This window comes from Ruminococcus sp. CAG:379 (genome assembly GCF_000434255.1).
GTDB classification, from domain to species: Bacteria; Bacillota; Clostridia; order Oscillospirales; family Ruminococcaceae; genus Ruminococcus_F; species Ruminococcus_F champanellensis.
Window position 1 is genome coordinate 1 of record NZ_FR894812.1, and the last position, 48,735, is coordinate 48,735.

The 48,735-nt window shown below is 52.2% G+C and carries 43 protein-coding genes; 36 read left to right on the plus strand and 7 right to left on the minus strand.

The genetic code is table 11. The features are described from left to right. Window positions 1-130 precede the first annotated feature (130 nt). On the minus strand, window positions 131-2,110 hold the full coding sequence (locus QVO51_RS00915; RefSeq protein WP_022356851.1) for a glycoside hydrolase family 31 protein: 1,980 nt from the start codon (window positions 2,108-2,110) through the stop codon (window positions 131-133). Between the two features lie 120 nt (window positions 2,111-2,230). Here QVO51_RS00915 and QVO51_RS00920 point away from each other — a divergent pair, with 120 nt between their 5' ends. Continuing rightward, window positions 2,231-3,142: an AraC family transcriptional regulator gene (locus tag QVO51_RS00920; protein WP_022356852.1), complete on the plus strand. Its 912-nt coding sequence runs from the start codon at window positions 2,231-2,233 to the stop codon at window positions 3,140-3,142. A gap of 75 nt (window positions 3,143-3,217) precedes the next feature. Further along, on the plus strand, window positions 3,218-3,916 hold the full coding sequence (locus QVO51_RS00925) for a TetR/AcrR family transcriptional regulator (protein ID WP_276748013.1): 699 nt from the start codon (window positions 3,218-3,220) through the stop codon (window positions 3,914-3,916). Window positions 3,917-4,164: 248 nt separating this feature from the next. Here QVO51_RS00925 and hpf read toward each other — a convergent pair whose 3' ends face one another. The 3 genes from hpf to QVO51_RS00940 all read right to left on the minus strand — a co-directional run bounded on the left by hpf (window position 4,165) and on the right by QVO51_RS00940 (window position 6,592). Continuing rightward, entirely contained in the window at window positions 4,165-4,692 is a 528-nt protein-coding gene (gene hpf / locus QVO51_RS00930) for a ribosome hibernation-promoting factor, HPF/YfiA family (RefSeq protein ID WP_022356854.1), read from the minus strand. 132 nt (window positions 4,693-4,824) lie between these two features. Next, window positions 4,825-6,090 carry a homoserine dehydrogenase gene (locus QVO51_RS00935; RefSeq protein ID WP_288167690.1) on the minus strand — a complete coding sequence of 422 codons (1,266 nt, stop codon included), beginning with the start codon at window positions 6,088-6,090 and terminating at the stop codon, window positions 4,825-4,827. 58 nt (window positions 6,091-6,148) lie between these two features. Next, window positions 6,149-6,592: an ACT domain-containing protein gene (locus QVO51_RS00940; protein ID WP_015558643.1), complete on the minus strand. Its 444-nt coding sequence runs from the start codon at window positions 6,590-6,592 to the stop codon at window positions 6,149-6,151. A 358-nt stretch (window positions 6,593-6,950) separates the two neighbouring features. Here QVO51_RS00940 and QVO51_RS00945 point away from each other — a divergent pair, with 358 nt between their 5' ends. Beyond that, window positions 6,951-9,053 (plus strand): glutamine synthetase III family protein, encoded by a 2,103-nt coding sequence (locus QVO51_RS00945; RefSeq protein WP_022356856.1) that lies wholly within the window; start codon window positions 6,951-6,953, stop codon window positions 9,051-9,053. 77 nt (window positions 9,054-9,130) lie between these two features. Here QVO51_RS00945 and QVO51_RS00950 read toward each other — a convergent pair whose 3' ends face one another. Then, window positions 9,131-10,453: a DNA recombination protein RmuC gene (locus QVO51_RS00950; RefSeq protein WP_022356857.1), complete on the minus strand. Its 1,323-nt coding sequence runs from the start codon at window positions 10,451-10,453 to the stop codon at window positions 9,131-9,133. 159 nt (window positions 10,454-10,612) lie between these two features. On the opposite strand from QVO51_RS00950, the gene QVO51_RS00955 reads away from it, so the two are divergent. The 16 genes from QVO51_RS00955 (at window position 10,613) to QVO51_RS01030 (ending at window position 28,120) form a co-directional block, all read left to right on the plus strand. Further along, the gene (locus QVO51_RS00955) at window positions 10,613-11,059 is read left to right on the plus strand and encodes an OadG family protein (protein WP_022356858.1); all 447 of its coding nucleotides are present in this window, start codon (window positions 10,613-10,615) and stop codon (window positions 11,057-11,059) included. A gap of 18 nt (window positions 11,060-11,077) precedes the next feature. After that, a complete protein-coding gene (locus tag QVO51_RS00960; RefSeq protein ID WP_022356859.1) occupies window positions 11,078-12,301 on the plus strand; it encodes a sodium ion-translocating decarboxylase subunit beta in 1,224 nt (407 codons plus the stop codon). A gap of 156 nt (window positions 12,302-12,457) precedes the next feature. Beyond that, the gene (gene hprK, locus QVO51_RS00965) at window positions 12,458-13,417 is read left to right on the plus strand and encodes an HPr(Ser) kinase/phosphatase (RefSeq protein ID WP_015558648.1); all 960 of its coding nucleotides are present in this window, start codon (window positions 12,458-12,460) and stop codon (window positions 13,415-13,417) included. A 32-nt stretch (window positions 13,418-13,449) separates the two neighbouring features. Continuing rightward, window positions 13,450-14,172 (plus strand): phosphatase, encoded by a 723-nt coding sequence (locus tag QVO51_RS00970; RefSeq protein ID WP_022356860.1) that lies wholly within the window; start codon window positions 13,450-13,452, stop codon window positions 14,170-14,172. A 27-nt stretch (window positions 14,173-14,199) separates the two neighbouring features. Then, entirely contained in the window at window positions 14,200-15,105 is a 906-nt protein-coding gene (gene murB, locus QVO51_RS00975; protein WP_022356861.1) for a UDP-N-acetylmuramate dehydrogenase, read from the plus strand. Window positions 15,106-15,115: 10 nt separating this feature from the next. Continuing rightward, on the plus strand, window positions 15,116-15,985 hold the full coding sequence (gene rapZ / locus QVO51_RS00980) for an RNase adapter RapZ (RefSeq protein WP_022356862.1): 870 nt from the start codon (window positions 15,116-15,118) through the stop codon (window positions 15,983-15,985). A gap of 11 nt (window positions 15,986-15,996) precedes the next feature. Beyond that, entirely contained in the window at window positions 15,997-16,899 is a 903-nt protein-coding gene (gene whiA / locus QVO51_RS00985) for a DNA-binding protein WhiA (protein ID WP_022356863.1), read from the plus strand. 12 nt (window positions 16,900-16,911) lie between these two features. Beyond that, a complete protein-coding gene (locus tag QVO51_RS00990) occupies window positions 16,912-20,397 on the plus strand; it encodes a DNA polymerase III subunit alpha (RefSeq protein WP_022356864.1) in 3,486 nt (1,161 codons plus the stop codon). Window positions 20,398-20,457: 60 nt separating this feature from the next. After that, window positions 20,458-21,417: a 6-phosphofructokinase gene (gene pfkA, locus QVO51_RS00995; RefSeq protein ID WP_022356865.1), complete on the plus strand. Its 960-nt coding sequence runs from the start codon at window positions 20,458-20,460 to the stop codon at window positions 21,415-21,417. Window positions 21,418-21,511: 94 nt separating this feature from the next. Further along, complete coding sequence (proC, locus tag QVO51_RS01000) at window positions 21,512-22,318, plus strand: pyrroline-5-carboxylate reductase (RefSeq protein ID WP_022356866.1); 807 nt, start codon at window positions 21,512-21,514, stop codon at window positions 22,316-22,318. 57 nt (window positions 22,319-22,375) lie between these two features. Next, window positions 22,376-22,987 (plus strand): stage II sporulation protein M, encoded by a 612-nt coding sequence (locus QVO51_RS01005; RefSeq protein ID WP_022356867.1) that lies wholly within the window; start codon window positions 22,376-22,378, stop codon window positions 22,985-22,987. Window positions 22,988-23,032: 45 nt separating this feature from the next. After that, complete coding sequence (locus tag QVO51_RS01010; protein WP_022356868.1) at window positions 23,033-23,956, plus strand: DUF624 domain-containing protein; 924 nt, start codon at window positions 23,033-23,035, stop codon at window positions 23,954-23,956. 163 nt (window positions 23,957-24,119) lie between these two features. Continuing rightward, window positions 24,120-24,386 (plus strand): 30S ribosomal protein S15, encoded by a 267-nt coding sequence (rpsO, locus tag QVO51_RS01015; protein WP_015558657.1) that lies wholly within the window; start codon window positions 24,120-24,122, stop codon window positions 24,384-24,386. A 150-nt stretch (window positions 24,387-24,536) separates the two neighbouring features. After that, the gene (locus QVO51_RS01020) at window positions 24,537-26,657 is read left to right on the plus strand and encodes a polyribonucleotide nucleotidyltransferase (RefSeq protein ID WP_015558658.1); all 2,121 of its coding nucleotides are present in this window, start codon (window positions 24,537-24,539) and stop codon (window positions 26,655-26,657) included. 62 nt (window positions 26,658-26,719) lie between these two features. Continuing rightward, entirely contained in the window at window positions 26,720-27,928 is a 1,209-nt protein-coding gene (locus QVO51_RS01025; protein WP_276747031.1) for a cofactor-independent phosphoglycerate mutase, read from the plus strand. Between the two features lie 6 nt (window positions 27,929-27,934). Further along, the gene (locus QVO51_RS01030) at window positions 27,935-28,120 is read left to right on the plus strand and encodes a PspC domain-containing protein (protein WP_015558660.1); all 186 of its coding nucleotides are present in this window, start codon (window positions 27,935-27,937) and stop codon (window positions 28,118-28,120) included. A 261-nt stretch (window positions 28,121-28,381) separates the two neighbouring features. Here the strand turns inward: QVO51_RS01030 and QVO51_RS01035 are convergent, their stop codons facing one another. Together QVO51_RS01035 and QVO51_RS01040 are read right to left on the minus strand one after the other, a co-directional pair. Next, window positions 28,382-29,089: a gamma-glutamyl-gamma-aminobutyrate hydrolase family protein gene (locus tag QVO51_RS01035; protein ID WP_022356870.1), complete on the minus strand. Its 708-nt coding sequence runs from the start codon at window positions 29,087-29,089 to the stop codon at window positions 28,382-28,384. Between the two features lie 90 nt (window positions 29,090-29,179). Continuing rightward, window positions 29,180-29,734, minus strand: a complete 555-nt coding sequence (locus tag QVO51_RS01040) for a phosphatase PAP2 family protein (protein ID WP_022356871.1) — start codon at window positions 29,732-29,734, stop codon at window positions 29,180-29,182. Between the two features lie 160 nt (window positions 29,735-29,894). Here QVO51_RS01040 and QVO51_RS01045 point away from each other — a divergent pair, with 160 nt between their 5' ends. From QVO51_RS01045 to cas2, 17 genes are all read left to right on the plus strand, one after another. Then, window positions 29,895-30,473 carry a PduL/EutD family phosphate acyltransferase gene (locus tag QVO51_RS01045; protein ID WP_022356872.1) on the plus strand — a complete coding sequence of 193 codons (579 nt, stop codon included), beginning with the start codon at window positions 29,895-29,897 and terminating at the stop codon, window positions 30,471-30,473. Between the two features lie 208 nt (window positions 30,474-30,681). Beyond that, window positions 30,682-32,130: a nicotinate phosphoribosyltransferase gene (locus QVO51_RS01050; protein WP_022356873.1), complete on the plus strand. Its 1,449-nt coding sequence runs from the start codon at window positions 30,682-30,684 to the stop codon at window positions 32,128-32,130. 15 nt (window positions 32,131-32,145) lie between these two features. Next, complete coding sequence (locus QVO51_RS01055) at window positions 32,146-32,826, plus strand: 5'-methylthioadenosine/adenosylhomocysteine nucleosidase (RefSeq protein ID WP_022356874.1); 681 nt, start codon at window positions 32,146-32,148, stop codon at window positions 32,824-32,826. A 174-nt stretch (window positions 32,827-33,000) separates the two neighbouring features. Beyond that, window positions 33,001-33,804 (plus strand): adenosylmethionine decarboxylase, encoded by an 804-nt coding sequence (gene speD, locus QVO51_RS01060; RefSeq protein ID WP_041326359.1) that lies wholly within the window; start codon window positions 33,001-33,003, stop codon window positions 33,802-33,804. A 23-nt stretch (window positions 33,805-33,827) separates the two neighbouring features. After that, window positions 33,828-35,273 (plus strand): aminotransferase class I/II-fold pyridoxal phosphate-dependent enzyme, encoded by a 1,446-nt coding sequence (locus QVO51_RS01065; protein ID WP_147645596.1) that lies wholly within the window; start codon window positions 33,828-33,830, stop codon window positions 35,271-35,273. A 14-nt stretch (window positions 35,274-35,287) separates the two neighbouring features. Beyond that, window positions 35,288-36,136, plus strand: a complete 849-nt coding sequence (gene speE, locus QVO51_RS01070) for a polyamine aminopropyltransferase (protein ID WP_022356876.1) — start codon at window positions 35,288-35,290, stop codon at window positions 36,134-36,136. Next, window positions 36,129-36,986 carry an agmatinase gene (gene speB / locus QVO51_RS01075; RefSeq protein WP_022356877.1) on the plus strand — a complete coding sequence of 286 codons (858 nt, stop codon included), beginning with the start codon at window positions 36,129-36,131 and terminating at the stop codon, window positions 36,984-36,986. The genes speE and speB overlap by 8 nt, the downstream gene beginning before the upstream one ends. A 20-nt stretch (window positions 36,987-37,006) precedes the next feature. After that, on the plus strand, window positions 37,007-38,209 hold the full coding sequence (locus QVO51_RS01080; RefSeq protein WP_022356878.1) for a saccharopine dehydrogenase family protein: 1,203 nt from the start codon (window positions 37,007-37,009) through the stop codon (window positions 38,207-38,209). 13 nt (window positions 38,210-38,222) lie between these two features. After that, window positions 38,223-39,374, plus strand: a complete 1,152-nt coding sequence (gene nspC / locus QVO51_RS01085) for a carboxynorspermidine decarboxylase (RefSeq protein ID WP_022356879.1) — start codon at window positions 38,223-38,225, stop codon at window positions 39,372-39,374. A 611-nt stretch (window positions 39,375-39,985) separates the two neighbouring features. After that, window positions 39,986-40,528, plus strand: coding sequence for a type II secretion system protein (locus QVO51_RS01090; RefSeq protein ID WP_022356880.1), 543 nt, complete (start codon window positions 39,986-39,988; stop codon window positions 40,526-40,528). A gap of 201 nt (window positions 40,529-40,729) precedes the next feature. Further along, a complete protein-coding gene (locus QVO51_RS01095; protein ID WP_022356881.1) occupies window positions 40,730-42,904 on the plus strand; it encodes a CRISPR-associated helicase/endonuclease Cas3 in 2,175 nt (724 codons plus the stop codon). A 28-nt stretch (window positions 42,905-42,932) separates the two neighbouring features. Beyond that, complete coding sequence (gene cas5c / locus QVO51_RS01100; RefSeq protein WP_022356882.1) at window positions 42,933-43,652, plus strand: type I-C CRISPR-associated protein Cas5c; 720 nt, start codon at window positions 42,933-42,935, stop codon at window positions 43,650-43,652. Then, window positions 43,646-45,490 carry a type I-C CRISPR-associated protein Cas8c/Csd1 gene (gene cas8c / locus QVO51_RS01105; protein WP_022356883.1) on the plus strand — a complete coding sequence of 615 codons (1,845 nt, stop codon included), beginning with the start codon at window positions 43,646-43,648 and terminating at the stop codon, window positions 45,488-45,490. The genes cas5c and cas8c overlap by 7 nt, the downstream gene beginning before the upstream one ends. Window positions 45,491-45,504: 14 nt before the next feature. Continuing rightward, window positions 45,505-46,377, plus strand: coding sequence for a type I-C CRISPR-associated protein Cas7/Csd2 (gene cas7c, locus QVO51_RS01110; protein WP_022356884.1), 873 nt, complete (start codon window positions 45,505-45,507; stop codon window positions 46,375-46,377). Beyond that, a complete protein-coding gene (gene cas4, locus QVO51_RS01115) occupies window positions 46,374-47,048 on the plus strand; it encodes a CRISPR-associated protein Cas4 (protein WP_022356885.1) in 675 nt (224 codons plus the stop codon). The genes cas7c and cas4 overlap by 4 nt, the downstream gene beginning before the upstream one ends. Continuing rightward, window positions 47,045-48,067 carry a type I-C CRISPR-associated endonuclease Cas1c gene (cas1c, locus tag QVO51_RS01120; RefSeq protein ID WP_022356886.1) on the plus strand — a complete coding sequence of 341 codons (1,023 nt, stop codon included), beginning with the start codon at window positions 47,045-47,047 and terminating at the stop codon, window positions 48,065-48,067. Before cas4 ends, cas1c begins: the two co-directional genes overlap by 4 nt. A gap of 9 nt (window positions 48,068-48,076) precedes the next feature. Next, on the plus strand, window positions 48,077-48,367 hold the full coding sequence (cas2, locus tag QVO51_RS01125; protein WP_022356887.1) for a CRISPR-associated endonuclease Cas2: 291 nt from the start codon (window positions 48,077-48,079) through the stop codon (window positions 48,365-48,367). Window positions 48,368-48,735 lie beyond the last annotated feature (368 nt).

Sequence of the window (48,735 nt, forward strand, 5' to 3'; positions counted from 1 at the left end):
CGCTGACAGTATGAAGTACGACAAAAAGAGAAAGGTTGCGTAACCAAGGCGGTTACGCAACCTCATCTTAAAATGTTAAATACTTCTTTATCGGCGCTCCTCTAATGAGCGCCGCTTTTGCGTATTCCAATCAAAGAGTCGTGATAGAAAGGCTTGTTTCCGGCTCCGGGGAAATGCCGTTGTCTGCATACAGCTCATAGGTGCAGCCGGGGTAGCCCAGCAACTGCAAAGCAGAATGATCGATGCAGTCAGTGTTCTGGGCAGGTCTTCCAAATGGAATTGCCTTTTGCCGACGGATAAAGAACACCAGTTCCTCCAGGGCAATGTCTACATAATGATGCCCCTTTGGCAGGATTTCCGTATGGATCTGATCCCAGGTCTGCATTCTCACCAGCATCATCTCCTCCGGCAGGTATACATACCGCCCCCTTGCATTCTGCTTGTATACGGGGGCAATCATCAGTTCATCGCCGATCAGCAGCTGATCCTCCGTCTCCTTTGCCATGTGATCCGCCGGGAAGTCAAACCCCAGCGGCTTGAACATCATATCATCCCTTAAGGCGGCTTTCAGAAATTCACTGTACAGATAGGGGATCAGGCAGTAGCGGATCTTGACCATTTCCCCTGCAGCATGCAGGGTATCAAATCGGTATAGTTCCTGCATGCGGGTACCGTTGGCAGAGTGATTCCGGAACAGGGGAGTAAACAGGGCATATTGTAGCCAACGGAGCATCAGATCCTCCGTTGTATCGCTGCCAAAGCCACCTGTGTCCGATCCGGTAAACAGGAATCCAGCCATATTGAGTCCGGGCAGCTGCTGCATGGACTGGAGAATGTGGGACCACCAGGACTTGTTATCCCCCTGCCAGATGCCCCCGTATCGGTGTGCGCCGATGTAGGAGGAACGGGAGAAGAACAGGGTTCGCTTGTCCGGGCAGATCTCCCGGAGTGCCTCATATGCGGAACGGGTCATATTCATGCCATAGAGATTGTGCACATCGCTGTGTTTGACCAGCTTGCCTCCTACGTTGTGATAGAATTTGTCGTAGTCTCCCTTGTTGCCGTTGAGCCCTGCTACCATGCCGGTAAAGGCGAAGTATTCGTCAATTCCCATATTGCCGGCAGTCAGCCTCTGAATCTCGCTGCAGGTTTCCGCAAGCCGATCCTCCGTGTAGAAAATTGCCGGTTCGTTCATATCGTTCCAGAAGCCCTCAATGCCCAGGTCAGTCAGGACTGCATACTTTTTTCCGAACCATTCCCGTGCTTCCGGCTGCAAAAAATCCGGAAAATGCACACGCCCGGGCCATACCGCCCCGACGAAATCCTTACCCTCCGCGTTCTTGCAGAAGTAATTGTGAGCCACCCCTTCCTGGTATACATCGTAGCCTGTTTCGATCTTCACGCCTGCATCAATGATGGGTACCAGCCGGATGCCCTGTGTCCGCATATCCTGTACCAGCTTTCCCAGATCCGGGAAACGCTCCTGATCTACAGTGAAATCCTTATACCGCTCCATGTAGTCAATGTCTAGGTAAATGCTGTCAAGTGGAATGCCGGCAGCCTGATACTGCTGCGCCACCTGCCGCACGTCCTGCTCATTTTGATAACCCCAGCGGCTCTGACCGTAGCCAAATGCCCAGAGGGGCGGAATGTAGCTTCTGCCAATGAGCTGTCGGAACTGCTTGACAATGTGTTTTTCGTCCTGACCGGTGATGATGTAAACTGTCAGGTCATTTTTTTCTGCCCGGATCTGCATCCGATTGCCGTGGGTATAGCCGATGTCGAATTCCATTCTGCCCGGATTGTCGAAGAATGCGCCGAAGGTCTGCCTGCCGCTGATGAGAATGAAATTGTGCGCACCGTACAGAGAGCGGGTGTCCTCCTGGTGGTTGGGGTTGTCGGAATTCCAGCTTACATACTGCCAGCCCCGCTTGTTGATGCCCCGGATCTGCTCACCCAGACCATACACAACGTCCTCGTTCTGTAGGGGATAGGTGAAGGTGCCTTTGCTGTCGGTTTCAAAAAAGGGCAGTTGTTCAGTGGATGGGGGAATGTCCGTTACCACTGCGTTGGTGGGAAAGGGTGTTCCGTATAAATACTTCCGGATCATAAAATTGCTCCTCTCAAGGGTTGCGGATTTGCTTTCTGTATGATATAATACGATAAAAGAACGGAAAAAGCTATTGATATTCTACCGTATTCTGATACGATCCTATTTTGAGGTGATTGCATGCAGCATCCGGATACCAGGGAAAACCGGATTCATTCTTCCAGCGCCAAGCCCTTCAGCTATTATGAATGTGTGATCCCGGATTACTTCAACTGTGTGCCCATGCATTGGCACCGGGAGTTTGAGCTGAATTATATCCGGGAGGGGGCGGCAGAGTTTATTTGCGGGGAGGAGAAATTTACTTCTGCCAAGGGAGATATCATTCTGACACAGCCCAATGTGCTGCATTCGATTTATCCTTGTCCTGGCACCCGGCAGGTATACGATACCCTGGTGTTCAGCCCGGCATTGTTGGGCGGATCGGATGCAGACCGGTACAACAGCGCTTGCATCCAGCCTCTGGTGACCGGCAGTATGCGGATACCCACCCGGATTACATTGCCCCACCCTTATTATAACGCTCTGCAAAGCATGACCGAGCAGATCTTTTCCTGTGCCAGAGGGGATACACCCCAGTTGGATATGCTGCTGCGCAGTGAGATGCTTCGTTTGTTCTGGCTGTTGGAAACGGAGGCGGAGAGTCCGCCCCATGCGGGTGTTTCCGGTGAGAATATTCGCCCGGCTCTGGAATACATAGCAGCACATTTCAGAGAACCGATCACCATTGCGCAGCTTGCTGCATCGGTGCATTTGAGTGAAAGCTATTTTATGAACCAATTCCGCAGACAGGTGGGGCTGAGTGCGGTGGAGTATATGACGCATTTCCGGATCGATATGGCATGCAAGGCATTGAAGCAGACCAAATGTAGTGTTCTGGAAATCGCACTGGACTGTGGGTTTCGGAATCTCTCTAATTTTAACCGGCATTTTCGGAGCATTGCGGGCTGTTCTCCAACAGAATACAGAAAAAAGAATGGGTGCGCAGCATCCATGGAGGCTGTGCAGGATGAATGTAAAAATTACTGTATGTAATTTGTGCTGAAGCTATTGCATTTTAAAAAAGGTATGGTATAATTAGATCATAATCCAATCAAGAAGAAAGCGGTGTTGAAAATAGCAAGAAGGTATGATAAAGAGGACGCCAAGAGAAGGATTCTTTCCGTATGCGTCCGTCTGTTTATTGAAAAAGGGTACAGCCGAACCACCAATGCGGAGATTCTCCGACTGGCTGATGTAACCAACGGCACATTCTACAATATTTTTCACTCCAAGGACGGCATTCTGCTGGAGCTGACAGAATTTATGTTCTCCAACCAGTTCGGTATTGCCAATCAGCTGGCAGGTGAGCATGCAGACCCTGTTTTGCTGTATGCCCTGGAAACCTCTATCCAGATCACTCTGACAGAGTTGAATGAAAATCTCCGGGAGATCTATACGGAAGCCTATACGGATCCGCAGGTGTCTGAGTATATTTACCGGAAAACTGCGGTGGAACTGTATCGGATCTTCGGGAGCTATCTGCCTCAGTGCAGGGAAGCGGATTTCTTTGAGCTGGAGATCGGAACGGCTGGGATCATGCGGGCATACATGACCAAGCAGTGCGACTGCTACTTTACGCTGAAACGCAAATTAAAGCGGTTTCTGACCATGAGTCTGGGCGCTTACAATGTGCCGAAGGAAAAGCAGGAAGAAGTGATCGCACAGGTTTTGCAGATGGATATCATTGCAACAGCAAATGCAGTGATGCAGCGCCTGTTCACCGCACTGGAAATGAAATATGACTTTGTATTGGCTGAGCAACAGTAGGCGCAGTGTGGAATACTGATGCCAATGGCTGACTAGCCTTGCTGAGGCTTTTGCTGTGTTCCAGCGGTGTTGTGCCATTGGTAATGGAAGTGATGACGATCAGAGGTCTTACGCCGGTTTGTGTTTGACTATAACAAGAAAACCCCTTAAGAGGCTTTTCACGCTCTTAAGGGGTTATTTCAATCGTATTATCTGTTTAACAGGTGGATTGGATTAGCATCGCATAATTCGTAGACCGGATGCATAATTTATTCGATGGAAGGCTCCAGAACAGCGTAGTTTCCGTCATCACGGCGGTAAACCACATTCACTGCGCCGGTTGCACCATTGCAGAACATGAAGAACGCATGCCCCAGCATGTTCATCTGCAGGATGGCTTCGTCCACGCTCATAGGACGCATCTTAAAGGTCTTGTGCTTGATGATCTCGTAGGAAGCCTGCTCTTCCACCGCATCCATGGGCAGATCCCGGAATGCGCCTTCCTTGATGCGCTTGCCCAGCTTGCTCTTATTTTTGCAGATCTGGCGAATAATCTTGTCAATCGCCGCATCCAGTGCATCGTTTTTATCCAATGCAGTCTGCTCTGCACGATAGATCATGCTGCCTGCCTTTACAGTCAACTCCAGTACGATCAGATTCTTCTGCTCGGACAGGGTGATCTTTGCGTCTGTGTCACCTTCAAAAAAGCGATCCAGTTTAGCGGAGAGCTTCCCTTCTGCATATGTGGAAAAGCTCTGGGCGATCTGCATTTTCTTTGCTGTTACGATAAGTTTCAATTGTCATTCCTCCTCTGGAATGCCGCTGTACGGAACAGCCAGCCTTCCTTTTGATGTATATAGTATAGCATATAGTGATAAAAAAATCAAGCCGTTAAGCGAATTTTCTTGCAGTTTTCACAAAAGAGACGATCAGTTCAGAACCGGCATGCGGCTGATCACCTGAATGCCCCCTGTGGTCATTTGTGCCACAAGCATATCGCACTGGGCCTCCGTCAGTTCTGTAGGCGTGAGAAATGCGATGTTTTCCCCGTCCTTCAGCCGGGCAAGGGACAACTGTGCATCCACGGCGATTTTCTGGGAGGCGTAAAAGTCGTACAGCTTCCGGAACATCTGCTGGGGATCACACTTGCTCACCTTCAGATACATTCTGGAAGTGCGTTCTGCGAGGGGAGCCAGGAAGCTGTTGTCATCGGAGGGTTCCCAGGCCTGTGAGAATACGGTGCGTGCATGCTTGACGGCATCGATCACATCGCCCAGTACTGCACTGGCAGTGGGGAATTTGCCTGCGCCTCTGCCGTAGAACATGGTTTTGTCAATGGCGTCCCCGTATACCATGATTGCGTTGAACACGTCATCCACACGGGAGATCAGATTGTCATAGGACACGAACATGGGCATAACCGCCGGCAGGATCCTGCCATCTGCCTGCCGCTGTACGCTGGCGATCAGCTTGACAGCGCCACCCAGATGCCCGGCAAGCTCCACATCCTCCAGTGCAATGTCGGCAATGCCCTTGGTGTAAACATCCTTGGGGTAAACGTGCTTGCCGAACACCAGGGAGGAGATGATGCAGATCTTTCTGCATGCGTCCAGACCTTCCACATCTGCGGTGGGATCCTTTTCTGCATAGCCCAGCTTCTGTGCCAGAGCCAGCGCATCGGCAAACTGCATCTTGTCCCGGATCATTTTGGTGAGAATGAAGTTGGTAGTACCGTTGAGGATGCCGGCAACACCGCTGATATCATTGGCGGCCAGGCACTTATGCAGGGGACGAATGATAGGGATGGCGCCGCCAACGCTTGCTTCAAAGAAGAAGTTGCAGTTCTTTTCCGCAGCCAGTGCCAGCAGCTCTGCACCCTTCTGGGCAACCAGCTCCTTATTGGAGGTGGAAACGCTCTTGCCCCGTTCCAGGCATGCTTTGACATAGGTGAAGGCAGGCTCTACGCCTCCCATGCACTCTGCAATCGCAGTGACCTCCGAATCCTCCAGGATCGGGTCAATGCTTGCCACGATCTTGTCCTTATAGGGGCTTGCAGGAAACTGGCGGATATCCAGAATGTACTTGACATCCATTTCCTGTCCTGCTTTTTCTTCAATGTGGGCTTTGTTTTTGTAAAACAGCTCCACTACGCCGGAACCGACCACGCCGAATCCCAATACTGCAAACTTCGCCATAGCTTTTATGTGACTGCCCGTTCGGGCAATCTCTCCTTCCATATCATTGAATTGCTCTTTATTCTCCGGACAAGAGCTTGACATCCACCACGCCCTTGAGCTGTGCAATGCGGGTACGGAGCTGCAATGCGCCCTCGTTGCCGCCGCTGAGCCGCAGGGAAATGGTAACTGCTGCAACCCCGTCCATGGGGATGTTCTGGTTGACCGTCAGGATGTTTGCTTCACAGGCGTGCAGAGTCACCAGCACACTGGAGAGAATGCCCGGCTCGTCCCGCAGAAGCGCTGACAGAGTCAAAATCCGTTTGGTCATCTTGTCATCGTAGGAGAATACACTGTCCCGGTACTTGTAGTAGGCGCTGCGGGAGATGCCGATGCGCTTGCATGCAGAGGCAGAGCTTTTTTCCTCCCGGCTTGCCAGCAGCTTCTTGACAGCAAGTACTTTCAGAATGACCTCCGGCAAAACGGAGGAATCCACTACGATCAGCCGTCTTTGTTCGTTCATCCTACTCTCCTTTTGCGTCTGATACATTCCGCGACAGAAAAACACATGTCACTCCATAGAAAACTATATCATATTTTCAAGTGGTTTGTCAATAGGAATCCAACGGCTTTTGCCGGATTCTGTGCATATAAATGTGATATAGCCCAATGCATTTGTCAGAATTGACACATGAGAAAAGAATATGGGGAAAGAATTCTGTCAAAGAAACAAAATCCAGAATGCATCTTGACATTCCGGCACAGTTGCTGTATAATGGCAACAGAAGATTTGAAACAATGGCGTTTCGATTCTGACCGTTATGCAGGATCCAGTATCGGTCAGTGTCGGAGCGCTGTTTTTATTTTAAGGAGGAATTCATATGTCAGAGCAAGCAAAGCATCCGTCCGTTTCCGAGTATTTTGGCTGTAACGTATTCAATGATACGGTGATGCGGGAAAGACTGCCGAAGGATATCTACAAATCCGTGATGAAAACCAAGCAGTTCGGCATTGCACTGGAAAGCGATGTAGCAGATGTGGTGGCAAATGCCATGAAGGACTGGGCAGTGGAAAAGGGTGCAACCCACTACACCCACTGGTTCCAGCCTATGACCGGTATCACCGCTGAAAAGCATGACGCTTTCATCACCCCCGCCGGCGACGGCAAGGTGATTCTGGACTTCTCCGGCAAGGAGCTCATTAAGGGTGAGCCGGATGCTTCTTCCTTCCCCTCCGGCGGTCTGCGTGCCACATTTGAGGCAAGAGGCTACACCGCCTGGGATCCTACCTCCAATGCGTTTATCAAGGACAATACCCTGTGCATCCCCACAGCGTTCTGTTCCTACACCGGTCAGATTCTGGACAAGAAGACACCGCTGCTGCGTTCTATGGAAGTAGTCAACGAACAGGCTTTGCGTATCCTGCGTTTGTTCGGCAACACCACTGCTACCCGGGTTTCCACCACGGTTGGCCCGGAGCAGGAATACTTCCTGGTAGACAAGAAGACCTACGATCAGCGTGAGGATCTGATCCTCACCGGCAGAACTCTGTTCGGTGCAATGTCTCCGAAGGGTCAGGAGATGGAGGATCATTACTTCGGCAACATCAAGCAGAGAGTATCCGACTTTATGAAGGATCTGGACTGCGAGTTGTGGAAGCTGGGCATCTATGCCAAGACCAAGCACAACGAGGTCGCTCCGGCACAGCACGAGCTTGCCCCCATCTTCACCACCTCTAACATTGCGGCGGATCACAACCAGCTGACTATGGAGATGATGAAGAAGATCGCCTTGAAGCATGGTCTGGTTTGCCTGCTCCACGAAAAGCCCTTCGCAGGGGTCAACGGCTCCGGCAAGCACAATAACTGGTCCATTTCCTCCAACGATGGTCAGAACCTGCTGGATCCCGGTGATACACCCCTGCACAATATGCAGTTCCTGACCTTCCTGTGTGCCATCATCAAGGGTGTACATGAGTATGCGCCTCTGCTCCGTCTGTCTGCAGCTTCCGCCGGCAATGATCACCGGCTGGGTGCAAATGAAGCACCGCCGGCTGTAGTTTCCATTTTCATCGGCGATGATCTGCAGAGAGTACTGGATGCACTGGAGAACGGTACCAACATCAAGACCGATCAGGATCTGGAGTTTGTTATCGGCGTAGACGCTCTGCCCAACTTCCGGAAGGATGCTACTGACCGGAACCGTACTTCTCCCTTTGCCTTCACCGGTAACAAATTCGAGTTCAGAATGCTGGGTTCTGCGGATTCTATTTCTTGTACCAACACCATCATGAACACCATTGTTGCACAGGAGCTGTGTGAATTTGCTGATAAGCTGGAACAGGCAGAGGACTTTGACAAGGCGCTGAAGGAACTGCTGATCCAGACCATTAAGGAGCACAAGGCTATCATTTTCAACGGCAACGGCTATTCGGATGAGTGGCTGGAGGAAGCTGCCCGGAGGGGACTGCCGAATCTGGTATCCACTGTGGACGCTCTGCCGCATTATATGGATCCGCAGAACATTGCAATGTTTGAGAAGTTCCATGTATACACCAAGGAGGAGATCGCTTCCCGTACCGATATTCTGCTGGAAAATTACAGCAAGGTCATCAACATCGAAGCCATGACCATGTTGGATATGACCAAGAAGAAGCTGCTGCCTGCTGCAATGGAATACGGCAAGAAGATCTGCGATACCGCCATCGCAAAGAAGCAGTTGGGTCTGGATGCTTCTGCGGAAACCAAGCTTGCAGCGGATCTGGACAGCAACACTGCCAAGATGTACGAGGCAATGCAGGCTCTGGAGAGCAAGGTCAACGCAGCCAAGGAGATCGGCGATGTGCTGGAGTGTGCAAAGGCATACCGCAGCCAGGTATTCTCCGCGATGAGCGACCTGCGTACTTATGCGGATCAGTTGGAAATGCTGGTTTCCGCAGAGGATTGGCCGCTGCCTCCATACTCTGATCTGCTGTTCAACGTATAAGATTTCCAATACTTCCATACAAAAATGCGCTGCCGGAATTCTGACAGCGCATTTCTTTTATGCATGTTCGATTGGCTTTATTGGGGTTCCTCCTCCAGCAATGCGGAAGCGTCCTGGGGCTCCAGTTGTTCGATGCTGCGGAGCTTCCGGTTGATGGCACGTGTCCGGACGCCTACCAGCTTGTCCAGGTCAGTGGAAACCTGCTGCATATGCTTTTGGGTGGCAGCCAGAATATCCTCGAACCGGAGGAACTCCGTCTTGACAGCGCCCAGTACCTGCCAGACCTCATTGCTGCGCTTCTGGATAGCAAGGGTATGGAAGCCCATTTGCAGCGCATTCAGCAGAGCCGCCATGGTGCTTGGCCCAGCCAGATTGATCTGATACTGCTGCTGTAGGATCTCCACCATTCCAAGGCTGACTGCCTCGGCATACAATCCTTCAAAGGGAACAAACAGTATGCCGAAGGAGGTGGTGTAGGGCGGCTCCACATACTTATCCCGGATGTCCTTTGCGGACTGCTTGAGCCGGCTTACCAGTACCTCTCGTGCGACCTTGACTGCCGCCGGATCCCCATGCTCGTAGGCGTCCTGGAGCTGAGCATAGGCTTCCCCGTGAAATTTGGAATCGATGGGCAGATACACCGGTTCTGCACCCTCTCCCGGAAGGCGCACGGCAAATTCCACCCGGTTTTTGCTGCCGGGAATGGTTGCGATGTCCGTTTCATACTGCTCCGGCGCCAGCAGCTCCGACAGCAGCGCCCCCAGCTGGTATTCCCCCAGAATGCCCCTGGTCTTGACGTTGGACAGTACCTTTTTCAGGTCTCCTACGCCGGCGGCAAGGGTCTGCATTTCCCCAAGTCCCTTGTATACTTCCTCCAGCCGGGTGCTGACCAGCTGAAAGGACTGCGCCATTTTTTCGTCCAGGGTCTTTTGCAGTTTTTCGTCCACCGTTGACCGGATCTGATCCAGTTGGCGGCTGTTGGTTTCCTGCATATCCGTCATGTGCCGGGACAGAGTGCTGCGCATGCCCTCCAGCTTCTGTTCGCTGGAAAGCTCAAAGGTCTGGAGCCGTTTTTCCAGCTGGGACAGCTGTGCATTGAGTTCCTCCCGCAGTACCTGCTGCCGGGTGCCGATGCTCCGATCCATCAGCTTGAGCTGCTGCTCCTGCGCCTCTCTGCCCAGCTTTTCCGCCGTCAGCAGCCCATCGCCCATGGTGCGGATGTTCTGGTGCATGCCGCTGCTCCATTCCTGCTGCATGAGTCGTTCCTGTTCCAGCAGGGCGTCTTTTGCTTGTGATAGTTGCTGCTCCATGGCGTTGATGAGATCCCGGCTGCGGCGGAATATGAGAATCAGCAGCAGGATGACGGCAAGGATCAGCAGAATCAGAATTGCATATTGCATAGTTTATTTTCTCCTTTTTTACTCATTATACCATGCTGTGCAGGATTGTCAACCATCACAAAAAATGTGTAGAATGGATGAAAAAATGCTTGCAATTAATGCTGAAATCGTGTATAATGTTTTTATGTGCTATTTTATTTATGATAGGAGCGTATACATATGAAAACTTGGATGATGCTGGCAAATGCCGCCCCGCTTTTCATGTCGGAAATGAACGGCAACGAGAAAATTCCCTTTACGGGTATTATTGCTGTCACACTGACCGGCTTTGCGGTGGTATTCCTTGGGCTGATCATTCTGATCGCATTTGTGTCCCTGCTTGGAAAGTTCTTTGAGAGCCGATCCAACAAGAGTAAGCCGGATGCGCCTTCTGCCCCCAAACAGGAGCAGAAGCCTGCTCCCAAGCCGGCTCCGAAATCTCCGGCTGCGGATCTGAATGAAGAGCAGGCAGTGGTTGCGGCGATTTGTGCAGCGATCTCTGCCATGGGTGAGGCTGAGGGCACAACCTACGCCGTAAAGTCCATTCGACCCAAACAAGCTCCGGTTCGGGGCGCAAGACCCGCCTGGTATATGGCTGGGCTGCGGGACAATACCACACCATTTTAAAGAGAGAGGGCGAGTACGATGATAATTTTAGAAACGCTGCTGCAAACCCTGAAGGATCTGTGGTTTGAAAGCGGTCTGTATGCATTTGTAACCTCAGCGGACGGATTAAAGTCCCTGGCAATGATCCTGATTTCCTTTGTATTCATGTTCCTGGCAATCAAGAAGGGCTTCGAGCCTTTGCTGCTGCTGCCCATCGCATTCGGCATGCTTCTGACCAACATTCCCAATGCAGGCATGTACCATCCGGAGTTGTGGACGGGTATGAATGCGGCAGGAGAGCATGTAGGGATCGATTATCTGCAAGTCATGCAGGAAGGCGGCTTGTTGGATATCCTGTATATGGGCGTTAAGCTCCAGGTTTATCCGCCTTTGATCTTCCTGGGCATCGGCTGTATGACCGACTTCGGGCCTCTGATTGCAAACCCCAAGAGCTTTCTGCTGGGTGCGGCTGCACAGGGCGGTATCTTCTTCACCTTCATCCTTGCAGGCTTGTTCTTCACCGGTAAGGAGGCAAGCTCCATCGCTATCATTGGTGGTGCGGACGGCCCGACTGCGATCTACGTTTCCAGTAAGCTGCTCAGCGGCGGCGGTGCGATTGACACCGGTACCATTGCGTTGGCTGCTTATACATACATGGCACTGGTTCCCATTATTCAGCCGCCGATCATGCGTGCCCTGACCACCAAGAAGGAGCGTTCCATCAAGATGGGTCAGCTGCGCAAGGTGTCCAAGACGGAAAAGATCATTTTCCCCATTGCGGTTACATTGATTATCGGTTCTCTGATTCCCTCTGCTGCTCCTCTGGTGGGTATGCTGATGCTGGGTAACCTGTTCAAGGAAAGCGGCGTAGTAAGCCGTCTGGTGGATACCGCACAGAATGCAATGATGAACATCATCACCATTTTCCTGGGTATCTCCGTTGGTGCCACCACCAAGGCGGATAAGGTGATCAACAAGGAATTCCTGCTGGTTATGCTGCTGGGTGTTGCTGCATTCTCCCTTGGTACAGCATCCGGTGTTCTGCTGGGCAAGCTGATGAACAAGCTGTCCGGCGGCAAGATCAACCCGCTGATCGGTTCTGCCGGTGTTTCCGCTGTTCCGATGGCTGCTCGTATCTCCCAGAAGGAAGGCGCCCGGGAGGATCCTACCAACTTCCTGTTGATGCATGCCATGGGCCCGAATGTAGCGGGCGTAATTGGTTCTGCTGTGGCGGCAGGCGTATTGCTGAGTGTATTCGGCTAACTTTTATGTTTTTGGAAAGCAGTGCTGCGAAAAGCGGCACTGCTTTTTGCGTATTGCCTTGAATTATCCGGGAGAGTGTAGTATAATATAATCAGGTATTATGTACATGCGGCGGTTCCGTTCCGTTGGCACTGCCGGAAGTAGAAGGGGGTCATTATGACAGATAAGTTTAAAGTGAGCCTAGAGAAGATCATCGACGAATTCAAACTGGAAACCATTTATATTCACAAGGAAGCCAAGGACATTCAGATCGAGGAAAATGATGTAAATCGTCCCGGTCTGCAGCTGATGGGGTTTTATGAATACTTTAATCCGGAGCGGATTCAGATCATCGGGAAGATGGAGTTTGCGTACCTGTCTACCATTGACGAAAAGACCCGGCGTGACCGGTTGGAGATGCTGTTTGCACAGAAGCTGCCGGCGCTGATCATCACCCGGGAGTTGCCCTATTTTGCAGAAATGCTGGAGTTCGCAAAGCAGTACGAGGTGCCGCTTCTGCGGAGCAAGGAAAGCACCTCTAATTTTATGTCCGGCTTGATCGCCTTTCTGAATCTGAATCTGGCGCCCCGGATTACCCGGCACGGGGTCTTGATCGAAATCTACGGCGAGGGTGTATTTATCACCGGCGAAAGTGGCGTGGGCAAGAGCGAGACTGCCATTGAACTGGTAAAGCGCGGGCATCGTCTGGTGGCGGATGATGCAGTCGAGATCCGGAAGGTATCCAACATCAGCCTGGTGGGCAGTTCCCCGGATAACATTCGCCACTTCCTGGAGCTGCGTGGCATTGGTATCATCAATGCACGCCGCCTGTTTGGTATGGGTGCCATCAAGATGACGGAAAAGATCGATCTGATCGTGGAGATGGAGCTTTGGAATCCGGAAAAGATTTATGATCGGATGGGGGTTGACAGCCAGTATACTTCCATTCTTGGGGTGAAGGTTCCGTCTTTGACGATTCCGGTAAAGCCAGGAAGAAATCTTGCGGTCATCATGGAGGTTGCAGCCATGAACAATCGTCAGAAAAAGATGGGCTACAATGCGGCACAGGAATTGCTGGATCGTCTGGGTCTGGATATGGACAGCAAGGAAACCGTGAAAAATTACGAACAGTTTTAAGGTAACACTACTCAATAGCAGGAGGCTTATCCATGCACATTCAAGCTGATTTGCACTGTCATTCCATTGCATCCACCCATGCCTATTCCACCATCAATGAGCTTGCACAGTCCGCCAAGGAAGCTGGCATCCGGCTTTTTGCCCTGACGGATCACGGGCCTGCGGAGCCGGATGCGCCCCACCTGTGGCATTTTCATAATTACAAGATCCTTCCACGGGAGATCTGCGGTGTTCCCATGCTCCGTGGTGTGGAGGCGAATATTGTAGACGAGGATGGTAATCTGGATCTGGATGCAAAAGAACTGGGGCATATGGAGTGGGTGATTGCATCCCTGCATAAGCCGGTAGTGCCCTCCATGACTACGGAGGCATGCACCCGGGCATACCAGCGGCTTGCAAAGGAGAATGAGGCGGTGGACGTGATCGGTCACTGTACCACGGATTTCTTCCCCTTTGATTATGTCCCCACCCTCAAATGCTTCAAGGAATACAATAAGCTGGTGGAGCTGAACGAAAGTTCCATTCTCTACAAGCCAGGCTCCCGGCAGAATGCCTATGAAATCTTCCGGCTGTGCAAGGAACTGGAAGTACCCATTGTGGTGAATACGGATTGCCATTACTGCACCCTCATCGGGCAGGTGCCCGTATCCATGCAGCTGCTGGAAAGCTTGGACTTTCCGGAGCGGCTGATTTTCAATGCAGAGGCAGAGCGTGTGAAGGAATGGGTGGCGAAAAAGCGGAATATCCTGTTCTGAGAAACCATACAACAGCGAGGAGAAAGTATGACGTATATCAATCAACTGGAGACCCTGTGTCAGCAGTGCGGCTGCAAGATGGAAACAGAAGTATCCTTGGCAGAGCATACCACCTTCCGGGTGGGTGGGCCATGCCGGGCGTTGGTGCATGTGAACAGTGCCCGGACTGCGCAGACCCTGGTGCAGTTCCTGCGCCGGGAGGAGATCCCATTTGTCGTGCTCGGACGGGGCAGCAATGTGATCGTGCCGGATGAAGGCTTTGACGGAGTGGTGTTGCTGTTCGGCCATGCCTTTGCCCGGATCACCCGGCAGAAAAATCAGTTTGTCTGTCAGGGTGGCGCTTCCCTTCTGGCTATATGCACCGCCGCATTGGATGCAGGACTGACCGGCTTGGAATTTGCCTACGGGATTCCCGGTACGGTGGGGGGGGGCTTGTACATGAACGCCGGTGCTTATGGGGGAGAGCTGTCCCATGTGGCTGTCTCCGCAGAGTACCTGGATCGGAATGGAAATCCGATGCAGATGGATGCGGCAGATATGCAGCTTTCCTACCGGCACAGCTGTTTTATGGAAAATGGGGGGATCATTACTTCTGTAACCTTGCAGCTGCAACCGGGGGATCCAGAGCAGATCCGCTCGGTGATGGAGGCGACCATGGAAAAGCGACGGGAAAAGCAGCCTTTGGAATATCCCAGCGCCGGCAGTGCCTTCAAGCGTCCCCAGGGAGATTATGCGTCCCGGCTGATTGAGGTTTGCGGTCTGAAGGGGCTGTCTGTGGGGGGCGCAGAGGTGAGCCGCAAGCACAGTGGGTTTATCATCAACAAGGGCGGTGCTACCTGCGCTGATATTCTGGCATTGGCTGACAAGGTACAGCAGGTTGTCCGGGAACAGACCGGTTTTCAACTGGAACTGGAACCGATCGTATTGAAATAGGGGGTGCAGCATGCAGTTTACCGTTGTGACCGGTATGTCCGGATCAGGAAAATCTCTGGCGATGCATGTGCTGGAGGATATCGGCTTTTACTGTATCGACAATATGCCGCCACAGCTTCTGCATAAGTTTGTGGATTTGTGCATGCAGTCCGGCAGCAAGCTGGATCGGGTGGCGATTGCCATGGACATTCGCTCCGGGGAATCCTTTGAGGAGTTGTGCGGTCAGTTGATGCAAATGAAGCTGGATCAGCGTCTGGATGTGAAGGTGCTGTTCCTGGAGGCATCGGATGAGGTGATCCTTAAGCGCTACAAGGAGACCCGCCGGAAGCATCCTCTGGACACTGCGTATCAGGGCAGTCTCCATGACGCCATTGCGGCGGAGCGTGTGCGGCTCAATCCGCTGCGAGGCATTGCCAGCTATCTGATCGATACCTCCTATCTTTCCACCTCTCAGCTCAAGGAGCAGGTCAAGTCTCTGTACCTGGAGAAAACCAGCGATTCCATGATGATTCAGCTGACCTCCTTTGGGTTCAAGTATGGCGCCACCACGGAGGCAGATCTGGTATTTGATGTGCGCTGTCTGCCCAATCCCTATTATGTGAAGGAGCTGCGTCCCCACTCCGGTTGCGATGCCTGTGTGCGGGATTACGTCATGTCTTTCCCCCAGTCCAGGAAACTGCTGGAAAAGCTGGAGGATCTTCTGGATTTTCTGATTCCCTTGTATGTGGGGGAGGGGAAAAGTCAACTGATCATTGCTTTTGGATGCACCGGCGGTAAGCACCGCTCTGTGACCTTTGCGGAGTTGATCGGGGATTACCTGTCCCAGAAGGGACTGTGCGTACACAAAAGCCATCGGGATATTCAGAGGGATCGGGCATAAGGCGGTGAAGTATGATTTCCTTTTCCAATCAGGTCAAGCAGGAGCTTTGCACCACTATTACCGACCAGGACAAGGCATACGCCTGTTTGTATGGCATGCTCCTGTTCGCCCGGCAGCTTCGGCAGGATGAGATCCTGATGCAAAGCGAGTCGGAGGCATTTTATGAGCTGATGCCCCGGCTGTTCCGGCAGGTGTTCGGGGATCGGGTACAGCCCCGTATGGAAACTGGGCAGCATGGCACCTTGTATAGCGTTTCCCTGACTGACCCGGAGCAGGTGCATATCGTACTGGAGCGGTATCATATTAGCCTGCCGGAGCGTCCGCTGGAAATGACCAATGTTGTGACCAATAGCCTGGGCGCATTTACAGCGGGCGCTTTTTTATCCTGTGGCAGTATGACGGATCCCAACAAGGAATACCACCTGGAGTTTGTACTGCCCTGTCCCCAGCTGGAGGAACCATTTTCCCGGATTTTGCTTGCGATCGGTGTCAATGCCAAAATGGTACTGCGGAAGGGTATGCCAGTGGTGTACCTGAAGCATTCAGAACAGATCGAGGATCTGCTGACCTTTATGGGTGCCCAGCAGGGTACCATTGACTTTATCAATATCGAAATACTCAAAAATGTGCGCAATAAGGCGAACCGCATCAGCAACTGCGATATGGCGAATATCAATAAGGTGATGCTGGCGGCGGAACGGCAGATCAAAGACATTCTACTGATCGATGAGCGGATGGGTCTGGATGCTCTGTCACCGGATTTACAGCAGATGGCGCTTTTGCGGATGGACAACCCGGAATTGAGCCTGAAGGAACTGGGGGAGCTTCTGGATCCTCCCATTGGCCGCTCCGGCGTCAATCACCGTCTCAAGCGGCTCCAGGTTCTTGCAGATTCCTTGCGCACCCAGTCTTAGGAGAGAACATTTATGCCGGATTTTGTGCATCTGCATGTGCATACGGAATACAGCCTGCTGGATGGGGCGTGCCGCATCCAGCAGCTGATACAACGCATCAAGGAACTGGGGCAGACTGCGGTGGCGATCACCGATCACGGCTGCATGTACGGGGCAGTGGAATTCTGGAAGGCGGCGAAGGAAGCTGGTATCAAGCCCATCATCGGCTGTGAGGTGTATGTAGCCCCCCGGAGCCGCCATGACAAGGTGCATCGGCTGGATACCAGTCCCTATCACCTGGTGCTGCTGTGCCGGAATCAGACCGGCTATCAGAACCTCATAAAGCTGGTATCCTTGGGGTACATCGAGGGCTTTTACAATAAGCCCCGGGTGGATCTGGAACTGCTGGAGCAGTATCATGAGGGACTGATCTGTCTGTCCGCATGCCTGGCAGGGGAGATCCCCAGACGGCTTGTGAACGGGGATTATGCCGGGGCAAAGGAAACAGCACTCCGGTACCGGCAGATCTTCGGGGCGGACAGCTATTATCTTGAGGTGCAGGATCATGGCATCCGGGAGCAAAAGACAATCCTGCCCCAACTGTACCGCCTGTCCCGGGAAACGGGCATCCCTCTGGCGGCAACCAATGATGCTCATTATATCACCCGGGAGGACGCATCCTTACAGCATGTGCTGCTGTGTATCCAGACCAACAAGACCGTGGAGGATCCCACCGGCATGGGCTTTGAAACGGACGAATTCTATGTGAAATCCGGAGCGGAAATGGCAGAGCTGTTCTCCGCTGCGCCGGATGCCATCTCCAATACGGTGCGGATCGCTGAGCAGTGTAATGTAGAATTCACCTTTGGACAGCTGAAGCTGCCCGCATTTCAAATGGATGGGGTGACGGATACCACCGCTTTTTTTCAGCAGCTGTGCCGGGAGGGGCTGCACCGTCGGTACGGGGAGGATCCGGCACCGGAAATCCGGGAACGGATGCAGTATGAGCTGCGTGTCATCCAGCAAATGGGCTATGTGGATTATTTTCTGATCGTGTGGGATTTTATCCGCTACGCCAGACAAATTGGGGTGCCGGTTGGCCCTGGAAGAGGCTCTGGTGCCGGCAGTCTCTGCGCTTACTGCATTGGCATCACCGGCATTGATCCCATGCGCTACCACCTGTTGTTTGAGCGCTTCCTGAATCCGGAGCGTGTCAGCATGCCGGACTTTGATATTGATTTCTGCATCGAGGGCAGGCAGCGGGTCATTGACTATGTGATCGAAAAATACGGCAGTGACCGGGTGGCACAGATCATTGCTTTTGATACCATGAAAGCCAGGGCGGCAGTCCGGGACACGGGCAGGGCAATGGCGCTGCCCTATGGCCTGTGCGATCGGGTGGCAAAGCTGATCCCCGGGGAGCTGAATATGACCATTGCCGGGGCAATGAAAGTCAGCAAGGAACTTACGGAGCTGTATGATACGGATTCCCGGGTGCATAAGCTGCTGGATATGGCACAGCGGCTGGAGGGCATGCCCCGGCATGCTACCACCCATGCGGCAGGTGTGGTGATTGCAAGTGCTCCGGTCAGCGAATTTGTTCCCCTGCAAAAAAATGAGGAGTCCATTGTGACCCAGTATCCCATGACCACCCTGGAACAGCTGGGACTGCTGAAAATGGATTTTCTCGGGCTGCGGAACCTGACGGTGATCCGGGATGCCTGCCGGGCAATCCAGCAGCTGGAGCCGGACTTCCGGATCGATCAGATTCCTCTGGACGATCCGGCGGTGTACCGGATGATGTCCCAGGGGAAAACCGGCGGTGTATTTCAGTTTGAAAGCGCCGGCATGCAGCGGGTACTGACGAAACTGGAGCCGACCTGCATGGAGGATCTGATCGCCGTGATCTCCCTGTACCGACCGGGGCCTATGGAATCCATCCCCCGGTATATACGCAACCGACATGCACCGGAGCAGATTACCTATGCGCATCCGCTGCTGAAGCCCATTCTCCAGGTCACTTACGGATGCATGGTGTATCAGGAGCAGGTCATGGAGATCTGCCGCAGCCTTGCCGGGTATTCCTATGGCAGAGCGGATCTGGTGCGTCGTGCCATGGCGAAGAAAAAGCACAAGGTCATGGAGGCGGAGCGCCAGACCTTTTTGTGGGGCAGCAGGGAGTCGGACGGGACTGTCAGCTGTCCCGGGGCAGTGGCGAACGGAGTGCCGGAGGCGACTGCCAATGAGATCTTTGACCAGATGACCAGCTTTGCCTCCTATGCCTTTAACAAATCCCATGCAGCAGCCTATGCCTATCTTGCATACCAGACCGCATATCTGAAATGTCATTACTTCCCCCAGTATATGGCGGCACTGATGACCAGTGTATTGAGCAATACGCCCAAGCTGATGGAGTATATCGCCTTGTGTGAGGAATATGGGATGGCAGTATGCAGACCGGATGTAAACGTCAGTGACATGGGCTTTACCGTGGGCAGCAAGGGGATCCATTTCGGACTGCTGGCGGTAAAGGGGCTTGGCAAGGGCGTTATCAGTCAGGTGATCCAAGAACGGCAGGAGCACGGCTTGTACCACAGCTTCCTGGATTTCTGCGAACGTATGGTACAGCTGGATGTAGGCAAGCGCACGGTGGACAATTTGATCCGGTGCGGCGCACTGGATGGCCTGGGACATAACCGTCGGGAAATGCTCATGTGCTATGAGCAGATCATGGACGCCCAGGCGGGCAGCAGCCGAACCCTGATCCAGGGACAGATGGATCTGTTCGGACAGGGGAGTGCCATGCCGGAAAGCGTACCGATTCCAAAGATGGAGGAATTCCCGCCCAATCAGCTGCTGCGGATGGAAAAGGAACTGACGGGCATGTACCTGTCCGGGCATCCTCTGGGACATTTGCAGTGGTGCAGAAAGCTGCTGCGGCTGCCGGAATTGAAGGAACTACAGGATGAGAAGGATGGGACGGGTACCAGTGTGTTGTGCATGCTCCAGTCCGTCAAGCCTCATGTGGCACGGAATGGAGAAAAGATGTGCTTTCTGACCCTGGAGGATCTGTCCGGCACCATGGAAGCGGTGGTATTTCCCATTCTGTATGCCCAGCGTAACGGTATGCTGGAGCCGGAACAGGTGCTGCTGATCCACGGGAAAATTTCTGCACGGGATGGAGAAAACAGCATTCTTTGCAATGAACTCCAGCCCGGAGAGCAGATCCGACAGCTGCTTGACGGACGGCAGCTTTGCATCAAGCTCCGTTCGGATGATGCAAAGCGGCAGAAAGCGGTCACAGAGCTTTGCCGGTGTCATCCGGGAGAAACCAGAGTTTGCTTTTATTTGACGGATCTGCGCCGGTATGTGGCATCCAGGCGGATAGCTGGCGTGGAGCTGACTGCCCCCTTCTGGGATGCTCTGTGCCGGATCGTGCCGGAGGACTATGTGGGCATGGTTCCGGCTACAAACGGAAAAATGTCGGCAAACACAAAAAATGAGGGGAAAGCCCCTTGACAAAATGCAGAAAAGTAGTACAATATAAATTGTATAGTTTAGGATAGGAGTGTACGTATCATGAAAAAAATCGGCGTATTGACAAGCGGCGGAGATGCCCCGGGCATGAATGCAGCCATCCGTGCGGTGGTTCGTACTGCAATTTCCAAGGGAATGCAGGTATTCGGCATCAACAGAGGCTATAACGGGCTGATCAACGGGGATGTTTACGAGATGAACACCCGGAGCGTTTCGTCCATTATCCAGCGCGGCGGTACCCTGCTTTATACTGCCCGCTGCCCTGAATTCCGCACAGAAGAGGGGCTGCAGAAGGCAAAGAAGACCTGCGAGGAACTGGGTCTGGAGGGCATTGTAGTCATTGGCGGCGATGGTTCCTTCCGTGGCGCAGCTGACCTTTCCGCAAGAGGCATCCTCTGCGTAGGTCTGCCGGGCACCATCGACAACGATATTGCCTGCACAGAATATACCATCGGTTACGATACTGCAATGAACACCGTTGTGGAAATGGTGGACAAGCTGCGGGATACCTGTCATTCTCATGACCGCTGCAGTGTGGTTGAGGTAATGGGCAGAAACGCAGGGCATATTGCACTTAACACCGGTGTGGCATGCGGCGCAACCTTTGTACTGGTTCCGGAGCTGCCCTATGATTTGGACGAGGTTGCAAAGAAGATGCTGGAGACCAAGAAGACCGGCAAGCAGAACTTCATCGTCATCGTAGCAGAGGGCATCGGTCACTCTGAGCTGATCGCAAAGACCCTGGAAGCCAAGACCGGCATTGAAGCAAGAGCAACTATTCTGGGTCATGTACAGCGTGGCGGTTCTCCGACACTGCGTGACCGTGTGGTTGCAAGTGAAATGGGTTACTACGCCGTTGAACTGCTGGAAAACGACATCGGGAACCGTGTTGTAGGCATGCAGCAGGGCAAGATCGTAGACTTTGACATTCAGGAAGCGCTGTCTATGAAGAAGCCCTTTGACGAGAAGCTGTACCAGATTTCCAACACCATCAGTATCTGATCACAAAGACGGAAAATCGTCTGAATATGCAAAAAAGCCGTTCAAGCCGCTTTGTGCAACATTGAACGGCTTTTTTATTCCGGAGGGAAGAACCATGAGTCACACAATTGCAAAAATCGGATTTATCGGTGCCGGGAATATGGGCACCGCCATTATGAAAGCCATCCGGTCAAAATTTGACGCAGCAGAGATCTACGCAGCAGATCCGGATCAGGCAAAGCTGGAGGCGTTAAAGGCATTCGGCGTACAGCCCTGTGAGGATGCAGCGGCGGTTACGGATATCTGTAAGTATGTGTTCCTGGCAGTGAAGCCCCAGGTGATCGAAGGGGTGCTGGAGCGCATTGCAGATCATGTAACAGCGGACACTGTACTGGTTTCCATTGCCGCAGGCATCACCGGCGAGTATATCCAGTCCAGGACCCGGGCGGATGCCAAGGTGATCCTGGTGATGCCCAATACGCCCTTGCTGTTGGGAGAGGGTGCGTCCGCACTTGCGAAGGTAGCGCCTACCACAGAGGAGGAGTTTTCCTTTGTGCTGTCCGTGTTTGCTGCATGCGGCAAGGCGGCGGTGGTACCGGCGGACAAAATGAAGGAGATCATTGCCATCAACGGCAGCAGTCCGGCATTCATTTATCTGTATGCCAAGGGCTTCATTGACTATGCTGCTTCTGTGGGCATTGATGCCCAGACCGCAGCGGTGCTGTTCAGCCAGAGCTTGATCGGTTCAGCAAAGATGATCACGGATTCCGGCTATACTCTGGATGAATTGATCAAAATGGTTTCTTCTCCCGGTGGCACCACACTTGCCGGATTGGATGCGCTGTATGAGGGAAAGCTGACAGACGTGGCGAAGGATGCCTGCCAGCGCTGCACCAAGCGTGCTTACGAACTGTCTAAGTAATATCTGATGGGGGACGTGCATATTCTCTAGAAAGGCTTGTACCAAAGGAGGATGTGTATGTATCAGACGGTAGGGGCATGCTGCACGGCGACCCAGCAGCGGCGTCGGCAGCTGCAGCGTTTTTTGTATGTGCTGTTGTGTGGATTTTTGATCGGGATTGTATGGGCGATGGGAGCGCCGGATCACACCTGGAACCTTTTACTGGATCAGGGCTTTTCCGAGCAGGAGGTGCATCGCTCCCTGCCCGGAATCTTTCTGGGCTCCTTCCTGCCCACCTTCGGACTGCTGCTGTGCTGCATGCTGCTGGGGTTGTCCGCATTCGGACAGGCAGGATCCATCCTGGTGCTGTTGTACCGGGGGATCGGTCTGGGGGTGGCTGCGTCCCACTCCTATCTGACCTGGGGCTTGCAGGGACTGCCGGTGGTATTGTTTCTGCAGCTGCCCCATAGCGGAGTCACTTCGATCCTTCTGCTGCTGGCAGTCCGGGAGGCGTGGCGGCTTTCGTCCCGGTTTGCAGCATTTGCCCGCAACCAGCCCGGAGAGGATGGGGAACCCCTGCGCTATTACTGGATTCGATTTTTTGTGCTGACACTGCTGTTGATGATTGGGGCGGCAGGAGACAGCGCACTGACCTATTTTCTGTCCGGTTTCTTGATCGGGGCAGTGTAACCGGGATTCCGGCATCGGGATCCCCATCATTCGGAGGTGTATGATTTGGGACTCTTTCACAACTCATATGAGAGTGCCGGAGCCGGAATTGCAAAGGATGAACCGAAAAAGAAGCCGTTTTTCCGATTCTGGGAGATCGTCTGGCGGAAGCTTGGCAAGCTGGTTGGTGTCAACCTGGTGTACACGCTGTTTTTGCTTCCGGGCTTGATCGGTATCATTTCTTTGTTTACCATGAAAAGTGAAAAACTCAGTTTTTTGATGGCTGGATTCTGTCTGCTGGTGCAGGCAATCCTGATCGGACCGTCCATGGCGGGCATGACCAAGGTGCTTCGGAATTTTTCCCAGGAACGACATGCTTATGTGTGGTACGATTACATTACTGCGCTGAAACGGAATTTCAAGCAGTCCGTTGTAGTGGGTGTGTTTGATTCGGTGATGCTGGTGTGCGTGGCATGCGGCGTGTATGTGTACCCTCAGCTGATCTCCAGCATGAACAACAATCTAATTTATGTGCCCTTTGTGCTGATGTTCACAGTGGCGCTGACGGTGCTGATGATGAATTACTATGCATTTTTGATGATCGTTTCCACGGATCTTTCCCTGCGTGCCATCGTCAAAAACAGCTTTGCCCTGACCTGCATTGCTCTGAAGAAAAACATCCTCACCGTTGTGCTTTCAGTGCTGGTGATCGTGGTGTTTGCATTCCTGTGCTATGTGAATTTCTACTTCCTGTTCCTGCTGCCCTTTCTGCCCATGAGTTTTCTGTGGCTGATGGTCTGCTTCAATTGCTATCCGGTGATCCAGAAGCTGGTCATCAATCCCTACTATGAGCAGCGGGGAGAGGAAAATCCGGAACTGCGGTATACTTCTCCCAGTAATCCGGAGGAGAGCATTTGTGTGGATCAGGGAGGCAAGGAAAAGCCGATTGAGCCGAAGAAAAAGCCCAAGCGGGGAAAAACCATTTCCTGATCGTCCGGATTTTTTCAAAATTTTCGCAAAAGGGGCTTTACATCCCGACGGGATTGTGTTATAATAATCAAGTGCTATGTACTTGGATTGGGGTGTATGCCCGAACGGGAATCACCTTTGCCCCAACCTATGTTCTGGCAAAATAAATGAAGAGGTGAAAGAAATGCTGCTGAAGGAAGAAAAAACCGCAGTCATCGAAGCAAACAAGCTTCACGAAGGAGATACCGGTTCTCCGGAGGTTCAGATTGCCATTCTCACCAAGAGAATCCAGGATCTGACCGCACATCTGAAGGTTCATCAGAAGGATCACCACTCCCGCAGAGGTCTGCACAAGATGGTTGGTCACAGACGGAACCTGCTCAACTACCTGAAGAAGAAGGACATTGAGCGTTACCGTGCAACCATTGAGAAGCTGGGTATCCGTAAGTAAAACGATTGTAAAAGGCAGAGGGAGGGATCTTTCTGCCTTTTCCTCGTAAAAAGTAAGTGTTTAGTGGCGGTTCATTTAGCATGAAACCGTGTTTTCGGCTCGAAAGCAGGGTTTAGTGCTAAGGCTGCCGCTAAAATGAAGGAGGCAGTTATGTTCGAAAATTATAAAGTGTTCAAGACCATGTTTGCCGGCAGGGAACTGACCGTTGAAACCGGGAAGACTTGTGAACTGGCGAACGGCTCCTGCTGGGTTCGCTACGGCGGCAGCGTTGTGATGGCGAATGTTACAGCAAGTGCGAAGCCCAGAGAGGGCATCGACTTTTTCCCGCTTTCCGTGGATTATGAGGAGCGGCTGTATGCAGTTGGTAAGATCCCGGGCAGCTTCATGAAGCGTGAGGGTAAGCCCAGCGAGAAGGCTATTCTGACTTCCCGTATGGTGGATCGTCCCATTCGTCCCCTGTTCCCCAAGGATATGCGCAATGACGTATCCGTTGTCATGACCGTGTTGGCTGTGGATCCGGATCACTCTCCGGAGATCATGGGCATGATCGCAACCTCCATTGCCATTTCTATTTCCGATATTCCGTGGAACGGTCCCATTGCCGGCGTCAGTGTTGGTCTGGTAGATGGTGAAATCGTACTGAATCCGACTCTGGAGCAGAGAGGCAGGAATGATCTGAATCTGACGGTTGCAGGCACGGACAAGAAGATCGTTATGATCGAGGCAGGCGCAAACCAGGTGGATGAAGCCACCATGATGCAGGCGATTCTGGCTGGTCAGGCTGAAAACGAAAAGATGGTTGCCTTTATCAAGGACATCCAGAAGCAGATCGGCAAGCCCAAGTTTACCTTTGAATCCATGGAAGTGGATCATGATCTGTTTGATGCCATTGACGCATTTGCGTCCGACCGGGTGAAGTTTGCTCTGGATACCAATGATAAGAACATCCGTGAAGAACGGCTGAATCCCATCAAAAACGACATTCACGAAAAGTTTGATCCGGATTACCCGGAGCAGATCGCTATGATCGATGAGTGCATCTACAAGCTGCAGAAGAAGATCGTCCGCAACTGGCTCTATGAGGGCAAGCGTGTGGATGGCAGAGGGATTGACGAGATCCGTCCTCTGGCGGCAGAGGTTGGAGTGCTGCCCCGTGTGCACGGTTCCGGTCTGTTCACAAGAGGTCAGACCCAGGTTCTGACTGTCGCAACCCTGGGTCCTGTTTCCGATGCACAGCGGATCGACGGCATTGATGAAGATGTGTCCAAGCGTTACATGCATCACTATAATTTCCCATCTTACTCCGTTGGGGAAACCAAGCCCAGCCGTGGTCCGGGCAGACGTGAGATTGGTCACGGTGCTCTGGCGGAGCGTGCTCTGGAGCCGGTGATTCCGCCGGTAGAGGAGTTCCCCTATGCACTGCGTCTGGTTTCCGAGGTGCTGTCCTCCAACGGTTCCACCTCCCAGGGCTCAATCTGCGGCTCTACGCTGGCACTGATGGATGCAGGCGTACCCATCAAGGCACCGGTTGCCGGTATTTCCTGCGGTCTGATCACCAAGCCGGACAGCGATGAATTCATGACTATGGTGGATATCCAGGGTCTGGAGGATTTCTTCGGGGATATGGACTTTAAGGTTGGCGGTACCCATAAGGGCATCACTGCCATCCAGGTGGATATCAAGGTGGATGGTCTGACCCCTGCCATTATTGAAGAGGCGTTGGAAAAGACCAGAAAGGCTCGGATCTACATTCTGGATGAGATCATGCTCAAGGCAATTCCCCATTACCGTAGCTCTGTCAATGAGTTTGCACCCAAGATGATGCAGACCAAGATTCCGGTTGACAAGATTCGTGAGGTCATCGGTCAGGGCGGCAAGGTGATCCAGAAGATTTCCGCCGAGTGCGAGGTCAAGATCGATGTAAACGAGGACGGCAGCGTATTCATCAGCGGTGTGGATCTGGAAAAGACCAAGAAGGCACTGCAGATCGTGGAGACCATTGCACACGATCCGGAGGTTGGCGCCATCTATAAGGGCAAGGTAGTTCGGCTCATGTCCTTTGGCGCATTCGTGGAAATCGCACCCGGCAAGGATGGCTTGGTTCATATTTCCAAGTTGGATAAGGATCGGGTAGAAAAAGTGGAAGATGTGGTTTCCATCGGGGACGAGATCGTGGTAAAGGTCGTTGAGATCGACAAGCAGGGCAGAATCAACCTGTCCCGCAAGGATGCGCTGGCTGACATCGAGGCAAAGAAGAACGCTGCGAAGTAAGCAGAATGAAAAAGACATAGGCATCCTATGTCTTTTTCTGCAATATGGAAGGTTGGATGAATATGAATTATCTGGTAGTGTTATTTGACGGTATGGCGGATTATCCGCTGCCGGAGCTTGGAAATAAGACCCCGTTGGAGGCTGCGGATGCACCAAATCTCAAGGGTATGGCGAAAACCTCTGAGGTTGGCATGATCAAGACGGTTGCGGACGGCATGAAGCCGGGCAGCGATGTGGCAAATCTGTCCGTTCTGGGCTATGATCCATTCCAGTATTACACGGGGCGTTCTCCTCTGGAGGCTGGCAGTATCGGCATTGATATGAAATCCACGGATATTTCCCTGCGCTGCAATCTGGTCACCCTCAGTGATGAACCAGAGTATGCGGACAAAACCATTCTGGACTACTGTGCGGACGATATTTCCACTGCTGAGGCAGAGCAGCTGGTCACTTACCTGGGCGAAAAGCTGAACGATGACCAGTTCCATTTCTATAGCGGTGTCAGCTATCGGCACTGCCTGATCTGGGATCACGGTACCCTGGATATCGGCACGCTGACTCCGCCCCATGATATAACCGGCAAGCCCATCCACGACTATGTGCCCGCTCATCCCAACGCACAGAAGCTGTATGCGCTGATGCGCAAGTCCTATGATCTGCTGAAGGATCACCCGGTAAACCAGGCTCGTGTGGCACGGGGGCTGCGTCCGGCAAACAGCATCTGGCTGTGGGGCGAGGGGGTTCGTGCGGAGCTGCCCAATTTCAAGGAGAAGTACGGGCTGGATGCCACTATGATTTCCGCAGTGGATCTGCTGAAGGGCATCGGCAAGTTCTCCGGCATGGAGGTGCTGCAGCTGCCCAACGTGACCGGATACATTGACACGGATTTTGACGGCAAAGCCAACGCAGCCATCGATGCATTCAAGCGTGGGAAAAACTTTGTTTATATCCATGTGGAGGCACCGGATGAATGCGGTCATCGTGGAGAGATCCAGAACAAGGTGCGTGCCATTGAACTGATCGATGAAAAAATCGTTGGTCCGGTGACGGCAGCACTGCGGCAAATGGGTTCCTTCCGGGTACTCATTACCCCGGATCATGCAACACCGCTTTCCATCCGCACCCATACCAACGATCCCGTTCCCTTTATGATCTACGACAGTGAAAAGCCCCGGCAGGGTGTGGAGGATTATTGTGAGCGCACTGCAAAGATGACCGGGTTGTACATTGACACCGGCTATACGATCATGAATCATTTTTTGGAAAAGTGAGGAACTATGCAGAAACGTTTGTGCAAATCCAGAACGGATAAAATGATTGCAGGGGTATGCGGTGGCATCGCCAACTATCTGAACTGCGACCCCACCATCGTGCGGCTGATTACGGCGGCGCTGGTACTGTTTGTAGGCAGCGGTTTGATCCTTTATATCATTGCTGCCATTGTAATGCCTTACGAAACCTAAGGCAACACTGCACAAGGCACGCCCGGCGGCTTTTCACAGCATCTGCTGACGAAAAATCTGTTGGGCACATCTACCACACAGTCTTTATGCGGCATTGCCTTAGGTCGTGTTGACACTAAGCCTAACAACGCATCTTTTCGGCAAAATTTCACGCATCCTACGTTAAATGTATGCTCGAAAATCTGCATAATATCTTAGTGTCAACACTCCCTAAAAAAGCGCCCATCGGATACAGATGGGCGCTTTTGCATGTGTATGGATTCAGATTCCTCTGACGGCATCTGCAAAGGCTTTGATAATTGCAAAATTCCGGGGATCCTCCTGGTAAATCAGCTCCGGATGCCACTGCACCGCCAGCAGAAATCGCATATCCGGACAGGATACGCCTTCGATAAGCCCGTCCTGGGATACTGCTTCCGTGTGCAGTACCGGTGCCAGCCGACAGATTGCCTGGTGATGATAGGAATTGACGCCGAATTCCCACTCCCGGATCAGGCTTGACAGGATGCCTGGTTCCAGGGTGACCCGGTGTACCGTCCGGTTGTAGGGAGGCAGCATGTGGTGCTCCACAGAGGAGGGGTGCTCCGAGTCCAGATCCTGATACAGGGTGCCTCCCAGCAGCACATTGATCAGCTGAATGCCACGGCAGATGCCCAGGATGGGCTTGTCCGACGCAAGGGCAATCCGGAACAACCGTTCCTCCAGATGGTCCCGGTTGTGGTTGATGCTGCCGCATAGGGAAGAGGGAACCGCATCATACAGTGCCGGATCTACGTCATGACCGCCGGTAAACAGGTAGCCATCACAGAACTGGTCCAGTCGGTGCAGTTCCTCCTCTGTGGCAATGTCCGGCAGGATCACCGGCACAAGCCCCGCTGCCCGGAGCATGTCCAGATACCCGGGCAACATCCAGATGCTTTTCTTTTCGTCACAGTACAGGGGCGTTACCCCGATCACGTTTCCTTTCATGCAATCGCCTCCAAACGCAAAGGGCGCCTGCTGTTTTGCAGACGCCCTTGTCTTTTCTTCATTATACGCCGGATCTGATATGTTGTCAAGTCAACTATGCGGCTTTTCCTGTTGATTCCTTTGGAATCGGCGAGCATGCAGCTTCTGAACGATGCGGACGGCGAGCCAGCCGAACAGGCAGCCCATCAGCAATCCAGCCAGTACATCCGTTGGATAATGTACATACAAATACATACGGGAAAAGGCGATAAGCCCTGCCAGAAGCATAGCCGGAATCCCCATGCGCCGATCTGTCAGAAGCAGTACCATGGCGGCGGCAAAGGAGGACATAGTGTGACCGGAAGGGAAGGAGTAATCCAGTGGCGCAGTAATCAACAAGGTAATGGCATCCTGGACGTTGAAGGGGCGTATCCTGCCGATCAGCGGTTTGAGCAGCAGATTTCCCCACAGCAGGCAGAGCCCCAATGCCACAGCCAGTGCGGCAGCAGTTTTTCGTGTGGATTTTCTGACGGCAAGCAGAATGGTCAGTCCGATCCAGAGGATACCGGCGTTGCCCAGGGTGGTGATGAAAACTATGATCGGATCCAGTATAGGATGCCGCAGGTGGGTCTGGATCCAGTCCAGGATGAAAAACTCAAATTCCATATTGCCTCTCCTTCAGAGTCGATGCTCTCATTATAGCACACATTGACACCGCATGCAAGATGACAGCGGATGGGTTTGAGAAAGAATATGCAGGATTGCCCTTGACCTTTGCCGAAAAAAGTAGTAGAATGAAAGAAACAACATGTTTGGAGGAAGCGTTATGTCTAAGAAATTTATCGTTGAAACATCCGCAAGACACGTGCATCTGACTCAGGAGCATCTGGAAGCCCTGTTTGGTAAGGGCGCCACCCTGACCCATAAAAAGGATCTGTCCCAGCCGGGTCAGTTTGCCTGTGAAGAACGTGTAACCATCGTTGGCCCTAAGCGGGAACTGGCTGGTGTGTCCATTCTTGGTCCGGTTCGTCCTGCTACCCAGGTTGAGCTGTCTGCAACGGACGCACGTTCCATCGGCGTGGACGCACCCATCCGGGAATCTGGTGACATTGCCGGTTCCGGCGCATGTAAGATCGTTGGTCCCAAGGGTGAGATCGAGATCAGCGAGGGCGTGATCGTTGCAAAGCGTCACATTCACCTGACTCCTGCCGATGCTGAGGAGCTGGGCGTAAAGGACAAGGAGATCGTCTGGGTGAAGCTGGATACCGACGGCAGAAAGGCTATTTTTGGCGACGTTGTTGTTCGTGTATCCGAGAAGTTCGCACGGGCTATGCATATCGACACTGATGAGTCCAATGCGGTTTCCGCACCCCGTTCGCTTGAGGGTGAAATCGTAAAGATCTGACCGGGGGGAATACCGCACAGAGGCTGCATCGCGTAACGGGACGGAATCTCCGTCAGATGCACCCTGTGTGGTTTTGCCCTATGGATCTGCATCCGGCGGCAAGGGTATTCTTTGCCGCCTTTTTGTATGTTTTGCATACGGGATCAGATACTAACCGTAAAAACGGTTTTTCGGCTTTGTGCCGGCTAAAGAAAGGATAGAGTGGATCATGGATCAGCGCAATCTGACGATGCTCATGGATTTTTATGAGCTGACAATGGCAAATGGGTTTTTGGAGTCCGGATTGGGGGAGCAGATTGTTTACTTTGACCTGTTTTTCCGAAAGGTGCCGGATCAGGCGGGCTATGCCATTATGGCAGGCGTGGAGCAGGCAGTGGAGTATCTGAAAAGCCTGCATTTTACGCCGGAGGATCTTGTGTATCTGCGGAGGCGGAAGCTGTTTTCCGAAGCGTTTCTGCAATACCTGGAGCAGTTCTCCTTCTCCTGTGATGTGTGGGCAATTCCGGAGGGTACCCCTGTGTTTGCCCACGAGCCACTGATTACTGTACGGGGTCCTGCCATGCAGGCACAGCTTCTGGAAACCATGCTGCTGATCTCTATCAATCATCAGAGTCTGATTGCCACCAAGGCGGCTCGGATCGTCCGGGCGGCAGAGGGCAGACCGGTGATGGAGTTCGGCTCCCGCCGGGCGCAGGGGTATGACGGCGCTACATTGGGCGCCCGCGCGGCATACATTGGGGGTTGCTGCGGCACTGCCTGTGCATCCGCCGACCGGGACTATGGGGTGCCTGCTCTGGGCACCATGGCGCACAGCTGGGTGCAGCTTTTCCCTACGGAGCTGGATGCATTCCGTGCCTATGCTAAGATCTACCCGGATCAGTGTACGCTGCTGGTGGATACCTACAACGTGCTGCGTTCCGGCGTGCCCAACGCCATTACCGTGTTCCGGGAACTGGCTGCCGCCGGATACCGTCCCAAGGGCATCCGCATCGACAGCGGCGATATTGCCTACCTGTCCAAGAAGGCACGGATCATGCTGGATGAAGCCGGATTCCCGGACTGCGGCATCGTAGCCTCCAATGCGTTGGATGAGTATCTGATCCGGGATCTTTTGGTGCAGGGTGCGAAGATCGACAGCTTCGGCGTGGGCGAGCGGCTGATCACCTCCCGTTCCGAGCCTGTATTCGGGGGCGTGTATAAACTGGTTGCCACAGAGCGGGACGGGGAACTGATCCCCAAGATCAAGCTGTCGGAGAATATAGAAAAGGTGACGAATCCGGGCTTCAAGACCGTATGGCGTCTGTTTGACAACCAAACAGGCATGGCGATTGCAGACGTGCTGACCCTTTCGGATGAGGTGATCGATGAAAGCAAGCCCTATGTGATCTTCTCTCCGGAGCATACCTACAAGCGCAAAAAGCTGACGGATTTTACTGCAAAAAAGCTGCAGGTGCAGCTGTTCCGGGCAGGACGGTGTGTGTACCAGCTGCCCACCTTGGAGGAGATCCGCCGCTACAGCCAGGAGCAGCTGGCCACCATCTGGGATGAGGTCAAGCGGTTTGAAAATCCCCACGCATATTATGTGGATCTGTCCGAGCCTTTGTGGCAGCTGAAGCAGCAGATGCTGGACAGCTATTTCGGTGCAGCATCCAATTGATAAAGGAGAGCATTCATGAAAACAATCGGAATTATCGGCGCTATGCCATCAGAACTGGCTGATCTGCGGGCGGTGTTGCCCTGCGCAAAGCAAGAGACCCATGCAGGCTACAAGTTTTATAGCTGTGAATACAAGGGCAAGCGCATCGTCAATGTATGCTGCGGCGTAGCAAAGGTGAATGCTGCTCTGTGTGCCCAGGTGCTGATCGATCGGATGGGGGCGGAGGTGATCCTGAACGCAGGTATCGCCGGAGGCATGAACCATTGCGTGCATGTCTGCGATATTGTCATCGCCAATGAAGTCATGTCCCACGATGTAAACCCGGAATTTTTGGTCAAGTATCCCCCTCACTGTGCGGTATATCCCTGTGACCAGGCGTTGCAGGAGCGGACGGCGCAGATCTGTGACCGGTTGGGCATCCGGCACCACAAGGGCAGGATCGTGTCCGGGGAAGCGTTTATTTCCAGCAATGAGATCAAGGCGGATATCTGTGCCCGGATGTCTCCGTTGGCTGTGGATATGGAAAGCTCAGCCGTGGGTCAGTGCGCCTATCGGAACCAGGTGCCTTTTCTCAGCATCCGCTGCATTTCCGACAATGCGGATGACGCAGGGGATATGACCTCTGATGAGTTTGAAAAGGTCGCTGCCAAGCAGGTGGCGGATGTGGTGCTGGCACTGGTGGAAGAATCATTCTGAATCGGGCAGAAAATCTGTGAAAAAGTCCGGATGTTCATAGAAAATTCACAAACTATTTTCACTGTATGGTATAATAAAAAGATGGTATTGCCCTATGATGTGACAAACGCTGACAGCGCTGAAAAAACGTTGGATGATCCGAAAAGTGCTGCTTTTTAGAATGCAAGAAAGGCTGTGTCCGCCGTGGAGAATAAAATATCCCTGTATGGCTTCAATAACCTGACAAAAACCCTGAGTTTTAATATTTATGATGTGTGCTATGCCAAAAGCCCCCGGGAGCAGCAGGACTATATTGCATATATCGATGAGCAGTACAATTCCGAGCGTCTGACCAATATTCTCTGTGATGTGACGGAGATGATTGGTGCCCGGGTATTGAATATTTCCAAGCAGGATTACGAGCCCCAGGGCGCATCGGTGAATGTGCTGATCGCTGAAAAGGAACTGAATCCGGAAATGATCGATGAATCCTGTAATCTGGGCCACTGGCAGGGCAGAACGGTGCATGCGCACCTGGACAAGAGCCATGTGACAGTCCACACCTTTCCGGAGTATCACCCGGACAATGCAATCTCTACCTTCAGGGTGGATATCGACGTGTCCACCTGCGGCACCATTTCGCCGCTGAACGCCCTCAATTATCTGATCGGCAGCTTTGACTCGGATATCATCACCATTGACTACCGGGTTCGGGGCTTTACCCGGGATGTGAGCGGCAAGAAGTTTTTCATCGACCACAATATTACCTCCATTCAGGATTACATTGATTCTGCCACCTTGCAGCATTACGATGCGGTGGATGTGAATGTGTATCAGTCCAATATCTTCCATACAAAGATGCTGGTGAAGGATATTGCATTGCAGAATTATCTGTTCAATAAGGATGTTTATGAATTGACACCCCAGCAGCGGCTGGACATTTCCGACCGGCTGCGCAAGGAAATGATCGAAATTTTCAGCGGCATGAATATTTATTGATGCCGCCGGGAAAGGGGAAGGCAATGGGGATGACGCAGGCAAATGCCCCGATTTTTGAGGCGCTGCGCAGGCATAAGCAAAATAATGTAGTACGGCTGGATGTGCCCGGTCACAAGGGAGGACGGGGCAACAAGGAGCTGCGGGATTTCTTGGGTGCAGATTGTATGGCGGTGGATGTGAATTCCATGAAACCACTGGACAACCTCTGTCACCCTGTTTCTGTGATAAGGGATGCGGAACAGCTGGCAGCGGAGGCCTTCGGTGCGGAGCATGCTTTCTTCATTGTCAACGGTACCACCGCCTCTGTGCAGGCTATGGTCATGTCTGTGTGCAAGGCAGGGGAGAAGATCATCATGCCCCGGAACGTGCACCGCAGTGCCATCAATGCCCTGGTGGTGTGCGGCGCTGTGCCGGTTTACATCAATCCGGGCATCGACAAGCGACTGGGAATTCCTTTGGGAATGGCGCTGGAGGATGTGCGCCGTGCCATTGCCAAGCATCCGGACGCCAAGGCGATCCTTGTGAATAACCCCACCTACTACGGCATCTGTTCCAACCTCCGGGAGATTGTAAAGCTTGCCCATCAGAACGGCATGAAGGTGCTGGTGGATGAGGCGCACGGGACTCATTTTTATTTTGGTGAAAATCTGCCTTTGAATGCTATGGCGGCAGGGGCGGATATGGCGGCAGTCAGTGTGCATAAGACCGGGGGATCGTTGACGCAAAGCTCCTTCCTGCTGTGCGGCAAGGACGTGAACCATGATTATGTGCGGCAGATCATCAATCTGACCCAGACCACCAGCGGCTCCTATCTGCTGATGGTTTCTCTGGATCTTGCCCGGAAGAATCTGAGCCTGCACGGCAAGGAGATCTTTGCCAAGACCCTGGAGTATTCCACCTACGCCCAGCGGGAGATCAACCGGATCGGAGGCTACTACGCCTTTGGCAGGGATCTGATCAACGGGGATACGGTGTATGATTTCGATTCCACCAAGGTCAGCGTGCATACCCGTGCCATTGGTCTTGCAGGGGTGGAGGTGTATGATATTCTCCGGGATGAGTATGACATTCAGATCGAGTTCGGGGACATCGGCAATATCCTTGCCATTGTGTCCGCTGGAGACCGTGCCTTGGAGATCGAGCGATTTATTGCGGCTTTGTCAGAGATCAAACGGATCTACGCCAAGGACAGTGCCGGCATGTTCGACCACGAGTACATCAATCCGGAGGTGGCGATGCCTCCCCAGCGGGCTTTCTACAGCGAGAAGGAATCCCTGCCGGTGGAAGCCTCCAAGGGACGCATCTGCGGCGAATTCGTCATGTGTTATCCGCCGGGTATCCCCATTCTGGCGCCGGGAGAGCAGATCACGGATGAGATCATCCGCTACATTCTCTACTCCAAGGAAAAGGGCTGTTTTATGACTGGTACGGAGGATATGTCCGTATCCCGCATCAATGTGGTCAAGTAACAGGAGGGATGGCTATGGCACTTTGGTTTACAGAGCAGCACACGGATGATGTGCGGTTTTCCATTCATATCAAGGAGCAGCTGTACTCCGGCAAAAGCTATTACCAGCAGATTGAAGTGTTTGATTCCTACGAATTCGGCAGGGTGCTGGTGCTGGACGGGTACATTATGCTGACGGAAAAGGATGAGCACATTTACCACGAGATGATGGTGCATGTACCCATGGCGTGCAATCCGGATATCCGGCGGGTGCTGGTGATCGGCGCCGGGGACGGAGGCACTGTTCGGGAGCTTTGCCGATATGACAGCATTACCCAGATCGATATGGTAGAGATCGACGAGCAGGTGGTGAAGGTCTGCAAGGAATACCTGCCTCAGACCGCATGCCGGCTGGAGGATCCCCGGGTGCATATTTACTACGAGGATGGGCTGAAATTCGTCCGCCGGGTGGAAGATACCTACGATCTTATCATTGTGGATTCCACGGACCCCTTCGGCCCGGGAGAAGGACTGTTCACCAAGGAATTTTACGGGAACTGCTTTACGGCGCTCCGGGAGCATGGCATTCTGACCAATCAGCATGAAAGCACATATTACGACAGCTACACATCCATGGTGAGCCGTACCCACCGGCGGATGCGTTCCGTATTCCCGGTTGCAATGGTGTACCAGGCGCATATTCCCACCTACCCCTCCGGGCACTGGCTCTTTGGCTTTGCCTCTAAAAATATTCACCCGGTGTATGATTTCAAGCCGGAGATCTGGGAACAGCTTGGGCTGGAAACGAAATATTATAATACGCAGCTGCATACGGGCTGCTTTGCGCTGCCCAATACAGTTCGGGAGGTACTGGAGCATGCTTGAGATAGAACGGAATGTGCATACCTTTTTGGGATGTGACAGGGATTATGCCTCCAGCGACCTGGTATTGTTCGGGGCACCCTTTGATTCTACCACCTCCTTCCGGCCGGGTACCCGGTTTGCTTCCGCCGCCATGCGGAACGAGAGCTTCGGCATCGAAACCTATTCCCCCTATCAGGATCGGGATCTGTCGGAAATTGCTGTGTTTGACGGGGGAGACCTGGAGCTGCCCTTTGGTGCGCCGGATGCTGCACTGGAACAGATCGAGCGGTTTACGGACGGGATCCTGACGGACGGGAAAATTCCCTGCATGATCGGCGGAGAGCATCTGGTCACGCTTGGGGCGGTGCGTGCAGCCGTGCGGAAGTATTCCGATCTGCACATCATTCACTTTGATGCTCATGCGGATCTGCGGATGGATTATCTGGGGGTGCAGCTGTCCCACGCCTGTGTGCTGCGCCGGTGTCATGAACTGGTAGGGGACGGACACATTCACCAATTTGGTATCCGCAGCGGAGATGGGGAGGAGTTTGCCTTTGCCAAGGCGCATACCCACATGCACCGGTTTAACTTCCAAGGATTGGAGGAAACCGTGGAACGGCTGCAGGGTGCCCCGGTGTATTTTACCCTGGATCTGGATGTACTGGATCCTTCGGATTTCTGCGGCACAGGAACGCCGGAGGCGGGAGGCGTGCATTTTGCAGAACTGCTGGATGCAGTCCGGCAGGTCATGGGCTTAAAGCCTGTGGCAATGGATATCAATGAGCTTTCTCCACACTACGACCAGAGCGGCGCATCCACTGCGCTTGCCTGCAAGCTGCTGCGGGAGATCATGCTGTATCGTTTAGCATAAAAGAGGAAAGGAACGGAACTATGGGAAGAGCTTTGATTATCGGCGCCGGCGGCGTCGCAGGAGTTGTGATTCACAAGTGCTGCCAGAACAGCGAAGTATTTGAGGAGATTTGCATTGCCAGCCGCACCAAGTCCAAGTGCGATGCCTACGCAGAACAGCTGAAGGATAAGACCAGGACCAGGATCACCACAGCACAGGTGGATGCGGACAATGTGGAGCAGCTGATCGCACTGATCGAGCAGTACAAGCCCCAGATCGTAATCAATGTGGCGCTGCCCTATCAGGATCTGACCATTATGGACGCATGCCTTGCAACCAAGGTTAACTACATGGATACTGCGAACTATGAACCGTTGGACACGGCAAAGTTTGAGTATAAGTGGCAGTGGGCATACCGGGAGCGCTTTGAAAAGGCGGGCATCACTGCCCTGCTGGGCAGCGGCTTTGATCCGGGCGTAACCGGCGTGTTCTCCGCTTATGCTATGAAGCATCATTTTGACGAGATCCACTATATCGACATTCTGGACTGCAACGGGGGAGATCATGGTTACCCCTTTGCCACCAATTTCAACCCGGAAATCAATATCCGGGAGGTTTCCGCCAACGGCAGCTACATTGAAAACGGCAAGTGGGTGGAGACCAAGCCCATGGAGATCAAGCGGGAGTATGACTTTGACGAGGTGGGCAAAAAGGATATGTACTTGCTGCACCATGAGGAGTTGGAATCCCTGGCGCTGAACATCAAGGGGATCAAGCGGATCCGGTTCTTTATGACCTTTGGGCAGAGCTATCTGACCCATCTGAAGTGCCTGGAGGACGTGGGTATGACCTCCATTGAGCCTATTGACTTTGAGGGTAAGAAGATCGTGCCCCTGCAGTTTTTGAAGGCTGTGCTGCCGGATCCGGCTTCTCTGGGTCCCCGCACCGTGGGTAAGACGAATATTGGCTGTATTTTCCAAGGCATCAAGGATGGCAAGGAAAAGACCTATTACCTGTACAATGTGTGCGATCACCAGGCATGCTACCGGGAGGTAGGCTCCCAGGCCATTTCCTACACCACCGGTGTGCCGGCTATGATCGGCGCTATGATGCTGCTGACCGGCAAGTGGAACAAGCCGGGTGTGTATAACATTGAGGAATTTGATCCGGATCCGTTTATGGAGGCTCTGAACAAGTGGGGTCTGCCCTGGCGTGAAAACTTCAACCCGGTACTGGTACCGTAACCGGGGGGCGGCGATGAAGGAACTGGAATCCCTGCACTTTGACCCGACTGCTGTGCCAACGCCCTGCTATATTGTGGATGAAGCCAGGCTCCGCCGGAATCTGGAACTGCTGCAAAGGGTGCAGCAGCGCTCCGGTGCAAAGATCCTGCTGGCACAAAAGGCGTTTTCCATGTACCGGACGTATCCCATGATTAGGGAATATCTTGCAGGCAGCACAGCCAGCGGTCTTTACGAAGCGAAGCTTGCCCGGGAAGAAATGGGGGGCGAGGTGCATATCTATTCTCCGGCGTATAAACCGGAGGAATTTGACGAAATTTTGCGGATCAGCGATCATATCGTGTTCAATTCCTGTGCCCAGTGGAAGCGGTATCGGGATCAGGTACAGGCATGCGGCAGGAAGATCAGTTGCGGATTGCGGATCAATCCGGAGTATGCAGAAACGGAAACGGATCTGTACAACCCTTGTTTCACCGGATCCCGGCTGGGCATCACCCTGGCGAATCTGGAGGAGGACGCCCTGGAGGGCCTGGATGGTCTGCATTTTCACACCATGTGCGAGCAGAATTCCGACACCCTGGAGCGTACGCTCCGGGTGGTGGAGGAGAAATTCGGCAGGTACCTGTCCCGGATGCAATGGGTGAATTTCGGTGGTGGTCATCATATCACCCGACCGGATTATGATGTGGAACTGCTGATCCGGCTGTGTCGGGACTTTGCGGAAAAATACCATGTACAGGTATACCTGGAGCCTGGAGAGGCTGTGGCGCTGCATGCCGGATATCTTGTAACCCAGGTGCTGGATTTCGTACACAACGGGCTGGATATTGCCATTGTGGACGCATCCGCAGCCTGTCATATGCCGGATGTACTGGAGATGCCCTATCGACCGGAGATTTTGGGGGCAGGACAGCCTGGTGAGCTGGCGTATACCTACCGACTTGGAGCGCCTACCTGCCTGGCAGGGGACGTGATCGGGGATTACTCCTTTGCTGCTCCTTTGCAGATCGGGGATCGGCTGGTGTTCTGCGATATGGCCATCTATTCCATGGTCAAGAACAACACCTTCAACGGCATGCCACTGCCGGCGATTCTGCTTGCCCATGCGGATGGAAGGGTGGAAACCGTCCGTCAGTTCGGGTATGCGGACTTTAAAATGCGATTGTAATCGGAAGCCGTATGTGAATGCATGCGGCTTTTTCTTTGTTTGCTGGTTTGTCAATGGTGCCGTCATACCTCCGCAGTTAACGGTAAATATACTGCCTGATCGCCGTCTTTGTTACCCCATATTTCTGCAAATATTTTAAGGCAATACCGCACAAAGCGCGCCTGGCGGCTTTGTACAGCATCTGTTGACGAATTATCCGTCATATCACACAGAAACTCCTTGAAATACGACAGTATTCCTGCGTCGTTTCTATGCAATCTGACGAAAAATCTGTTAGCACATCTACTGCACAATCTTTGTGCGTTATTGCCTTAAAAGGGATTGACGTAACTTCCTATCTTGTGTTGCACTGTTCATGGCAATTGGGAGCCTCCTTTGTTGCTTTTTTTGTGGTGACTTAACCGTAACACATTTGGTTATCTATTGCTATTTTTTGCATGTAACACTTTTATTGTAGACCTATATTTTACGGTGGTTTTTCGTTTTTGCTCTTGACAAATACAAAAAATAGTATATTCTATAAGTAGATACAAAGAAATTTATGTAAGTAAGTTACCCATTTGTGAACCATCATAAATTCCACATATAATGCAAAACAAGGAGGGCTTCGGATGGAAAAGCGCAAAAAGGGCTTTACACTGATTGAGTTGGTAGTGGTGATTGCTATTATAGGTGCATTGGCGGCAATTCTGGTTCCGGTGATGATGGGATATGTCCGCAAGTCACGGGTGGCTGCTGCCAATGACAATGCCAAGCAGAATTACAACACCGCTCTGGAGGTTGTAGCAGCCTGCAGTGCGGAATCTAACGGCTATGTGGTGGATTCCAGAAAATCAGTTACAGCAAGGAAAAATGACCTTCAATCCAAGTTAGGCGGTTGTTCAGATCCGGTGTTCCAAAGCTATTACCAGGAAATGATCGATCATTTGCAGATGGACGATAAGGGATATTATGGCGGTCTGTATGTGGGCAATGTGCCGGTTGCGGTAGTCTGGTCCAACAGCAGTGGGGACAATGCCATTCTGGGCAGATATCCGGACACCCTGCATACGGATGACACATACACCTGGACTGATTGGGAAAATGACTGTGCCCAGTTCCAGGCTGGCGGTTACACCAGCTGGCAGGAATACATGGCTGCACAGGGCGGTTGATTGCGTAGTTACAGTTTCTAAAACCCATCATCAAGAGATTTCTCCTGATGATGGGTTCTGTTTTTTTACGTATATGGTGGGACATGAAAATATTTTTTTCAATTTTTTCTTCCATTTCTATTGACAAAAATAATTTTTGGTAGTACAATATATTCAACGTAGCGTTATATTATTTATGTATTATCACAAGGAAGTGACAACATGGAGTACTACGCCCATACACGGGAGGATAAAAACCAGACCGTTTCGGAACATTTGCACGGTGTAGCGGATATGGCTGCTGGGTTTTCCATTGAAATGCTGCGGGATGCGGCATATATAGCCGGGCTATTTCATGATCTGGGAAAGTATGCGTTGGCGTTTCAGGATCGACTGCTGCGAGGGAGCAAAGAGGCCTATGAGCATTCTGCATGCGGTGCGATCGAGATCGGCAAGCTTGCACAGGATCCTACGGCTCGGCAGATGACCTATATGCTGCAATACTGCATTGCCGGACACCACACGGGTCTGCCGGACGGTGGGACTCCAGCGGACAGCCCGGATGGAGATAACACTCTGCATAGTCGTCTGAACCGGCAGAAGAACTACACCGGTCGCTGCGATTACAGTGGGTACACACAACAGATTTCGCTGCGGCTGCCGGATTACAGGGACGTGCTGGCAGAGCTGATGTCCTGCCGGGACAAAACGGAGCTGATAGAGCGGTACGCTTTTTTTACCCGGTATCTGTTTTCCTGCCTGACGGATGCGGATTTTCTAGATACGGAGGCTTTTTGCAATCCGGAAAGGGAACGGGGTCTCCAGGGAGATTTTCATGCACTGGAACGGGCATTGACCCAGAAGATGAACAGCTTTGTTTGTGATACTCCCTTGAAGCAGGCACGGGGCAGGCTGCAGCGGCAGGCACTTCACAACAGCCAGAGCTCAGATCCGGTCAGCATTCTGAACATGCCGACCGGTAGTGGCAAGACCCTGTGCAGCCTGCAGATCGCATTGCAAAAGTGTCGGATGCAGAAGCATAAGAAAAAGCGGATTATCTATGTGATTCCGTATACCAGCATCATTGAGCAGACCGCCGATACCTTTGCGCCTTTATGCGGGGAGCATACTCCGATTTTACAGCATCACTCCAACTTCTGCTTTGACAGCGAGGGCATTCCGGACAAGACCTCTCAAAAATTGAAACTTTCAACAGAAAATTGGGATGCACCGCTGATTATAACCACCAGCGTGCAGTTTTTTCAGTCGTTGTTTCATTACAAAAGCTCCGGTTTGAGAAAGCTGCACAATATTGCAGATTCTGTGATCATCCTGGACGAGGTGCATCTGCTGCCGGTGGACATGCTGCAGCCCTGCCTGCGGGGGATCGGGTATCTGACCCGGTACCTAAACTGCGAGTGCGTGTTCCTGTCTGCTACCATGCCGGACTACAAGCCCTTGTTCCGACAGTATCTCAACGGACAGCAGGGCGTAGATCTGATTACGCAAAAGGATGACTTTTCGTTCTTTCAGAAGTGTCGGTATACGAATCTGGGGGAGCAGGATCCGGAGCATGTGGCAGAGCTTGCGGCTAAGCACCGCAGCAGTCTGATCATTGTCAACAGCCGCCGTACCGCACGCCAGATGTATCAGCTGCTTTCCGGAAAAAAGTATCATCTGTCCACTTATATGACGCCCCATGACCGATCTGAAACCATCCGGAAAATCCAGTCTGCCCTGGAACAGGATGAACCTGTTTCGGTGGTATCCACCTCTCTGGTAGAGGCAGGTGTGGATCTGGACTTTGAGGCAGTGTTCCGACAGCTTGCCGGATTAGACAATATTTTGCAGTCCGGAGGCAGATGCAACCGGGAAGGGAAACGACCCATGGGGGATGTGTACATATTCCGGACGCAGGATAAGCCCCAGCGGGATATCCGGATCCGGGCGAGTATTGTTCAGGATCTGCTGGATCACGGGGCGGATCTTTCCACCGGTGCATGTGTGGAGGAGTATTACCGGCGGTTGTTTGATTTTAATGCCCAACTGATCCAGGAGAATTCCATTGCCCGGAATGCGGTTGGGTTTGACAGCATCCCATTTCGCAGCTATGCACAGGCCAATCAGTTTATCAAGGAAGAGACCGTAGCCGTAGTGATTGATAAGTGGGAGAGAACAGCGCAGCTGCTGGAGCAATTGTTTAATGGGGACAAGTGTGTTCGTCGGGAGCTGCAGCAGTATTCTGTAGCGCTGCGGGTATACGGGGAATTTGACCAGGCGTTGAAGCAGGGCTTGATACGGGATACGGGCTGCGGCGTGTATGTGTTGTCGAATCCGGATAACTATGATCCGGAAACGGGCTTGGATCTGGGAATTCAGCCAATTTATATGGCGTAAAAGTGATGCGTAAGAAAGGAGCGATACAATGGGATATGGTTTTAAGATCCTGGTGGAAGGAGAGTATGCGCTGTTCACCCGACCGGAATTCAAGGTGGAACGGGTCAGCTATGATGTGCCGACGGTGTCGGCTATGGAAGGATTGATCAAGTCCATTTACTGGAAGCCGGCGATCCGGATCGTCATCGACAAGATCGTGGTGTTCCATCCGATCCGGTTTATCAACATCCGGCGGAACGAGGTGTCCCAGAAGATACCGCTGGCATCTGTGAAAAAGCAGATGAATGGGAAAGGCACTGTGGAGGTTCTTACCTCACAGATACGGAGTCAGCGAGCCAGCATGCTGCTGCGGGACGTGAAATATGGAGTAGAGTTCCACTTCGAGATGACGGGACTTCAGTCACAGCACCCCGATGAAAGCCCGGAAAAGCACTATAATATTATGCTGCGGCGGCTCCGGAATGGTCAGCATTTCCGTCAGCCCTGTCTTGGATGCAGAGAATTTGCCGTCCGGCGGCTGGAGCTGGTGGATACATTTGATCTGTCCCAGGTGGATCCATCCCTCAAAGGCGATGTGGATCTTGGGGTTATGCTGTACGGTCTGCGGTTCCGGGACGGAGGCGTGCCCGTGAATCAAGATTGGGATGCACCACAGTTTTCTGACGCTGCGGATCCGATGTACTATCGTCCCCATATGATCGATGGTGTCATTGACGTGGCAAAATACAGGGAGGGGATTCTATGCTGATCAAAGCGTTGTGCGACTATGCGGAAAAGCAGCAGGCTTCATCTTCTCAAAATGCCTCCGTACCGGAATATTACCGGCCACAGAAGATCTCCTACCGGATTGTGCTTTCGCCGGAGGGGAAACTGCTGGATATTCTCCCCCAGCAGCATTTGGAGACTTATTATGACAAAAAGGGTAAGGAAAAGCAGAAGGATGTTCCGGATACGATCTATTTGCCGATCCGGACGGAGAAATCAGGGATCGAGTCCAATTATATAGAGCATCGTCCGCTGTATATTTTCGGATTGAACTATGAAAAGGAGAATAATCAGGGCTTTTTGACGCCGGATGACAGGACAAACAAGGCAAGAAAATCTCACAAGGCATTTGTGGAGCATGAGCTGGCATTTATGGATGGTCTGGATTCCGAGATTTGCACGGCATATCGGCGATTTCTTGAAACCTGGGATCCGGAGCAGGAAACGGAAAACCCGGTTCTCCGGCAGTTGGGTGCTGCTTATAGCGGTTCTTACTTTGGATTTACCCTTGGCATAGGCAAGGCGAATCTGGAGGAAGATCCGGAGCTGATCGCCAAGTATCAGGAAATCTACCGGAAGGCACATTGTCAGACGGACACGGAGACGGATACAGTTTGCAGCATCCTGGGAGAACGTCTGCCCATTGCACGTCTGCACAACAAGATCAAGCTTCATGGCGGACAATCTTCCGGCTGTCAGTTGGTCTGCATGAATGACGATGCCTTTGAATCCTACGGGAAGACCCAGTCCTTCAACAGCGGCGTTTCCGATAAGGCTATGAAGCTTTATACCGATCAGCTACGTAATCTGTTGGAAGACTCACAGCATCATGTGCTGCTGAATAGTATGACAGTGGTGTTCTTCGCCATGTGCCAGAACGATGAGCCACAGTGTGACTTTTTTGCTTCCATGCTGGGCGGTTCGATGGATCAACAAACAGAACAGAGCATCCAGAAGCTGCTGACTTATGCGAAAGGTGGGTACACGGGAGATCCGGAGACAATCCGGCGGATGGAGGAGATGAACAACGTCACCTTTTATGTAGCTGGGTTTACGCCTAATGCTGCACGGATCTGTCAGAAGTTTATTTACCGGGATCGGTTCGGAAATCTGATTCAGAATCTGCTGAAGCATCAGGAGGATCTGCGAATCCGGGAGCAGGACACACATCCTATTCCCTTTAAGTGGATCAACAAAGAACTGGTTTCGCCGAAATCGTCCAATAAGGACGTACCGCCACCTTTGGAATCCAGCATCATTCTGGCGGCTTTGCAGAACACCCGGTATCCGGATGCGCTGCTGGCTACCGTGGTTCGTCGGGTTAAGACAGACCAGGACGATGAAAATGACGCCAAGGGCGGAAAATATATCAAGTTGAATCTGGTGCGGGCAGGGATCATCAAGGCTTGCCTGAACCGAAAAAATCACAAGGAGGAAATTACTATGGCGTGGAACGAGGAAAACAGGAATCCGGCATATATTTGCGGAGGATTGTTTGCGGTGTATGAGAAGCTCCAGCAAGACGCTACGCCGGGAACCCTGAACCGGACGATCAAGGATGCATATTTTTCTTCTGCATGCTCCCGACCGGCAAGCGTATTCCCCACACTGGCGAAGCTGTCTCAGAATCACCTGCACAAGCTGGGCGAGGGTGGACGTGTTTTTTACGGGCGGCTTGTAGGCGGCTTAATGAATCAGCTGGAGGGAGAGTTTCCACAAACCTTGTCGCTGGATGACCAGGGGCGGTTTATTATCGGGTATTATCAGATGAATCAGAAGCTGTACACACGTAATGAAGAAACCAAAGAAGACGAGAATTGAAAGGATGGATTAGTATGGAAAACAAGGCGATTGAAAACAGATATGAATTTGTTATGTTGTTTGATGTAGAAAATGGAAATCCCAACGGAGATCCAGATGCAGGCAATATGCCCCGGACAGACCCGGAAACCTCCCTGGGCATTGTGACAGATGTGTGCCTTAAGCGAAAGATCCGCAATTTTGTGGAGCTTTATAAAGAGGGAGAGCCGGGCTACAATATTCTAATCAAAGCGGATAAAGCTCTGAATACTAAATTCACAGCGGCATACGATGCGCTGGGATTGGAGAAGGGACAAAAGGGGAAAAATACGGAGGACGTGGAAAAAGCAAAGAAATATATCTGTGACAACTACTTTGACGTGCGCACCTTTGGCGCTGTTATGAATACGGGCGTTGATCGTTGCGGTATTGTGAGAGGTCCGGTGCAGCTCAACTTTGCCAGAAGCCTGGATCCGGTTGCTGTGCAGGATATTACCATCACCCGTCAGGCTGTTACAGATGAGACGGACTTCAAGGAACGTAAGCAGAGTGAAATGGGTAAAAAAAGTCTGATCCCCTACGGTCTGTACCGGGCGGAGGGCTATGTTTCTGCTATGCTGGCGCAGCGGGTAACCGGCTTTTCCGAGGAGGATCTGGAACTGTTGTGGACGGCTATCATCAACATGTTTGAAGGGGACAGAAGCGCTGCCAGAGGAAAAATGAGCATGCGTAAGCTGTTTGTATTCAAGCACGCCTCTGCTCTGGGCAATGCCCCGGCACAGACATTGTTTGACAAGATCCAGGTGCAGAAAAAGGAAGGCGTTAATCCGCCCCGTGCGTATACGGATTACACAGTCACTGTGGATCGGAATATGCCGGATGGGGTGGAACTCATCGAAAAGCTGTGAACGACCGGACGATCAACATCCGGAATATCCAGCATTTTCTATACTGTCCCCGGCGGTACGCCCTGCTGGAACTGAACAATGACTGGGCAGAGAATGCATTTGTTGTAAAGGCGGACATCCTCCACCAGCATGTACACGATGGAAGTCACAGTTTTTCAGACAGCAAAAAGATCGTTCGCAGCAATATTGCGATCTACAACGATCTGCCTCAGTATGACCTGTATGGCATGACCGACTGTGTGGAATTTGTACGGAGCAGCCAGGGCGTTTCAATCCCGGGCTGTTCCGGCAAATATGCAGTGCGGCTTGTAGAATATAAGCCCAAAGCACCCAAGGATGGGGGATTTCGGGAAACGGATGCTATACAGGTATTTGCACAGAAGGTGTGTGCCGATTTTGTATGGCATTGCAGCAGCGAGGCATATCTGTATTATGCGGATACCAAAAAGCGAATCCGGCTGCCCTTTGACACGGAGTATGCGGCTTACGATAGTCTGCTGCAAAGGCTGCTTCAGGATATGCGGACGTTGCTGGAACAAAAGCAGATTCCGCCACGGAAAAAGGGACAGAAATGTTCCGGCTGCTCCCTGACGGATCTGTGTTTTCCAAAGGAAAAGCCTTATTGTGTCCGGGATCTGATTTTGTCCCAGAAGGGGGTGGAGCAGGAATGAAACGCCTGCTGAATGCGCTGTATATACTGGATGAAACCACATGGCTTACCCTGGATGGCGAGAATATTGTCTGCACCTGCGATGGTCGAGAGAAATTTCGACTGCCTTTTTCCAATATCGAGGAAATCTATTGCTTTTGTTATCCGGGCTGTTCACCGGCACTGATGGGGAAATGCGCAGAGATGGGAATCAGTCTGAATTTTCTTTCCCCCTCGGGCACATTCCTTGCCCGGGTACAGGGCAAAACGAGAGGAAATATTTTTCTGAGGAAAGCCCAGTTTCAGCGGTTTGAACATCCGGACTTGCTGCTGGCGCAGAATACAGTGGCAGCAAAGCTGTCCAACACCCGGTATCTGCTCCGGCGTTCTCTGCGGGATAATCCGTCTCTGGATGCAGATGGTGAAGTGCGCGGCTGTATTTCCTATCTGGAAAGCGGCATGGAGCGGGTATATGAGTTGCGGGATACAGAAACCATTATGGGCCTGGAAGGGAACTGTGCAAAGGCGTACTTTAATATTTTTGACCGGTTGATCCTACAGCAGAAAGACCTATTTTATCTGACCGGACGCACAAAGCGTCCGCCGCTTGATCCTGTAAATGCAGTGTTGTCTTTTTTGTATACCATGATGACCAGCAGCTATGCTTCTGCACTGGAAGGTGTGGGACTGGACAGCTGCTATGGTTTTTACCATGCACTTCGCTCCGGAAGAAGCAGTCTTGCATGCGATCTGGTGGAGGAAGCACGTTGCATTGCAGAGCGACTGACGCTGACTTTGATTAACCTTAGAAAATTAAACGGCGGAGATTTTGAACGGCAGGAAAGCGGTGCGGTATTTTTGAGCAAGGACGGAAAGCGAAAGGTGCTGACAGCGTGGCAGGAGAAAAAGCGTACCACGATACAGCATCCATATCTGAACGAGAAAATACCCTTGGGACTGCTTCCTTTTGTACAAAGCTCTTTGCTGGCCAAGTATGTGCGGGGGGAGATATCTGAGTATCCTTGCTATTTATTAAAGTAGGTGATGGACATGATGGTTTTAGTCAGCTATGATGTATCCACGGTCGATCAAAAGGGAAGGGCTCGTCTGCGGAAGGTGGCAAAAGCGTGCCAGAATTACGGACAACGAGTGCAGAATTCCGTGTTTGAAATTGATTTGGACTACGGAACCTTTTGCAAGGTAAAAGAAAAACTGATGCAGTTAATTGATGTGCAAAAGGACAGCCTTCGCTTTTATTATCTCGGAAACAATTGGCACAGACGAGTGGAGCATTTTGGCGCTAAGGATACCTATGATCCGGAAGGCGCATTGATTTTGTGATCTGCGAACTGCCGGTAATTTGATTTTTGTGGATTGTTCGCAAGGAAATGTCGCATGATTGTGAATAAATAATGAACGAAACAGTGCTGTTTTGTGCATATAAGTCCGTCCTGTGTGAGGGAATGACCTTGGAGACACAATATCTAGGGTCACGCCCTACACGGGCGTGTGAGTTGAAATTTTTGCGGTGAACAGGGAAGTGGCAAAACCACTTGTCACGCCCTACACGGGCGTGTGAGTTGAAATTTGATCTCTGAGCATGCTCCTGAGTCCCTCGGCAGTCACGCCCTACACGGGCGTGTGAGTTGAAATGATAAGGCAAAGGTTTATTGCTATGGTCAAGCCGTCACGCCCTACACGGGCGTGTG

Excerpts from the sequence above, each read along its gene's own strand:
- pfkA (WP_022356865.1), top strand. The coding sequence starts at position 20,458 with ATGAAAAAAATCGGCGTATTGACAAGCGGCGGAGATGCCCCGGGCATG.
- cas7c (WP_022356884.1), top strand. The coding sequence starts at position 45,505 with ATGGAAAACAAGGCGATTGAAAACAGATATGAATTTGTTATGTTGTTT.
- QVO51_RS00935 (WP_288167690.1), bottom strand. The coding sequence starts at position 6,090 with ATGGCGAAGTTTGCAGTATTGGGATTCGGCGTGGTCGGTTCCGGCGTA.
- cas1c (WP_022356886.1), top strand. The coding sequence starts at position 47,045 with ATGAAACGCCTGCTGAATGCGCTGTATATACTGGATGAAACCACATGG.
- QVO51_RS01025 (WP_276747031.1), top strand. The coding sequence starts at position 26,720 with ATGAATTATCTGGTAGTGTTATTTGACGGTATGGCGGATTATCCGCTG.
- QVO51_RS01040 (WP_022356871.1), bottom strand. The coding sequence starts at position 29,734 with ATGGAATTTGAGTTTTTCATCCTGGACTGGATCCAGACCCACCTGCGG.
- QVO51_RS00970 (WP_022356860.1), top strand. The coding sequence starts at position 13,450 with ATGCACATTCAAGCTGATTTGCACTGTCATTCCATTGCATCCACCCAT.
- QVO51_RS01095 (WP_022356881.1), top strand. The coding sequence starts at position 40,730 with ATGGAGTACTACGCCCATACACGGGAGGATAAAAACCAGACCGTTTCG.
- QVO51_RS00940 (WP_015558643.1), bottom strand. The coding sequence starts at position 6,592 with ATGAACGAACAAAGACGGCTGATCGTAGTGGATTCCTCCGTTTTGCCG.
- QVO51_RS01065 (WP_147645596.1), top strand. The coding sequence starts at position 33,828 with ATGGGGATGACGCAGGCAAATGCCCCGATTTTTGAGGCGCTGCGCAGG.
- QVO51_RS01045 (WP_022356872.1), top strand. The coding sequence starts at position 29,895 with ATGTCTAAGAAATTTATCGTTGAAACATCCGCAAGACACGTGCATCTG.
- hprK (WP_015558648.1), top strand. The coding sequence starts at position 12,458 with ATGACAGATAAGTTTAAAGTGAGCCTAGAGAAGATCATCGACGAATTC.
- murB (WP_022356861.1), top strand. The coding sequence starts at position 14,200 with ATGACGTATATCAATCAACTGGAGACCCTGTGTCAGCAGTGCGGCTGC.
- QVO51_RS01020 (WP_015558658.1), top strand. The coding sequence starts at position 24,537 with ATGTTCGAAAATTATAAAGTGTTCAAGACCATGTTTGCCGGCAGGGAA.
- QVO51_RS01080 (WP_022356878.1), top strand. The coding sequence starts at position 37,007 with ATGGGAAGAGCTTTGATTATCGGCGCCGGCGGCGTCGCAGGAGTTGTG.
- QVO51_RS01055 (WP_022356874.1), top strand. The coding sequence starts at position 32,146 with ATGAAAACAATCGGAATTATCGGCGCTATGCCATCAGAACTGGCTGAT.
- rpsO (WP_015558657.1), top strand. The coding sequence starts at position 24,120 with ATGCTGCTGAAGGAAGAAAAAACCGCAGTCATCGAAGCAAACAAGCTT.
- QVO51_RS01030 (WP_015558660.1), top strand. The coding sequence starts at position 27,935 with ATGCAGAAACGTTTGTGCAAATCCAGAACGGATAAAATGATTGCAGGG.
- QVO51_RS00945 (WP_022356856.1), top strand. The coding sequence starts at position 6,951 with ATGTCAGAGCAAGCAAAGCATCCGTCCGTTTCCGAGTATTTTGGCTGT.
- QVO51_RS00960 (WP_022356859.1), top strand. The coding sequence starts at position 11,078 with ATGATAATTTTAGAAACGCTGCTGCAAACCCTGAAGGATCTGTGGTTT.
- cas2 (WP_022356887.1), top strand. The coding sequence starts at position 48,077 with ATGATGGTTTTAGTCAGCTATGATGTATCCACGGTCGATCAAAAGGGA.
- nspC (WP_022356879.1), top strand. The coding sequence starts at position 38,223 with ATGAAGGAACTGGAATCCCTGCACTTTGACCCGACTGCTGTGCCAACG.
- QVO51_RS00990 (WP_022356864.1), top strand. The coding sequence starts at position 16,912 with ATGCCGGATTTTGTGCATCTGCATGTGCATACGGAATACAGCCTGCTG.
- whiA (WP_022356863.1), top strand. The coding sequence starts at position 15,997 with ATGATTTCCTTTTCCAATCAGGTCAAGCAGGAGCTTTGCACCACTATT.
- speE (WP_022356876.1), top strand. The coding sequence starts at position 35,288 with ATGGCACTTTGGTTTACAGAGCAGCACACGGATGATGTGCGGTTTTCC.
- rapZ (WP_022356862.1), top strand. The coding sequence starts at position 15,116 with ATGCAGTTTACCGTTGTGACCGGTATGTCCGGATCAGGAAAATCTCTG.
- QVO51_RS01005 (WP_022356867.1), top strand. The coding sequence starts at position 22,376 with ATGTATCAGACGGTAGGGGCATGCTGCACGGCGACCCAGCAGCGGCGT.
- speB (WP_022356877.1), top strand. The coding sequence starts at position 36,129 with ATGCTTGAGATAGAACGGAATGTGCATACCTTTTTGGGATGTGACAGG.
- QVO51_RS00915 (WP_022356851.1), bottom strand. The coding sequence starts at position 2,110 with ATGATCCGGAAGTATTTATACGGAACACCCTTTCCCACCAACGCAGTG.
- QVO51_RS01035 (WP_022356870.1), bottom strand. The coding sequence starts at position 29,089 with ATGAAAGGAAACGTGATCGGGGTAACGCCCCTGTACTGTGACGAAAAG.
- QVO51_RS01050 (WP_022356873.1), top strand. The coding sequence starts at position 30,682 with ATGGATCAGCGCAATCTGACGATGCTCATGGATTTTTATGAGCTGACA.
- cas5c (WP_022356882.1), top strand. The coding sequence starts at position 42,933 with ATGGGATATGGTTTTAAGATCCTGGTGGAAGGAGAGTATGCGCTGTTC.
- QVO51_RS00950 (WP_022356857.1), bottom strand. The coding sequence starts at position 10,453 with ATGCAATATGCAATTCTGATTCTGCTGATCCTTGCCGTCATCCTGCTG.
- QVO51_RS00955 (WP_022356858.1), top strand. The coding sequence starts at position 10,613 with ATGAAAACTTGGATGATGCTGGCAAATGCCGCCCCGCTTTTCATGTCG.
- cas8c (WP_022356883.1), top strand. The coding sequence starts at position 43,646 with ATGCTGATCAAAGCGTTGTGCGACTATGCGGAAAAGCAGCAGGCTTCA.
- proC (WP_022356866.1), top strand. The coding sequence starts at position 21,512 with ATGAGTCACACAATTGCAAAAATCGGATTTATCGGTGCCGGGAATATG.
- QVO51_RS00920 (WP_022356852.1), top strand. The coding sequence starts at position 2,231 with ATGCAGCATCCGGATACCAGGGAAAACCGGATTCATTCTTCCAGCGCC.
- QVO51_RS01090 (WP_022356880.1), top strand. The coding sequence starts at position 39,986 with ATGGAAAAGCGCAAAAAGGGCTTTACACTGATTGAGTTGGTAGTGGTG.